At 37.9% G+C, this 57,671-nt stretch carries 46 protein-coding genes and 3 pseudogenes (2 of these 49 cut by a window edge); 24 read left to right on the top strand and 25 right to left on the bottom strand.

All coding sequences use genetic code 11. From position 1 onward, the window contains the following. The 5 genes from nuoF to AC4CU2_RS03855 all read right to left on the bottom strand — a co-directional run. Positions 1-330: the beginning of an NADH-quinone oxidoreductase subunit NuoF gene (nuoF, locus tag AC4CU2_RS03875; protein WP_178928348.1), read on the bottom strand. 1,002 nt of this gene lie to the left of the window's left edge; only the first 330 of its 1,332 coding nucleotides appear in the window; it begins with the start codon at positions 328-330; the stop codon falls past the left edge of the window. Continuing rightward, positions 327-836 (bottom strand): NADH-quinone oxidoreductase subunit NuoE, encoded by a 510-nt coding sequence (gene nuoE, locus AC4CU2_RS03870; RefSeq protein ID WP_004982912.1) that lies wholly within the window; start codon positions 834-836, stop codon positions 327-329. Before nuoE ends, nuoF begins: the two co-directional genes overlap by 4 nt. A 14-nt stretch (positions 837-850) precedes the next feature. Further along, positions 851-2,638, bottom strand: coding sequence for an NADH-quinone oxidoreductase subunit C/D (gene nuoC, locus AC4CU2_RS03865; protein ID WP_490768303.1), 1,788 nt, complete (start codon positions 2,636-2,638; stop codon positions 851-853). A gap of 87 nt (positions 2,639-2,725) precedes the next feature. Further along, complete coding sequence (locus AC4CU2_RS03860; protein WP_004695382.1) at positions 2,726-3,403, bottom strand: NuoB/complex I 20 kDa subunit family protein; 678 nt, start codon at positions 3,401-3,403, stop codon at positions 2,726-2,728. A 6-nt stretch (positions 3,404-3,409) separates the two neighbouring features. Continuing rightward, positions 3,410-3,958 carry an NADH-quinone oxidoreductase subunit A gene (locus AC4CU2_RS03855; protein ID WP_004695380.1) on the bottom strand — a complete coding sequence of 183 codons (549 nt, stop codon included), beginning with the start codon at positions 3,956-3,958 and terminating at the stop codon, positions 3,410-3,412. Positions 3,959-4,449: 491 nt separating this feature from the next. Between AC4CU2_RS03855 and AC4CU2_RS03850 the strand changes: the two genes are divergently transcribed. Then, entirely contained in the window at positions 4,450-4,806 is a 357-nt protein-coding gene (locus tag AC4CU2_RS03850; RefSeq protein ID WP_125274579.1) for a hypothetical protein, read from the top strand. Between the two features lie 49 nt (positions 4,807-4,855). Here AC4CU2_RS03850 and bfmS read toward each other — a convergent pair whose 3' ends face one another. Both bfmS and bfmR read right to left on the bottom strand, forming a co-directional pair. Then, the gene (gene bfmS, locus AC4CU2_RS03845; RefSeq protein WP_004695377.1) at positions 4,856-6,520 is read right to left on the bottom strand and encodes a sensor histidine kinase BfmS; all 1,665 of its coding nucleotides are present in this window, start codon (positions 6,518-6,520) and stop codon (positions 4,856-4,858) included. A gap of 36 nt (positions 6,521-6,556) precedes the next feature. Continuing rightward, positions 6,557-7,273: a response regulator transcription factor BfmR gene (gene bfmR, locus AC4CU2_RS03840; RefSeq protein ID WP_004695375.1), complete on the bottom strand. Its 717-nt coding sequence runs from the start codon at positions 7,271-7,273 to the stop codon at positions 6,557-6,559. Positions 7,274-7,868: 595 nt separating this feature from the next. Here bfmR and AC4CU2_RS03835 point away from each other — a divergent pair. The 4 genes from AC4CU2_RS03835 (at position 7,869) to AC4CU2_RS03820 (ending at position 15,845) form a co-directional block, all read left to right on the top strand. Next, positions 7,869-10,700: a ribonucleoside-diphosphate reductase subunit alpha gene (locus tag AC4CU2_RS03835; RefSeq protein WP_490768302.1), complete on the top strand. Its 2,832-nt coding sequence runs from the start codon at positions 7,869-7,871 to the stop codon at positions 10,698-10,700. 124 nt (positions 10,701-10,824) lie between these two features. Then, positions 10,825-10,962: a hypothetical protein gene (locus tag AC4CU2_RS03830; RefSeq protein ID WP_004695369.1), complete on the top strand. Its 138-nt coding sequence runs from the start codon at positions 10,825-10,827 to the stop codon at positions 10,960-10,962. A 137-nt stretch (positions 10,963-11,099) separates the two neighbouring features. Continuing rightward, a complete protein-coding gene (locus tag AC4CU2_RS03825) occupies positions 11,100-12,383 on the top strand; it encodes a ribonucleotide-diphosphate reductase subunit beta (protein WP_126037636.1) in 1,284 nt (427 codons plus the stop codon). A gap of 204 nt (positions 12,384-12,587) precedes the next feature. Next, positions 12,588-15,845: a P-loop NTPase fold protein gene (locus AC4CU2_RS03820; protein WP_490768301.1), complete on the top strand. Its 3,258-nt coding sequence runs from the start codon at positions 12,588-12,590 to the stop codon at positions 15,843-15,845. Positions 15,846-15,880: 35 nt separating this feature from the next. Here the strand turns inward: AC4CU2_RS03820 and AC4CU2_RS03815 are convergent, their stop codons facing one another. Next, on the bottom strand, positions 15,881-16,117 hold the full coding sequence (locus AC4CU2_RS03815; RefSeq protein WP_490768300.1) for a helix-turn-helix domain-containing protein: 237 nt from the start codon (positions 16,115-16,117) through the stop codon (positions 15,881-15,883). A gap of 116 nt (positions 16,118-16,233) precedes the next feature. Between AC4CU2_RS03815 and AC4CU2_RS03810 the strand changes: the two genes are divergently transcribed. Continuing rightward, the gene (locus AC4CU2_RS03810) at positions 16,234-16,476 is read left to right on the top strand and encodes a transposase (protein ID WP_490768299.1); all 243 of its coding nucleotides are present in this window, start codon (positions 16,234-16,236) and stop codon (positions 16,474-16,476) included. A 115-nt stretch (positions 16,477-16,591) separates the two neighbouring features. Here AC4CU2_RS03810 and AC4CU2_RS03805 read toward each other — a convergent pair whose 3' ends face one another. Continuing rightward, positions 16,592-17,434 (bottom strand): hypothetical protein, encoded by an 843-nt coding sequence (locus AC4CU2_RS03805; RefSeq protein WP_490768298.1) that lies wholly within the window; start codon positions 17,432-17,434, stop codon positions 16,592-16,594. 165 nt (positions 17,435-17,599) lie between these two features. On the opposite strand from AC4CU2_RS03805, the gene AC4CU2_RS03800 reads away from it, so the two are divergent. From AC4CU2_RS03800 to AC4CU2_RS03780, 5 genes are all read left to right on the top strand, one after another. Further along, complete coding sequence (locus AC4CU2_RS03800) at positions 17,600-17,866, top strand: hypothetical protein (RefSeq protein ID WP_490768297.1); 267 nt, start codon at positions 17,600-17,602, stop codon at positions 17,864-17,866. A 240-nt stretch (positions 17,867-18,106) separates the two neighbouring features. Then, on the top strand, positions 18,107-18,811 hold the full coding sequence (locus tag AC4CU2_RS03795) for a hypothetical protein (RefSeq protein ID WP_490768296.1): 705 nt from the start codon (positions 18,107-18,109) through the stop codon (positions 18,809-18,811). Between the two features lies 1 nt (position 18,812). Continuing rightward, positions 18,813-20,693 (top strand): TnsB C-terminal domain-containing protein, encoded by a 1,881-nt coding sequence (locus AC4CU2_RS03790; RefSeq protein ID WP_490768295.1) that lies wholly within the window; start codon positions 18,813-18,815, stop codon positions 20,691-20,693. Next, positions 20,680-21,621 (top strand): TniB family NTP-binding protein, encoded by a 942-nt coding sequence (locus tag AC4CU2_RS03785; protein ID WP_490768294.1) that lies wholly within the window; start codon positions 20,680-20,682, stop codon positions 21,619-21,621. The genes AC4CU2_RS03790 and AC4CU2_RS03785 overlap by 14 nt, the downstream gene beginning before the upstream one ends. 11 nt (positions 21,622-21,632) lie before the next feature. Beyond that, positions 21,633-22,004, top strand: a complete 372-nt coding sequence (locus tag AC4CU2_RS03780) for a hypothetical protein (protein WP_490768293.1) — start codon at positions 21,633-21,635, stop codon at positions 22,002-22,004. A gap of 7 nt (positions 22,005-22,011) precedes the next feature. Here the strand turns inward: AC4CU2_RS03780 and AC4CU2_RS03775 are convergent, their stop codons facing one another. Beyond that, entirely contained in the window at positions 22,012-22,944 is a 933-nt protein-coding gene (locus AC4CU2_RS03775) for an IS5-like element ISAba12 family transposase (protein WP_063454701.1), read from the bottom strand. Here AC4CU2_RS03775 and AC4CU2_RS03770 point away from each other — a divergent pair. Continuing rightward, the gene (locus AC4CU2_RS03770; protein ID WP_490768292.1) at positions 22,927-23,547 is read left to right on the top strand and encodes a TniQ family protein; all 621 of its coding nucleotides are present in this window, start codon (positions 22,927-22,929) and stop codon (positions 23,545-23,547) included. The two genes, AC4CU2_RS03775 and AC4CU2_RS03770, sit on opposite strands and share 18 nt — an antisense overlap. On the opposite strand, the gene AC4CU2_RS03765 is transcribed toward AC4CU2_RS03770, so the two are convergent. Next, positions 23,482-24,507: an IS30-like element ISAba125 family transposase gene (locus tag AC4CU2_RS03765; RefSeq protein WP_010326927.1), complete on the bottom strand. Its 1,026-nt coding sequence runs from the start codon at positions 24,505-24,507 to the stop codon at positions 23,482-23,484. The genes AC4CU2_RS03770 and AC4CU2_RS03765 overlap by 66 nt on opposite strands. A 202-nt stretch (positions 24,508-24,709) precedes the next feature. Here AC4CU2_RS03765 and AC4CU2_RS03760 point away from each other — a divergent pair, with 202 nt between their 5' ends. Further along, the gene (locus AC4CU2_RS03760; protein ID WP_490768291.1) at positions 24,710-24,991 is read left to right on the top strand and encodes a hypothetical protein; all 282 of its coding nucleotides are present in this window, start codon (positions 24,710-24,712) and stop codon (positions 24,989-24,991) included. Between the two features lie 13 nt (positions 24,992-25,004). Here the strand turns inward: AC4CU2_RS03760 and AC4CU2_RS03755 are convergent, their stop codons facing one another. Continuing rightward, a complete protein-coding gene (locus AC4CU2_RS03755) occupies positions 25,005-26,033 on the bottom strand; it encodes an IS701 family transposase (protein ID WP_007116247.1) in 1,029 nt (342 codons plus the stop codon). Between the two features lie 127 nt (positions 26,034-26,160). Between AC4CU2_RS03755 and AC4CU2_RS03750 the strand changes: the two genes are divergently transcribed. After that, on the top strand, positions 26,161-26,832 hold the full coding sequence (locus tag AC4CU2_RS03750; RefSeq protein ID WP_490768290.1) for a hypothetical protein: 672 nt from the start codon (positions 26,161-26,163) through the stop codon (positions 26,830-26,832). 26 nt (positions 26,833-26,858) lie between these two features. Here the strand turns inward: AC4CU2_RS03750 and AC4CU2_RS03745 are convergent, their stop codons facing one another. After that, the gene (locus AC4CU2_RS03745; protein WP_490768289.1) at positions 26,859-27,803 is read right to left on the bottom strand and encodes a hypothetical protein; all 945 of its coding nucleotides are present in this window, start codon (positions 27,801-27,803) and stop codon (positions 26,859-26,861) included. Between the two features lie 201 nt (positions 27,804-28,004). Between AC4CU2_RS03745 and AC4CU2_RS03740 the strand changes: the two genes are divergently transcribed. The 5 genes from AC4CU2_RS03740 (at position 28,005) to AC4CU2_RS03720 (ending at position 33,597) form a co-directional block, all read left to right on the top strand. Continuing rightward, the gene (locus AC4CU2_RS03740; RefSeq protein ID WP_490768288.1) at positions 28,005-29,438 is read left to right on the top strand and encodes an ABC-three component system protein; all 1,434 of its coding nucleotides are present in this window, start codon (positions 28,005-28,007) and stop codon (positions 29,436-29,438) included. After that, on the top strand, positions 29,435-29,803 hold the full coding sequence (locus AC4CU2_RS03735) for an ABC-three component system middle component 1 (protein WP_490768287.1): 369 nt from the start codon (positions 29,435-29,437) through the stop codon (positions 29,801-29,803). Before AC4CU2_RS03740 ends, AC4CU2_RS03735 begins: the two co-directional genes overlap by 4 nt. Positions 29,804-29,840: 37 nt before the next feature. Continuing rightward, complete coding sequence (locus AC4CU2_RS03730) at positions 29,841-30,866, top strand: IS30-like element ISAba125 family transposase (RefSeq protein WP_490768283.1); 1,026 nt, start codon at positions 29,841-29,843, stop codon at positions 30,864-30,866. Positions 30,867-31,234: 368 nt separating this feature from the next. Further along, on the top strand, positions 31,235-33,292 hold the full coding sequence (locus AC4CU2_RS03725; protein WP_490768286.1) for an AAA family ATPase: 2,058 nt from the start codon (positions 31,235-31,237) through the stop codon (positions 33,290-33,292). Continuing rightward, positions 33,289-33,597, top strand: a complete 309-nt coding sequence (locus AC4CU2_RS03720) for a P-loop NTPase family protein (RefSeq protein ID WP_490768285.1) — start codon at positions 33,289-33,291, stop codon at positions 33,595-33,597. The genes AC4CU2_RS03725 and AC4CU2_RS03720 overlap by 4 nt, the downstream gene beginning before the upstream one ends. A 738-nt stretch (positions 33,598-34,335) precedes the next feature. Here AC4CU2_RS03720 and AC4CU2_RS03715 read toward each other — a convergent pair. The 3 genes from AC4CU2_RS03715 to AC4CU2_RS03705 form a co-directional block, all read right to left on the bottom strand. Further along, positions 34,336-35,268 carry an IS5 family transposase gene (locus tag AC4CU2_RS03715; RefSeq protein ID WP_081405714.1) on the bottom strand — a complete coding sequence of 311 codons (933 nt, stop codon included), beginning with the start codon at positions 35,266-35,268 and terminating at the stop codon, positions 34,336-34,338. Positions 35,269-35,624: 356 nt separating this feature from the next. Beyond that, on the bottom strand, positions 35,625-35,900 hold the full coding sequence (locus AC4CU2_RS03710) for a hypothetical protein (protein WP_126037639.1): 276 nt from the start codon (positions 35,898-35,900) through the stop codon (positions 35,625-35,627). A 9-nt stretch (positions 35,901-35,909) separates the two neighbouring features. After that, on the bottom strand, positions 35,910-36,356 hold the full coding sequence (locus tag AC4CU2_RS03705; RefSeq protein ID WP_490768284.1) for a hypothetical protein: 447 nt from the start codon (positions 36,354-36,356) through the stop codon (positions 35,910-35,912). A gap of 213 nt (positions 36,357-36,569) precedes the next feature. On the opposite strand from AC4CU2_RS03705, the gene AC4CU2_RS03700 reads away from it, so the two are divergent. Then, the gene (locus tag AC4CU2_RS03700; RefSeq protein ID WP_490768283.1) at positions 36,570-37,595 is read left to right on the top strand and encodes an IS30-like element ISAba125 family transposase; all 1,026 of its coding nucleotides are present in this window, start codon (positions 36,570-36,572) and stop codon (positions 37,593-37,595) included. Beyond that, positions 37,588-38,604 (top strand): IS30-like element ISAba125 family transposase, encoded by a 1,017-nt coding sequence (locus AC4CU2_RS03695; RefSeq protein WP_490768282.1) that lies wholly within the window; start codon positions 37,588-37,590, stop codon positions 38,602-38,604. Before AC4CU2_RS03700 ends, AC4CU2_RS03695 begins: the two co-directional genes overlap by 8 nt. Here AC4CU2_RS03695 and AC4CU2_RS03690 read toward each other — a convergent pair. The 3 pseudogenes from AC4CU2_RS03690 to AC4CU2_RS03680 all read right to left on the bottom strand — a co-directional run. Next, positions 38,595-38,906: pseudogene (locus AC4CU2_RS03690) on the bottom strand (hypothetical protein); the annotation flags it as partial. The gene AC4CU2_RS03695 and the pseudogene AC4CU2_RS03690 sit on opposite strands and share 10 nt — an antisense overlap. Before the next feature lie 114 nt (positions 38,907-39,020). After that, positions 39,021-43,583: pseudogene (locus AC4CU2_RS03685) on the bottom strand (RHS repeat-associated core domain-containing protein); the annotation flags it as partial. 18 nt (positions 43,584-43,601) lie between these two features. After that, a pseudogene (locus AC4CU2_RS03680) lies at positions 43,602-46,813 on the bottom strand (type VI secretion system Vgr family protein). 1,115 nt (positions 46,814-47,928) lie between these two features. Between AC4CU2_RS03680 and atzF the strand changes: the two are divergent. Genes atzF through AC4CU2_RS03665 form a run of 3 tightly spaced genes read left to right on the top strand, consistent with a single transcriptional unit; the run spans position 47,929 to position 54,089 of the window. After that, a complete protein-coding gene (atzF, locus tag AC4CU2_RS03675; RefSeq protein ID WP_490768281.1) occupies positions 47,929-49,758 on the top strand; it encodes an allophanate hydrolase in 1,830 nt (609 codons plus the stop codon). Between the two features lie 20 nt (positions 49,759-49,778). Continuing rightward, on the top strand, positions 49,779-53,381 hold the full coding sequence (uca, locus tag AC4CU2_RS03670) for an urea carboxylase (RefSeq protein ID WP_490768280.1): 3,603 nt from the start codon (positions 49,779-49,781) through the stop codon (positions 53,379-53,381). A 3-nt stretch (positions 53,382-53,384) separates the two neighbouring features. Continuing rightward, a complete protein-coding gene (locus tag AC4CU2_RS03665; protein WP_490768279.1) occupies positions 53,385-54,089 on the top strand; it encodes a GntR family transcriptional regulator in 705 nt (234 codons plus the stop codon). A 68-nt stretch (positions 54,090-54,157) separates the two neighbouring features. Here the strand turns inward: AC4CU2_RS03665 and lysM are convergent, their stop codons facing one another. From lysM to AC4CU2_RS03635, 6 genes are all read right to left on the bottom strand, one after another. Then, positions 54,158-54,631, bottom strand: coding sequence for a peptidoglycan-binding protein LysM (lysM, locus tag AC4CU2_RS03660; RefSeq protein ID WP_004982938.1), 474 nt, complete (start codon positions 54,629-54,631; stop codon positions 54,158-54,160). Positions 54,632-54,877: 246 nt separating this feature from the next. Further along, the gene (acpP, locus tag AC4CU2_RS03655) at positions 54,878-55,114 is read right to left on the bottom strand and encodes an acyl carrier protein (protein ID WP_004695351.1); all 237 of its coding nucleotides are present in this window, start codon (positions 55,112-55,114) and stop codon (positions 54,878-54,880) included. Between the two features lie 86 nt (positions 55,115-55,200). Next, a complete protein-coding gene (gene fabG / locus AC4CU2_RS03650; protein ID WP_490768278.1) occupies positions 55,201-55,935 on the bottom strand; it encodes a 3-oxoacyl-ACP reductase FabG in 735 nt (244 codons plus the stop codon). Continuing rightward, positions 55,932-56,918 carry an ACP S-malonyltransferase gene (gene fabD, locus AC4CU2_RS03645; RefSeq protein ID WP_279679278.1) on the bottom strand — a complete coding sequence of 329 codons (987 nt, stop codon included), beginning with the start codon at positions 56,916-56,918 and terminating at the stop codon, positions 55,932-55,934. The genes fabG and fabD overlap by 4 nt, the downstream gene beginning before the upstream one ends. Positions 56,919-57,094: 176 nt before the next feature. After that, positions 57,095-57,277, bottom strand: coding sequence for a 50S ribosomal protein L32 (rpmF, locus tag AC4CU2_RS03640; protein ID WP_004279227.1), 183 nt, complete (start codon positions 57,275-57,277; stop codon positions 57,095-57,097). Positions 57,278-57,353: 76 nt separating this feature from the next. Beyond that, positions 57,354-57,671: the 3' portion of a YceD family protein gene (locus AC4CU2_RS03635; RefSeq protein ID WP_004982945.1), read on the bottom strand. The gene runs 240 nt beyond the window's last position; only the last 318 of its 558 coding nucleotides appear in the window; its start codon lies beyond the right edge, outside the window; its stop codon occupies positions 57,354-57,356.

The following is a 57,671-nucleotide window of genomic DNA, read 5'->3' as shown; positions in this document are numbered from 1 at the left end:
CATCAACAAACGGTCTTTAAAGGTCCCTGGTTCCATCTCATCGGCATTACAAATCAGGTAACGTGGCCCTGAGTTGTCATTTGGCGCCATCAAAGACCATTTGATCCCTGCTGGGAAGCCCGCACCACCACGGCCTTTTACGGTCGCAGCTTTAATCACTTCAAGCACATCTTTCGGCGGCATGGTGATTGCTTTTTTCAGACCCGCGTAACCTTCAAGCGCTTCGTAATCATCTGCATTACGAACGTGCTCTTGTTTACTCAAACGCCAAGTTAATGGATGCGTTTCTGGGTTACCTTCGCCATAAATTGGTTTTGGTTCGGTATTCATACATACTTCTCCAATAACTGTTTCACTGAAGAAACTTCAACCAAACCGTGAGTGTCTTCATTCACCATTAAGGTTGGGCCTTTGTCACAGTTACCTAAGCAGCAAATCGGCAGCAAAGTAAAACGGCCATCAGCAGTCGTTTGACCAAACTGAATGCCTAACTCGCGCTGAAAAGCTTCTGCTAAAGTTTCCGCACCCATCAAGAAACATGCAATCGAGTCACAAAGTAAAATGACGTTACGACCCACGGGTTGACGGTAAATACGGTTATAGAAAGTTGCAACACCTTCCAAATCAGCAACACTGATTGTCAATAACTGAGCAATGGCGTTTAGCTGCGCGTCATCTACCCAACCATTACGGCGTTGTACACACTTCAAAGCATCCAAAGATGCTGCTCGTGGGTACGGGTAGTGACCAATGTGATGTTCTATTTCGTGGATTTCGTCCGCAGTCAAAATCCCTTCAACATTCACGCGTGGCTTTTTATCAGTCAAAATCATCATAATGCGTTTACCCCTTAGCGATCCACGTCAGCCATAACGACGTCAATTGTCGCTAAATAAATGATCAAGTCAGATACCAGACTGCCATTAATCACAGAAGGCATTTGCTGTAAATGCGTGAAAGTCGGTGTACGAATACGGGTACGATAACTCATCGTTGACTTGTCTGAAGTCAAGTAGTAGTTCGACGCACCTTTGACCACTTCCGCCATTACAGATGCTTCACCTGCAGGCATTACAGGACCCCAAGATACGCTTAAGAAGTGCGTAATCAAGGTTTCAATATCTTGTAAAGTCTTGTCTTTTGGTGGTGGAACAGCCAATGGATGATCTGCTTTGTATGCACCAGAAGGCATGTTGTCTAAACATTGCTTCACGATTTTGAGTGATTCTTCAATTTCACGGAAGTGAACAAGAACACGCGCATACGCATCGCCTTCGTACTCAAGTGGCACATCGAAGTCGTAGTTTTCATAGCCACTGTATGGGCGATATTTACGAACGTCGAAGTCAATACCTGTTGCACGTAGACCAGTACCAGTTACACCCCAAGCCAACGCAGATTTCGCGTCATATTGAGCTACGTTACGCGTACGACCTACAAATACAGAGTTTTTAAGCGCTGCTGTGTAGTATTCGTTCATACGCTTCGGCATCCAATCTAGGATTTCACGAATCAGATGCTGCCAGTTGTTTGGCAAGTCATGCGCTGTACCACCAATACGGAACCATGCTGGGTGCATACGATAACCCGTGATCGCTTCAATCGCGTCATAGATTTTTTGACGATCCGCAAACATGTAGAAGACTGGCGTCATACCGCCGGCATCTTGAATCGCAGTACCGATATACAATAAGTGGTTATTGATACGGAACAATTCAGACATCATGACACGGATACATTGCGCGCGGTCAGGTACAGTAATACCCGCCATTTGCTCCACACCCATCACATAAGGCATGTTTTGCGCACAACCACCCAAATAGTCCACACGGTCGGTATAAGGAATGAATGAATGCCAAGTTTGACGTTCAGCCATCTTTTCCACACCACGGTGGTGATAACCGATATCAGGCACACAGTCTTTCACTTCTTCACCATCCAACTGCAAGATTACACGGAAAGCACCGTGCGCAGATGGGTGGTTCGGACCTAAGTTCAAGAACATGAAGTCTTCGTCGTCATTACCGCGCTTCATACCCCAATCTTCAGGTACGAAACGAAGGTGTTCCTGTTCGTAATCCTGCTTCGCTTGGTTCTGCATATACGGTGTATATTCAGTAGCACGTGCAGAATATTCTTTACGAAGAGGGTGACCTTCCCAATAGGTTGGCAACAAAATACGACGGAGCATTGGATGCCCTTCGAAATTGATCCCGAACATATCGTAAGCTTCACGTTCGTACCAATTGGCATTTGGCCAAATGTTGGTTGCAGTTGGAAGATTTACATCATTTTCATTCAATGCAACTTTGATACGAATATCACTATTACGCTCAAGCGATAATAAGTGATAGAACACAGTAAAGTCAGACGCAGGCAAACCGTCGCGGTGCGTACGTAAACGTTCATCTACCGCAGACAAGTCAAATAGCATCACGTATGGACGTGACACTGTGCGCAAGAACATTAAAACTTCTTGTACACGTGCGCGCTCAACCCAGACTGTTGGAAAGTCTTCAAAAGTCGTTTGCACGTAGAAGTTCTCACCAAACTTGGTTTTGAGCTCTTCTACAATTGCAAATGCAGGGCGTGAATCAACAGGCGTTGATTCTGGCATAGCAATGTCAGTTTCAGCCATTGGCTTGGCTTCCTATTTAATACAAATTCAGTCAATCAAAACGACAATTACACCCAGACCGGGTGTATCAATATTTCATCGTAAAGATTATTTAATTTCATCCATTGAGCGCAGGTTTTTCACCGCAATACGCTCTGCATTTTTACGGTCACGTTCTGGCATCATCTTTGGCTTATACACTGGCTTAAGATCATCACCAATAACCGCAGAAAGTGGTCGGCGCTCAAGTTGAATCTGGTCTTGCAATAACATCAATGCCTGAATTAAAGCTTCAGGACGTGGTGGGCAACCTGGGATATATACATCGACAGGGATGATTTTATCCACACCTTGTACAACTGAATAAATGTCGTACATACCACCAGAGTTTGCACATGCGCCCATTGAAATAACCCACTTCGGTTCCAACATTTGTTCATATAAACGTTGAATAACTGGAGCCATTTTGACGAAACATGTACCTGCAACAATCATCAAGTCAGCCTGACGAGGTGAAGCACGGATTACTTCGGCACCGAAACGCGACAAGTCATGCACGCCTGTTAAAGTCGTTGCATACTCTACGTAGCAGCAAGATGTACCAAAGTTAAACGGCCAAACTGAGTTCTTACGACCCCAGTTCACTGCTGTATGTGCCACGTCCTCTAAACGAGTCATGAACACATTTTTATTCACTTCTTCTTCAAGCGGATCCGTTACGATTTGACGCTCTTGAAGTGGATATTGATCAGCATCCGGATTCGCACGGGTTAATGTATATTTCATCCCGAGTTACTCCTTATCAGACGATTTAGCCGGTGACTTATCTTTCACACGACCAGATGATTGAGCTGGGATTTGACCTGTAGGGTCCATAACCAACTCTTCAATTGAATTAAAGCGAGTGATTTCTGCAAGATTCATATTTGGAGAACCAACTTTAGGTTTAATCCCTGCTGCTTTACGTTTGTCAGAAGGCGACCAGTTAAGCGCACCAGTAGACAACTCATAAACCAAACCAACGAGTAAAACTAAAATAAATACTGCTGCAGTGGTGAAACCCACCCAACCCACTTCACGAACCGATGTAGCCCATGCGTAAAGGTAAAGCGCCTCTAAGTCGAATACGACGAAGAAGATTGCAACCAAATAGAACTTTGCTGACAGGCGGATACGTGCGCCACCAGCACCAACCACACCTGATTCAAATTGCTCTTGCTTTGCACGGCCCCATGACTTACCCCCAAGGAGTAATGGGACAGTGAGCATAAAGACGCAAAGAAATGTAACGCCGATCACGAAGGCAATAATTGCCCATTCGTATGGAGTAATGGCACTCATGCGGGGATAACTCCTGGCAGGCCTAATTTATTAACAAAGAATGCATGTATTGGCCTTCAAATACACCAAACACAAAATTAATCCCGCCAATTGTACCCGATTGCTGACGTAAGTTGCTAGCTTATAGACCTTCGTCTTTAGGATGATTTCTCTTCGTTTTTTGAGATTTTTTCGATGAAAGCCCTTTTATTTCGAAACCAATCGCTTTATCTAATAAAACACTACTATTCTATTATTTTTCCAAATTTTAACATTCAAACAAAGCCTATAAAGCATTTTTCAGCCTTATTTCGATAACAATCACACAATCAGCGGTTTAAAAAACTCAGCTCATCAACCGCAGCATTTTGCTTATTTTAAAAGTACAAAAGTAGATTAAGTCACTCATATTTTTTGTATTTTTTTGCAAATCACTCCAATCAATTAATGCACTTGGCTTTTTCTTGTGCTATTGATATAGACAACCAACAACAAAGAATAAGGAGCACCACATGAGTCTGGAATTCACCCATAAACCTAACTATTTTTTATTTGCCCAGTTGCTTATTCGCCATGTTGAAACTTATGTTCGTAAACACCCCGATGCCAACAATGCCATCTTTGATTTACGCGACATTTATGAACTTTTTCGCCAAGACAAAGCTTCAGCCACCACCAACCTTGATGGCATTATGAATATTGCGGATGAATATAAAATTGAAACAATTAATGGTGATCAGAAGCTCATTAGCCGTTATGGCATAGACACCCAAAACAACTCGTTATTGATTGACTTTAATGCAGATGCGCTTGAAAGCCTAAAACAAGGCAAGCAGATTATTTCTCCCGATGCTAGCATCCAAGAATAAGTCAGCATGAAAAAATAAAAAAGCACCGAATTTCGGTGCTTTTTAATGCTTAACTTTTTGAGTCTGTATTATCTTTGACACTATATTTCTTTTTAGACTTACTAAAGTGGTGTGCCGGCCATGTCATGGTAAAACGTGCACCACCGAGACTTGGGCTTTGATCCACTTTAACGCTACCACCAAACCAATAGGCAATTCGGCTCACAATCGACAAACCCAAACCATAGCCACCCGATGCTCGAGTCCGGCTATCATCCAAACGTGCAAAGGCTTCAAAAACGCGCTCTCGCTCGTCTTCTGGAATACCAGGCCCATCATCTTCAACACAAACATAGGCCATACCGCTGTCATTAATACCACCACTGACCAGCACCTGATGGTCGCCATAACGAACCGCATTACCAACCAAGTTCTGCACCACGCGGTGTAAATAACGACGTTCAGCTTCAACTTTTAAGGTTAAAGGAGGAGCATTTAAATGAATTTCTTTCTGGGTTTTTAAGGCTTCCGTCTCAACCACCACCTGATCTAAGACTTCAAACAATACAATGTTTTCAATATCGAGTGATGGTGTGCCCTGCTCTAACTTTGCGTAGGTCATGATTTCATCAATGAGGGTATTTAAGGCCTCAATGTCTTTATCAATCATATCGACTTGCTGAAGACGGTATTCATAATCGTCTTCTTCCGCTAGCATTTCCATGCCAAAGCGAATACGAGCAACTGGTGTCCGAAGTTCATGTGATACCGCGCGCATCAGTTCACGCTGCGCCTCGATAAGTCGCTGAATATGGTCTGACATGCTGTTATAGCTATTGGCTAGACTGGCCATTTCATCCGTGCCGTCGACAGGCAAACGTAGGGTCATATCACCTGCTTTCATACGGTTTAAACCATAATTGACCTCACGCAGTTTACGCTGCATCGGTACAAGCAAGCCATACACCCCCAAACTGAGTACAAACAGGCTCAACAAGGTAATCCCTGCTGCGAGCTGAAACGGCATCCAGTTGAAAATAGGCACAGGCCCCAATACCAAAACCTTGCTTGGTGAACTTGGTAAAGGTGGAGACACAATAGAAATGGTGGTGCCACGCACAGAAGCACTATCACGATATAAGATCACGCTATGATCTAAACGCAACCGCCCTATCTGCTCCGACTCTAAAGCCAGATTTTGTACTTCTTCAATTTGTACAGGATAAGAGAAATGTTTCTGTACTTTTTCCAAGTACTCTTCTTCTTGGCCTGGGTAATACACCAGATAATCTAGGATAAAAATCGGGAGTGCTTTCATTTGCAGCTCACCAATTTTATCTACTTTAATATACAGTAAATGATTCGGATCATCTTTTAGACCAATGATCAGGTACGCCACTTGCGTTTGCGCATCATAACGCACAGCCGCTTTACGCTCACTGATCCGCTTTAACTCTGCACGACTCAAATCCACTTTATCGGCTGGGATCATATTAATCGGCAGTTCAAGCAAATCTGAAGCATCTGAAATCCAGTCTGCTTTTTGCTGTGCATTGGTCTGACGGGATACACCCTCACTAATAATAAAGGAAATCCCGTCCGTCAAAGACTCGCGATATTCTTGCACTCGCTGATAGTTAATAATTTGTACAAGCAAATATCCCATGAGGGCAACAATAGCGACCAGCACTACCAGCCCAGCATAGATACGCAAGAATATACTGTGTTTGAACACTAAAAATGTCCCGTTTTAACGAATCAAATAAACGGCTTAAAGACCATTGGTTTCTTTTACAAATAAGTAGCCTTTACTACGTACCGTTTTAATACGTTTTGGATTTTCAGGATCATCACCAATTTTTGGACGAATACGCGAAATACGCACATCAATTGAACGGTCTTGACCGTCATATTCGATACCACGTAAGCGTTCGAAAATGTCTTCGCGAGAAAGAATGCGGCCTGCATTTGAAGCCAACAACCACAATAAATCATATTCAGCGCTGGTAAAGTCAACCAACTCACCATTTAAAGTCACTGAACGACCACCGTTATCGATCACCAGATCATCAAATTCGATACGTTGCGCAACTTCATCTTCAGGTGCTTTGTCAGTACGACGTAATAAGGCACGAATACGTGCAAGTAAAACACGGGGCTGAACTGGTTTTGCCACATAGTCATCTGCACCCATTTCTAGACCAAGCACTTGATCCATATCTTCGGTACGTGCAGTCAACATCAAAATCGGTTGGTGATAATGTGGACGAACTTCACGGCAAATGGTTAAACCATCTGCACCTGGAAGCATCACATCCAACACCACCATATCGGGTTGTTCTGCAATAATACGGCGAATGGCACGGTTACCATCGGGTTCTACCCCAACCTCAAGACCATTACGGATCAGGTATTCTTGAGTTAAGCGAGCTAGGCGCTCATCGTCTTCTACGATTAAAATTTTTGGTAACTTTTCTTCTTGGCTCATGGAGTGCCCCTTTATTTTGACAACTTAACGTATCCTTTAAAATCCAAGGGATACGCTCTGATATATTTTGCAATATACACACGTTTACATTGTAAACAAGATCTTGTTCACCAAACTGATACATCAAAGTAGCATTTTGTTATACATTTTTTTAGCCTCCAAATGAGCGCTTTCTCGCGTTTGCTGTATATCCAACCAAAGCAAAAGAAACGTTTCTTTACAAAATGGCGATTTTTCATACCAAGTCACTGTTTGAACAGTTTATAACTCACTCATTCGTCTGTTTTGAACTTATCCACAATGTTATCTATAAGCACTTAAACCGAGCTTTGTTATGCTATCGCCTTGTCTAATAAGGCTTAATACAAGAATCATAAAAAAGGGATCTTTTTGAGATCTTTTCGAGACCAGATCGATCAAAATATTTAATAAAATGTCAATATTGATCTACCCTGAATTTTCCCGTATCTTGTGTTCAATTAATTTTTAAACCACTAGGTCTTGTGTTTAAACCTCAAACACTGTGGCATAAAAATTGCCCAGTTCAAACGGTCCATAGACATAAAAATAGATGACAAAATGGAGCTATGCTAGCATGAGCGTATCGAATTCAACCCCTGGTCAAATTCAGGTGATTAAACGCACTGGAGATGTTGCCAGCTTTGACGCAGAAAAAATCTCTGTTGCCATTGGTAAGGCATTTTTGGCTGTTGAAGGCCAACAAAGTGCTGACTCAAGCCGCATCCACGATCGTATTTCTCAACTTACCGAGATGGTATTAAATACGTTCAGTCGCCGCCTACCTTCTGGCGGTACAATTCACATCGAAGAAATCCAAGACCAAGTTGAACTTGCGCTAATGCGTACAGGTGAACAAAAAGTTGCTCGTGCGTATGTCATCTACCGCGATCAACGTGCTGATGCACGTAAACAAGCAGGTGAAAACCATCACCCAACCTTACAAATCACTGACGCCAATGGTCAGCTTCAACCGCTTGACATGCGTAAGCTTGAAGCGACTGTAACAAAAGCGGCTGAAGGTTTAGAAGGCATCAATGTTCAAGCGATCATCGATGAAACCATCAAAAACCTTTACAACGGTGTAAAAGCATCTGACATCGCAACCACGATGATGATGGCAACACGTACACGTATCGAACAAGAACCAAACTATACCTACGTGACGGCTCGCCTACTTCGTGATGAATTGGTCGCAACTGGTTTAACTTTCCTTGGCTTGTCTGAAGACACAGTTGAAGGTGATGCTTTAGAAACTTTCCTGAAGAAAGGTATTGAGCTAGACCTACTTTCACCAGAGCTTCTTAACTTTGACCTTGCGAAATTGGCCGCAGCGATTCAACCAGAACGCTCAAACCAATTTACGTACTTAGGTCTACAAACATTATTTGACCGTTACTTCATCCACTCAGATGGCGTACGTTTCGAATTACCACAATTATTCTTCATGCGTGTTTCGATGGGTCTTTCACTCAACGAAGCAAACCGTGAAGAACGTGCAATCGAGTTCTACAACTTATTGTCGAGCTTCGATTACATGGCGTCTACGCCTACCCTGTTTAACTCAGGTACGCTACGTCCACAGTTGTCGAGCTGTTATTTAACGACCATTGATGATGACCTGTATGACATTTATGGCGCTATGCGTGATAACGCAATGCTATCTAAATGGGCAGGCGGTTTAGGTAATGACTGGACGCCAGTTCGTGCCTTGAACTCGTATATCAAAGGTACAAACGGTAAGTCTCAGGGTGTAGTTCCATTCCTTAAAGTGGCGAACGATACTGCTGTTGCGGTCAACCAAGGTGGTAAGCGTAAAGGTGCAGTCTGTGCATACCTTGAAACTTGGCACTTGGACATCGAAGAATTCCTAGAGTTACGTAAAAACACCGGTGATGACCGTCGCCGTACGCATGACATGAACACGGCAAACTGGGTTCCTGACTTGTTTATGCAACGTGTTTTTGAAGATGCTGAATGGACACTGTTCACGCCGTCTGAAACACCAGACCTACACGACTTAATGGGTGCAGAATTCGCTGAGCGTTATGCACACTATGAAGCAATTGCAAAAGAAACAAACATGTTGCACAAGAAAATCCGTGCAAAAGATTTGTGGCGCAAAATGCTGTCGATGTTGTTTGAAACAGGTCACCCGTGGATTACATTCAAAGACGTATGTAACTTACGTTCACCACAACAACACGTTGGTGTAGTTCACTCTTCTAACTTGTGTACAGAAATCACATTAAATACAAGCAAAGATGAAATTGCGGTATGTAACTTAGGTTCAATCAACCTTGTACAACACGTTCAAGGTGGTGTGTTAGATCGTGAAAAGCTTGCACGTACAGTAAAAACAGCGGTTCGTATGCTCGATAACGTGATCGACATTAACTACTACGCTGTACCTCAAGCGAAAAACTCGAACTTGAAACACCGCCCAGTGGGTATGGGTATCATGGGCTTCCAAGATGCGCTTTATGAAATGCAACTCGCTTATGGTTCTGATGCAGCAGTAGACTTTGCTGATGAATCGATGGAAGTGATCAGCTACTACGCAATTTCAACATCAAGTGATTTGGCTGTTGAACGTGGTACTTATGAGACATTCAAAGGTTCACTGTGGGATCAAGGTATCCTGCCAATTGACTCGCTAGACCTTGTTGCTAAAACACGTCCTGAACGTATGTTTGAAGTTGACCGCACTCAACGTTTGGACTGGGACACTTTACGTGCCAAAGTTCAAAAAGACGGTATGCGTAACTCGAACGTGATGGCCATTGCACCGACTGCAACCATTTCAAACATTTGTGGTGTGTCTCAGTCGATTGAGCCAACATTCCAAAACTTATATGTAAAATCAAACCTATCAGGTGAATTCACAGTAATCAACCCGTACCTAGTACGTGCGTTGAAAGACCGTGGTCTGTGGGACTCTGTGATGGTGAATGATCTGAAACACTTTGAAGGTTCAGTTCAGAAGATTTCTCGTATTCCTGAAGAGCTTAAAGCAATCTTCGCGACAGCATTTGAAGTTGAGCCACGCTGGATTGTGGATGCTGCATCACGTCGTCAAAAATGGATCGACCAAGCGCAGTCTTTAAACCTTTACATCTCTGGTGCAAACGGTAAGAAACTGGATTTGACCTATAAAATGGCTTGGTTACGTGGTCTGAAAACGACGTATTACCTCCGAGCTTTAGGTGCAACTTCTGCTGAGAAATCAACCATTAACACTGGTACATTGAATGCAGTAAAACCTGCAACTGTAACGACAGCGCCTGTTGCAGCAGTTGCTCAGGAAGTTAAACCAGAAGTGGTTGCTGAAGATGAAGGCTTTGGCCAAGCAGCACCAGTGCCAATGGCATGTTCAATTGACAATCCAGACTGTGAGGCTTGTCAGTAATAACCTCCCCTAACCCCTCCTAAAAGGAGGGGAATTACACCAAACTTATTGAGGTGTGAAAGTCCTTCTTTTAAAAGAGGGATTTAGGGAGATTAAAAAATTAAAGACAACCTAGGAAATCACCATGCTCCATATGACACATAACTATATGTTAGGTCTTGCGACCTTGGTGATTTCCTTTGTGGTTTTGTTTTATATGCCCATTGCCTACTTTTGGGTAAAAGCAAACCAAAGCAAAAAGCGAAAGCAAAATAAGTCGTGAGAATCACGTTCTATGCACAGTTTTAGAACAATGATTGGCAAAACTTAATTTTGCTTTCACAAATTAAGCGTATAGTAAGACATCTCAGCACTGCTGGATGTCGATAAAAGATATAAAGCAACGTAGAGAGAATTGATATGTCTATCCTAAGTTGGGACGATTTCGAAGATGATTCGCAAAAACCGGCTGCACCTGAACACAAGTCTGCGCCCGTCGAACCGCAAAAAGCGGCTAATCCGCAGATGGTATCTGCTGCAGAGCAACCACAGAAGAATGTGGCAACTGCACAACCCGCTTCAACCGCTCGAAGCCGATCAACAAATCCAGCCGATCCGTTGGCAAGAGCATCTAACGCCTTAGAAAGTTTAGATGTCGCTCCAGGTCTAGAAGAACTAGAAATGGGTGCGCAACGTGTACAAGTTGACGACAAAGCGATGATTAACTGTCGTGCGGACTTAAACCAACTTGTACCGTTCAAATACGAATGGGCTTGGCAAAAATATCTAGACGGTTGTGCAAACCACTGGATGCCACAAGAAGTCAACATGAACCATGACATTGCGCTTTGGAAGTCTGAAAATGGCTTAACTGAAGATGAACGTACTATTGTTATGCGCTCTCTTGGTTTCTTCTCTACAGCAGACTCATTGGTTGCAAACAACTTGGTATTGGCGATTTACCGTCACATCACCAACCCTGAATGCCGTCAGTACATTTTGCGTCAAGCGTTTGAAGAAGCAATTCACACTCACGCTTACCAATACTGTATCGAATCTTTAGGTATGGATGAAGGCGAAGTCTTCAACATGTACCGCGAAGTTCCATCAGTTGCGCGTAAAGCGGCTTGGGGCTTGAAATATACGCAGTCTTTAAGTGATCCTACTTTCCAAACAGGTACGCCTGAAAACGACCAAATTTTGCTTCGTAACTTGATCGCGTTCTACTGTGTCCTTGAAGGGATCTTCTTCTACTGTGGTTTCAGCCAAATCTTGTCGATGGGCCGTCGTAATAAGATGAATGGTGTTGCTGAGCAATTCCAATACATCTTACGTGATGAGTCGATGCACTTGAACTTTGGTATCGATATGATTAACCAAATCAAGATCGAAAACCCAAGCTTGTGGACTGCTGAATTCCAAGAAGAAATCATTCAAATGATTCTTGAAGGCACAATGCTTGAAATCGAATATGCGCGTGACACTATGCCACGTGGTGTATTGGGTATGAATGCTGCGATGATGGAAGAATACTTGAAATTCATCTGTAACCGTCGTTTAGCACAGTTGGGCTTGCCTGAGCAGTTTGCTGGTGTGAACAACCCATTCCAGTGGATGTCTGAAATGATGGACTTGCGTAAAGAGAAGAACTTCTTCGAAACGCGTGTGACAGATTATCAGACTGGCGGTGCGTTGAGCTGGTAAGGTAAAACGCGCGTCACGCGACACATAAGTTGTCATTTACGACACATAAAATGTCATTGAGCGACACATAAGTTGTCATTGAGAAAAAACCGCCATTAAATGGCGGTTTCTTTTATAAGATGACAAATTACATTAATCCAAGCAAAACTTTATTATACGAATTTTGGATTAATGTTAATAATGAAATATAGCGGGTAATTAAACGTGCAAGAAACACAAACTTTCGAATTCAAAATTTTAAATGATGATGCAGCTATTGAAGATTTATTTGAGCACAAGACACATCAACATTCAGCAGCAACATTACACCAAGTTATTAACTCTTCTAATGGAAATATAACCATTGGTTTAGAAGGCTCTTGGGGAGCAGGAAAGTCGACTGTTATAAATATGTTTCGTCAAAATTTAATTAAACACAACGAGACTACTTTATTCTTTCTATTTGATGCTTGGGCTCATGAAGATGATCCTCTTAGAAGAATTTTTTTAGAAAGTCTTATTCAGACAATTGATCCCGAAGCAAAAAATAGTGATCTACAAGAATTACAAAAACAATTAAATGGCAGAAAGAAAACAGTAGAGGTTAGTGCAAAAAAATCTGCATCTAGATTAGGTAAATTATTATCTGTTTGTGCATTTGCAGTACCGGCAGGGATTGCATTTTTTAATAAGCTAAATTTTGATAAATTAAGTTTTGACTCTGCAAATCCAATTTATTGGACTTTCTTAATCTTTTTCCCTTTATCTTTAATTTTCTTATTCAGTCCAGTATGGGTACTTCTATATTGGTCTAAAAGAGGAGATCTTGATCCTCTTACAAATCAAAGAAATTGGGACTTTTTTAGAACCGAATCAACTGAAAACTACACCCAAGATATCTCTGAGCAAGGTGAAAGAACATCAATAGAATTTCAAAATTATTTTCAACAAATTTTAGAAATTTCTTTTAAATCAAAAAACTATACCAAAGCCCTTATTATTATAGATAACTTGGATCGTGTCGATGCAGACCAAGCAAAAAGTATTTGGTCAACGCTTCAAACTTTTTTCCAAAACCGTTCACTATCAAATACAGGAGATAACCAGCAAAATAAAATATGGTTTATTGTGCCGTATGATAGAGATGGTTTCTCAGCAATCTGGGATAAAGATAAATCAGAAACAGCTGCATCCTTTTTAGACAAATGCTTTCAAGTACGTGTTGAAGTTCCTCAACCTATTACATCTAATTGGCTCGGGTATTGTCGTCAAAGCATTGATCAATCATTAATAGGTTGGTCTCAAGATAGCAAAGATATATTATTAAGTGAATATAGTAGGATCGTTGCTATAAAGGATAGCACGCCTACACCTAGAAAAATGCGGGCTTGGGTGAATCAAGTTGGTGTAAATGGCTATAGATGGAAAGAGAAATTTTCAACTAAATCAATTGCGTTATATTCCTTTTTACATCTGCAATACAGCGGAACAGAACTAAAAAATTTTCTAGTTGAAAATAAAATCGATAAGTTATCTTTCAGCAAAGATACATTTTTAATGTATGAGTTGGCTGGTTTGTTGTTTGGAGTTGAAAAAGAAAAGGGGGCAGAGCTTTTATTAAAAGAAATTATATTAGTTGCTTTAGACGAGTTATCCCCTAACAACCTTCGAAATCTTGCTGATGAGCACAAAAAAGTATTTTGGCTTACATGGTCTACAAATTGGGAGATTTTTCTTGAAAAAAATAGCACATTTGAATCAGGTAAATTAAATCATTTTACAAATTATATATGTTCTGAGTTTACTATCAATGATCAACAAATGTTTCAATACATGGAAGAAATTTTAAAACAATGGAAAACAATAAAAGCTGTCAATTGGGAGTTGAATGAAGCTTGGAAATACGGTGAAACATTAAATACTCTAATTTCTTTCCTAGGAAAAAGAGATAAAGATATAGAATGGCTTGTGAATAGCATTAAGACACTATGTATTCAAGTCATAGCAAAACCTGAAGATATTAAAAACTCTGATCCTTTAACAGAATTGAGAACATTGATTAATACGGTTGGTAATTTAGGTAGTACCTTTCCTACTTTGACTTATCAATCTTTAAAAAAAGAGCAATGGGCAAAATGGTTGAATTTAACGAGAAGTACCAACATTCTATTCCCAGAGATTACTCCTAACTTAAATGATTTTCCTTCTTGGAGCATTAATACACTCTCTAATTTCACTCAAATTAAAATTGAGGATGTGAACTTACTCATTAACACTATTCCTTATGTAAAAAATAAAGCTAAATGGGAAGGTTTTGTAAATAAACTAATAGAGCTATTTAGTACCGCTGTAAATCAAAGAGCTAGAAATATAGATGAATTATATGAACTATCATTTGCACTTATTTCTAATTTTTCTTGTAGTAATTTAGAGGAAATATTAAAGACCAATGTTCAGCTAAAACAGACAATAACCCACGAAGAGGCAAAAAAGAACTCCTCATTATATTATTTAGTTGCTCTGCTCTTTACTGAAGAAATTCAAATGCAAAAACAATTTGAAAGACAAGATATAAAAGACTATTGGAAAAAATCCACTCAAGAAAAAATTTCACAGACTATTCAATTTTTAGCTAAATACAACAAACTTGATCTTGTTTCAAGAATTGCTCGTAATAAAGAAAATCTTTTAGCTCTTGAGATCATCAAATCAAGCGAGCATGAACAACTATTTGGCACAGAATCTGAGACTGCTCTCTTTATTGATGAATATAACTCGCATCTTCAAAATACTCAGCAAATCGCAGATATCATTCGTAAAATATGCTCAATGGGTGGATTTGATGCTGAAATACAAAGCATCTACAAGAATCACCCATTAGATTATAGTGAATGTTCATGTTTACTTCTAGAACATGGAGATGAGCCTACACGGAGCAAAGTTATTGAGCTCATCAAAAATATTGGCAAAGAGGTTTGGGAGACAGATTTAACCAAAGATAAAAAGCTTCTCCAGCTCTTTAACTATCCAATCCAGCTTGATTACAAATTTAGTGAAGCTTTCTTCCTATGGCTATCACAAGCTATTGGAAATAGTGATACGAATCAGAAAGAGGTATGGAACTGCTTTAATAAAATTTCAGGATACCTTTTGGATAAAGAGGACCGTTTTAGCAAAATACTTAATGAATATTTCCAACAATCTAAAGATCATATTGATGAGATTGGATTCCAATGCCTACAACCATATTTCCAAGATTTATCTTTAATTCCTCCTGAATATGTAGCTGAAAGAATTAGTTTATGGCTAGATAACAATCAATGGAGTCGGATTTATTGGTTACTGACTAAAAATCCTAGTAAACCAGAAAATAAATCGGAAAGTCTCATTTCAAGGGTCATTACCAAGATAGAAGAATTTAAATCTAAAGAGGATTCTCCAGAAACAAAGGCACTAAATAAACTTTATGACATCTATAAATAAAATTTATAAGGGGCTTAGAAGATACTTCTAAGCCCTTAATTTGAAAAACTATAAAAAGTAAGAAAATCTGCAATTTCAGTTTCCAATACTTTTAGCCAATCTATTAGCTCAATGATATCTATTCTTCTTTCTAAAATTTCAACTTTGGAAACATACGATTGGGGCTTTTCCAGACGACGAGCAAGCTCAACCTGAGTCACATTTTTAGACTCACGAAGTTCTATAAGTTTCTTAATTAGGTCTTGATACCTAGGATCGTGTATTGAGCGCATGGCTCAATATCAGTTACAATTAAAAATATCCCAAAATAGGATATTTTCATTTAACCCTATCTGTTTATTGATTTTTTATTTTGGATAATGATTGAACGATCGTTTAGGAACTCAATGTGAAGCAAAAATTTTCTGTAACTCAAATCAATAGCATTATTAAAAAGCATTTGGCAGGTGCAACTATCGAACAGCTTTGCCAAGAGTACAAAATCAGTGTAGCTACTTTCTATCGCTGGAAAGCAAGTTACATAGATGTTAATGAGCAAATTCTGATTCGATTAGATAAATTGGAACAAGAGAATTTAGCTCTCAAACAAATGTATGCGGAAGAAAAACTATCTAAACGTCTAGAAATGTAGAACTTTTAACTCACCTGTTAATTCTACGACTCTTATCACCGATTCTTTACGATCCAATAGTTCTCGTTAAAAATCCTGAATGTAAATTTCAAAGATAATTTGCATTCGATTCAGTTTAGATAACATCTATTGTCAAAAGATTATCTCCCTCCAAGATATTTAGAACTTGTGTTTCATGCAATAAATTTGATAATGCTCTTATACTTTCTTTTCTTGTAATACCTACTTTCCCCGTATCTTCCATTGATAACAACAGATTTATCAAAATTCTGACATTTTTCGAAAAACTATCCACAAAATTTTTACCCAACACGTTCTCTGTTGAACTAACTAAAGAGAAAACGTTCGAATTAATTAATGAAATAAAGTGCGCACGATAATTAAAAAATGGAAGTTCAGTACACATAATAAGTAAAGTCCTATAAATAGACTGACTTAATGCAGAAGTATCCTCTTCACTTTTAACAGCTAATTTAAAAAAAATTATCTGTGCTGCCAATGCATCCAATCCAGCTAAACACTCTAGCTGGCGTAATTTTCTTTTAGATAGGTTGGTAACTAATAAACTCCCACAATCGTATTTGTTAGCTTTATAAAGAATACGTTGGACTTCCCACGAAAGATTTCTAAGCTCAACACTTAACAGCGAATCAATACTAATGGAGTTATTCATGACTTGCCAAAGAGTATGTTTAAGAAGCATAGAGCTGCCTTCTACATGAAATTCTGCTTGGCCTATAAGGATAGGACTTGGAGTATGTTTACCTAAGCGATAACCTCGCCATTTATTATTATGATAAGCATCACCATACTTATTTTTATTAAAAGCATCTGGCTCAATTACTTTTTCAATTTGATAATCTGATTTTTTAGATAAATTGACCCTGATATACCAATACCATAATGAAACTCGAACGATATCTAGCTCACTTCTTTTTTCCATTTGTGTATTTTGCATTTTTTAGTCAGTCTCAAAAAAAAATCCTACTTATGATTATTTATAATTTAAAAACAATAAATTAGAAATTTGTATAGAGTAAAAAATTGAGCTAACTTTACTTTCTACACAACTTTTTTTAAAAGATATATGCTTCTGTTGTGACAGGATAATACAAGAAGCCCTATGCAAAACCATTTAATAGTTGATGCAGCAACAATAGAAAAAGAGCTATTTGACCGTTACGGCCCACTAATAGCTGATGATGCTCTAAGAATTGCTTTAGGTTACAAAACCACAGATGCTTTTCGTCAAGCATTAACACGTAAAACCGTTCCTATTCCTATTTTCACTTTCCCAAATCGTCGTGGAAAATATGCGTTAGTAAAAGATGTTGCTACATGGCTAGCAAACCAAAGAAACTCATCTTTAGATCCGAACCATAACCACTAAATTTTCATTCTTCAAAAATTATTATGGAGTCATCATGAAAAACTAAACCAAAAATCAATAAAAAACGGACCCTAAAAAGGATCCGTTCGTGACTTTATATAGAAGCATATAAAGACCTGAGAATCATAGTATCTTCTCTATATCGTCACCAGTCAAGTAAGTGCTATTCAATCGTAATAGTACAGATTAACTCATTCTCAAATATCTATTGAGAATAGGATTACTTCTGGATAAACAGATATGTCTTATAAAACAGTTTTTTCAAAAACTGATATTCAAATAAATATCCTTGAACAAATCAGGATTGCCTTTGAATCAACAGCAAATGTAGCAGCTACACTTCATGGGCAACGTAAAATCTATCAAGGTGCTTTTGGCCGTCGAACTTCCCTATTCCCTAGTCAAAAGTGTTGCGGTGCAATACCACTAGAAAGCCGTCTTGAACTGGCACATGCAATACATTTAGAACAAGATCCCAACATCATAAATTATCGCTCACAAGCATTAAAAATTTTACTTATCAATGAACAATATTGTTTTCCAGATTTTTTAGTTAAAACAGTAAAAGGTAGTTATGAGATTCATGAGGTCAAACCATCCATAGCATCACTATCAACAGATGATTTAAATCGCTTTGCAATACTATCTGATCTACTCCACTCGATTGATATTACTTTTAAGCTAATAGATCACATAGACTTACCAAGTGAATCAGAAATTTCGCAGCTACTTTACTGGTATCAAAGAGGACATAGATTCAATTGGAACACCCTCGAAATCAATTACGCCTTACGTCACTTAAATTTCGAAGAATTTGATACTTCACAGCAAGTCTATAAAACTCTTGAATCAATAGGTCTTAAACAAGAACTAGCTGATTATTTATTTTTTCATAAAAAAATTAAGCTCCGCTCAGAAAATATGAATAGTCGAAAGGTCTATTAATATGGAAAACTCTCTTTTTATACCTCAACCTGGTTTTCGTTTTTATTTTAAAGCACATCCCGACTATATTTTTGAAATCGGATCTATAACCTATAATGCTATTCGGTATGCTGCTATAGCTGGTGGAAAGTCATTTTCAATAACACCCAACGAATTCGAAAGTCGCTATAAATTAGGTGAAATTTTATGTGTATTTGCACCTGAGAAACTCATAATCAACCCAAAATACAGTTTAGAACTTCATCGCAAAGAGCGCTATGTTGTCAATGCATTACAACTATTGGAGTACCCTACAAGTATTAATCTGCTTTCCGAATTAATCCCCCAAATAGCTTCCGATATTAATGACCTTAACCCACCTTCGTGCCGTACTGTGGCAAGATGGATCAATAAATATAAAAATTCTTCTCAGAATAAACTGTGCTTGCATAATAAACATTCAGGTAATCGCAGTTTACGATTCTCTCCTGAAATTTATCAAATTCTAAATCAAGCAATTAATGAAGTCTATTTAAAGCCTGAATACAGAAGTGGTAAAGACGTACAAGCCTATATGCTTGGTCGATTCATGGAGCAAGGCATCCCATTAGAACAGTTACCAACACTTCGTAGTATCCAGCGACATATCAAAAAATTAGATCCTTATATTGAATTTAAAATAAAAAAAGGGTCCCGAATAGCGAAGAAAAAATTTCAAGCTGCTGGCAAAAGTATCATTAGTCCATTCGCTCTTTATATGGTCGAAATTGATACACACTATTTAGATCTAATCGTGATTGATCCGAAGACGAAACTTGCCTTAGGTCGACCATTTCTCGCATGTGCAATTGATATCTACTCTAGAGCCATTGTTGGAACTTATATCAATATGTACCCCCCTAGTGCTGCAACTACATTAGAAGTTATCAAAGATATGATTACTCGGCCAAACCAAAAGTTACCAGGAGGAATCCCAAGTATCATCATTCCAGATAATGGTGTGGAGTTTAAAAACAATGCTCTCGAACGAGTATGTGAACAGCTGAAAATTACTTTGACTCCTTCCCAAGTAGGTACACCTAATAACAAGCCTCATATTGAACGTTTTTTTAGTACGCTCACACATGGGATTATACAAAAACTACCGGGTACAACTTTTTCTAATCCAACGAATAGAGGTGAATATAATTCAAGTAAAATTGCACAATTAACTTTAGAACAATTAAAACAATATATAGATACTTGGATTCATGAAGTTTATCACCGATCTATCCATCACACGACAGGACGTTCACCTATCATCATGTGGCAAGATGCCATTGAAGATATACGACCGAGTTTTCTTACAGATATAGATGCAAAAATTTTATGCCGTAGGCCTATTGAAAGAAGCATTAATCACGGTCAAGTACGTGTAGATGGTATTAGTTATTTTTCACATGCTCTAACTACACTACAAGCTAAAGGCATAAAAAAAGTTACTGTGCTTATAGATGATTTAAATTTAAATGAAGTTTTTATCATTGATCCCAACAAGAAAGATTTAATCATTCAAGCAGATTCAACCAATCAAGACTATACATTTGGATTAACACGAGTAACCCATCTTGAAGTTCAAAAACTAAAGAAAATCCAATCTCGATCTGATAAACAAAAAATTGGTTCGATGTCCGATTTATATTATCTGTATAAACTTATGCATGAGATTCAAACTAATCTTGTGAGACGAAAGCCAAGATTGAAACCACTTACTCTTGAGCTTCCCAAGCAGCTACAGAGGATCGAAGAACAACTATTCTCAAAAGACAAGGATATTGTTGAACAAGCTGTTTCCTCAGTAAATGTACCTACACCAATTGATCAATTTGGTTCATTGGAGGTATTTAAACATGGAAAAATTTGAGAATCGTTTTGAAAAAATTCGATCTATTAACAATATTGTTATTACTTCTAATGAATTTATGGCCGCTTTCACAGGTATACAAGATTGTGTAAAAAGAAGTATTTCATTTAGTGAACCTGTTGGAAGTATGCTTCTTGCTGAAGGGGGACTTGGAAAAACCACCCTCTGTAAAACAATCTTGAGTCTGATGCCTCGCACAGAAAAAATTGAGAAAGATCATAAAAAAAGCATCATTCCTGTGTGCTATGTAGAAGTACCATCGCCTGCTACAGTTAAATCATTAGCAATAACTATGCTTAAAGAACTAGGAGATCCAACTTATGAAAATGGATATGGTACTACTGAATACTTAACTAGCAGGCTTATTTATTTACTCGCACAATGCGAAACCAAACTTATATTCTTAGATGAATTTCATCATTTATTTGAGCGTAAACCAACATCTACAAGAATGAATCGGACTACAGGAAATTGGCTTAAAACGCTAGTAAACCGAACAGGGATTAGTTTTTGTTTAGTTGGTTTACCTGAGTTTGTCCCACTACTTCAAGTTGATAGCCAGATTGCACGTAGATTCCCATTCATCTACCACCTTAATCCATTAGCTGTTGATCCTTCAAATGGCGGGAGCATGTTTGCATTTCTTGCTGAAGTTGCAAGAACACTCAATAAGCAAAATATCACTTTCTCACCACCTCTAGATAGCCAGCTCGTAGGCATGCAAATTCAACTAGCAACAAAAGGCTATCACTCATATGTAATGAGCCTGATTAGGGAAAGTATTACACATGCTTTAAATGATAATAGGCAAATCATAAATTCCAATGACTTCAGTTATGCATGGAAGCTAGGCATCACGCTATACATCAGCAAACAAAATAAAAATCCATTTGAAATGAACATTTCACAAATCATTTCATTAATTTAATAGTCAGAATTATGCAAAATCCTCTTTTAATACAAGCAATACCTCATGAAGATGAGTCACCAATGAGTTTCTTGTTAAGAACAGCAGAACTCAATGCACATAGTTCAATTTTTAATTTAATAGGCAAAGAAAAGTATAAATCTATCATTCGTCAGTCTTTGAATTATCATATTTCTGATATGAAACGCTTCACTCAAGTGTTAGAAGTATTAAATCTTGATAGTTCTTATAAATTTCTAGCTTTTGAAAGATCAAGGCCAACCAATAGATCTCCTATAATGATTGGAACAATTGAAGTCCCCCATGAATTATTAGAATTAGAAGGTTTACGCTACTGTGGCTTTGTTGCACAAAGATTTGAAATGCAAAGCGCCCCTAATTGAGCTAAATTTAAGGCGTAACTTGGGTAAGTGGTCGACCTAATTCCGTAAATCTGTTAAGGACTGCTACACGTGCATGGATTTCATTCACTTGGCTATCAAAACTCCTTGCGCTGAGTTTATCTCCTAATAATTTGATGCAATGCATCTTAGTTTCAACCAAACTTCGCCGATGATAGCCTGACCATTTTTTCCATAGTGTCCTGCCTAAACGTTTAATTGTTCGAAGTAATTCATTTCGCTCTAGCGAGCTACTCTTTGTATCTTTCCATGGTTTCGCATTTTTTCTAGGTGGAATCACCGCATGCGCTTGCCGATCTGCAATGACCTGACGGCATTGCTTGGTGTCATAAGCTCCATCGGTATAAACAGAGTTAATCTGCTCATCTTGTGGAATCTGATTAAGTAAATCACCAAGCACCTGTGAATCACTGACATTATTGGTTGTAAGCTGAACTGCTCGTATTTGTAGGGTTTTAGCATCTATACCAATATGAAGTTTACGCCATTGGCGACGATATTCAGGTCCATGTTTCTTGCGTTTCCATTCGCCCTCACCTAGAAACTTCATGCCTGTAGAGTCCATGAGTAGATGCAGCCCATCGCTACTTTTTTGGTAGCTGATTACAATATCAATATGCTTTTGTCTTCTACAAAGCGTGGTGTAATCTGGAGCTATCCAATTTAATCCGCAAAGTTTAATCAGACTTTGCACAAAGCCAGTGACCATACGTAAAGACAGACGGAATAAGGATTTAATCATTAAGCAGCATTGGATGGCTGCGTCAGAGTAGGTTTGATTTCGCCCTTGTTTGCCTTTTGATGGCGCATACCATTGCGTAGCAGGATCAAACCAAATGGCAATATTTCCGCGACTCATGAGTGCTCGGTTATATGCGGGCCAATTGGTTGTGCGGTAGATTTTGTGTGTAGGCTTCTTCATTTGAAAATTATATCGCTGAAAAACCCTTTACAGATAGGTTTGTGCAACAAAGCCCGCTACTGTCCCACTTGTCTTTCTGAAAAAGCATATCTTAGAAAAATATGGACATTAAAGCCTATACATGCATGTCCAATACATTCTTGTTTGTTAATTTATTCTTGTCCTCAATGTAAGAATTTTCTTCTCCCCAAAACAGGGGTTCTAAACTGTTCTCGCTGCGGTTTTAAATTAGATAAAGCACCTGTACAGAAAGTAAAATCAATGGAAAGTGTCTATTGGTTTCTTGACATACTGACTCATAGTTCAAATAAAGTTTTTTCAGATTTTGCATCATGCTGGAAAGCATTCAATTCTTTCTTAAAAGATGATAATTCCAATACAAATGAAAATATTTTTTTTAAAGTGTATGAATATTTTTCTGACCCAGAGACTTCTGCCATAAAATTAAGTGAAAATATTAACAATAGAAGTGAGAATTCTCATCCACGTATTCTATTGCTACCATTTCTAAAACATAAAAAACTTTTCAAGGCGAATTCAAACATGAGGTGCGACAGTTTGAAAAGTCTTATGATAATCAACAAGCTGAGCAAATTTCTCTAATGGTGTAAGCCAATCTAACGCTTTTCTAGGACGAGTATTCAGTGACATGGCAACTTGATTTAAATAATGCTGATCTGCCTGATTTAAATCAATCCCTTTAGGTAAATATTGCCTAATTAAACCATTCATATTTTCGCATGTGCCTTTTTGCCAGGGTGAATGTGGGTCACAGAAATATACATCTATGCCTAAATCTTCTTCAAGTATTTTATGTTCTGCCATCTCGCGTCCACGGTCATAGGTCAACGTTTTACGCAGTTCTGCAGGTAAATATTTCAGAGCTTCAGTTAAAGCCTTGCGCACTGATTCTGCCTTTGCATCAGGTAATGTTGCCAAGATACAGAGCCGTGTATTTCGTTCAATAAGTGTTGCTATCGAACTTTTATTGTCTTTACCTTTAATTAAATCAGCTTCCCAATGACCCGGTATTTTTCTTTCTTGAACTTCGGCTGGGCGCTCATGAATAGTTTTAATATCCTGTAATATAGAATCTTTTTTAGGTTCACCGTTAGCTTTTCGCTTTTTATTTTCATGACGCAGACAGGATAATAAGTCTTTTTTCAACTCACCCTTGGGTAATGCGCGTATCGTTGAATAAATCGTTGTATGGCTTACATTCATTGTTTGATCCAAATCAGGAAATGTCTTTAAACGCTTTGCTATTTGCTGAGGAGACCATAAACAACGGATCGCTTCAACAATAAATTTCCAGAGGATTGAATCGATTTTGAGTTTTCTGTGACCACGTCTACGTCTAGCAAAAGTGTTATCAGAAGCATATCGAGCTTGATAAACGTCATTGATGCTATTTCTTTTAAGCTCACGATAGATCGTACTAGGATGTCTTTTAATAAGTTCAGCAAATTTTCTGGCTGAAAAGCCTTCTTTTCTTGACTCAAGCATTAATGCAGTACGATCTTCAAAGTTAAGATGATGGTATGACAATTTTATATACTCCATAAACCCTTTAAATTAATTAGGTGGTTTATGTCGCACTTCAAGTTTTACTCTGCCCAACAAGCATATTAAAATCACCGAAAAGAATTCTTCAGAATATAGAATTAGTGAAAATAGTATTTCCAGAAATCTTAGAAATTATGAAATACAACTGATCTTAAATATTTCTCGATTTGAGCTTGAGAAATTGATAGAAAATGACTTTTTGAAGCTTGGACAGAAAGAACTCTACAAAGGAGATATTGCTAGCAGAGACATAGAACACTTCTTAATTGATACATATTCTCAACCTAAATCTGCACTTCTCAATAGCATCGAAGCACCCGCAGACAATGATAGTATGCAATTAAAGGATGTTGCTAAGTTGTTAGATATCAATTATGACATTGCTAGAAAACTAGCAAAAGCTGGATGGTTCAAATTAGAGAATACAAATGAAATACCACAGACTTTCAAAAAATATTCAAAAGAAAAGGTGAATGAATAGGACTTACGCACTATTATTTATAGATTCTCTGTGGTAGCAGATGATTTTTATCGAGAATAAAGTCATCAATGAAGTTTTTGATAACTGGTCTAAATAATTTCTTCTGCCAACGATATACATTTTCAAAGATCCGCTCAAACTGGTTCTTTTGTATCTCGACGTAGGCCATCAAGGCTGAAAAAATATGATTCAAAATCAGTTTAGATCGTCTTACTTGAAACTTTTCAATATGACAAACCTGTTTAATCACCCGGTGATATTGCTCTATTTTCCAATGACTTGAATGTAATTCATGAAAACCCTCAAAGGACAATAAATCATCTTCATCTTGATGCACAATATAAAACCTCTGCTGTTCTTTTAACTGAGTCTTAAATAATTGTACAAAGCCAAAATCTTTGAGCCAGACCACTTGACCCTGATGGAAATTTGGCAATAAACGCAGTTGAAACCATTGTCCTTTTTCTGGGGAAACCTTACGGTTACAGTCGATACCAAACATAAATCGAATACCATATTTTCTTATGGTTTTTAGATTTCCAGTCGATGAATACCAACTATCACCTGTAATAAATTGAATCTTTGCACCCCAACTGAGTACTTCACTTAACATATCCATAAAGTAATCATTCTTGGTTTTACTTTCAGATTTGTCATAAATTCGGAAATTAATTGGAATATTTTGACCATTCTGATCTGTCGCATACAAGGTAATGAGATTAATACCCTTGACGGATCGGTGGTGTTTGCCTGACCAAAAATAGCTAACCAAGTCCATATGTTGACTATAGGGTTTATCTAAAACAGTATCATCAATACTGACTATAAGTTTATTATTATCAATATGTTGAATTGCTTCTTGATATAGGTCGTGAGGTGTGTAGTCTTCACGTTCTAGAAAGCGATTTACACTATCATGCGAGATGTTATAAGTCTCGGCAAGTTGTGTGCAGCTAATAGAGTTCGGTTCTGTCATGAGAAAGCCCATATAAATGGGTAATGTACAAGTTGCTGTAGAAGCATGTTTAATTCGTCTGATCACAGATACTTTATAAAGTATTTTAATACTTTTTTGAATCCGTCAATGCGTAAGTCCTAATGAATTCAAAGAAAACTACATACTCGTTAGTCCACTAGCAACACAGCTAAAGGCATCTCCAACTAATCTAGTGGAAAAATTAGGGGCTTTAGGTATTACTCCTACTAATGGTCCACATATAGATTCAACTGCAATAAATATTTTTTTAAAGACTGATGTCCAAGATATAAAGCCAGATGACTTAATTATGATTAAAGGTTATCCGACTCGTTCTGGAAGGCAAAAAAATACCTTAAATGAAATATCGCATAGTAAGGATTATTACTCTTTAAAAAATGCTGCCGCACTCTTAGAAATCAGCCCCAATAAGGTTGCTGTACTTGTTCAAAAAGGAATTCTGATCAAAGATAAGAACAATCCTTTATCAGTTCAAATAGAAGCTAGCTCTCTATTAAGTCTGAAGAACAAACTCAATAGCGAAAATTATATTTCCTATGTAGATGCAGCAAAGCAATTAAATTGTCCCATGAACTGGATGAAAAAATATTGGTGCAATACAGGCTTCTTAAGCATTGAAGATTTAGTCTATTGGAAGCTCATTCCGCGAGAAGAACTCAGTGAAGTACTTAAATTGAAGGAAGTCTATATGACAGGTACTGAAGCTAGTGCATTACTAAGTATGCGTCATTCACATATCACAAACTTGCAAAAGCAAGGACTTATCAAAACCTATTACATGGGTAAAACTGATAAAAAAATTAGGCTTTTTAAACGTTCTGATGTATTAGGTCTAATGGCTTAAATTTATTGAGTCTATAAAATTGATTATCACTTTTGATTATGCGTTCTTCGTATAATTAAAAGCGAATCATTTGGAATTTCTACTTTCACCTTGATAGGAACCATATTCCCATTTTGATCTTTAGCTTTAGATGTATATTGGACTAAAGCATTTTTCCCAACACCTCTTAACAAGACTTCAGCATCTTTAATTTCTATGTATTCACCTTTCTTCTCTCCAATTCTGGCTTCAGGAAAAAAATCTTTGAATACTAATTTGATATAAATAAGGCTATTTTTATCGTCTTCTCGTACAGAGCCTAGTGTATTAGTAATTAAAAAATTGCTCTCTTTTCCTGCGTAAAAAAGATATACAGCACTAGGTACAATTAATATATAAAGCAATATTATTAAAAGCTTTTTATTTTTATCATCCTTTTCACTTTCAGTTAATTCTTCATTATTTAATTTTTCTATTTTTAAATGCTTTATGAATTTATCTATACAAAATTTTAGCAGTAAACTTAAAAAAATCATTGTAATCAAATTCAATAATTTTCCACCATAAAAAGCAAACACAAAGGCCAAGCCAAAAACTGAAAGTAAAAACTTGATAAAAAATTTTCCAATTCGATCAACACTTTCTTTCAAATCTAATTTAATAAAAAAAAGATTCAATAATTTTTTGGCTAACTTTTCTCTAAAAGAAAACAAGGTGATACATATATTTTTTAATACACTTAATATACCAACTAAAGTATTTCCAAGAGCATAGTGTGACCCTAGAAATAACAGATAAACAAAACAAAATTTAATTGTGATAAGAAAGAATAAAAGGCCATCCCCCAACGACAAATCAGTTGGAAAATACCCAATGTATATAAAGTAAATAAGAATCAAGCATATACCAAAACCAATAACAAATTTGGTTAATAGCCCACTATAGTCAAGAAGATTTTTTGTTTTTTGAAGCAAGAAAAGAATGAAATCCACATTTTCCTCAGATTATAGATCATTGTTTATTTTAAATTTTCACGATAATTCTACCAAAATTATTCTTTTTAATAACTAGTAGAAAGTTAACCTAAAAAATGTTAAAAAACCATTAATATCATAATATTAAAAATAGTCTATAGTTAAATCAGTCTAGTTCATAACTTCTCTATAGATTTATAAATTTTTTGAGGGAAAAAAATGTCTTTTGACGCATCACCATCTTGGAGTGGCTTCAACTATCAAGGCAAGGTTGCCCTGTTCTATGCTTTGAAATGTATCAATTCAGAATTGATTGAGAAAGACTTCTCAGGTTACAGCTTAATGCTAGAAGATAATGAAGATTTTGAAATAATTATTGATGAAGTATCTACTTCCTTTCATCAAGTAAAAGCATATGAAAAAAGTAGCTATAGTAAATATTCAGATGCTCTTTTGGAAATAACTTTAGAAATTTCAAAAAATCCAAATGTGATTGGAAAAATTCACACATGGAAGGTCATAAACTTTAAATCTGATTGTACCGACCTTCGATCATCAATTTCAGATGATATCCAGAAAATTTTAGATGAATATCATGCTGCAACTGATCAAAATTCGATTCTTCACAAAGCTGCATCTAATGCAAAAAAAACCTGCAAAACTACGTCTATTATTAGAAATGCATTTACAGATAAGTCAGATGAAGAGTTAGCCTTACAGTTACAATCTATTCTAAGTGGGACAAATGATGCTTTATCTAGAATTTCTGCATATGAATATGATGACGGAAATTCATTTTGTGATCTTAGCGATGTCAATGCAAAGATTAAATCAGAGCTATCAATTTGTTTTTCCCAAAGAAATATTCCTGTAACAACGAGCCAATTAAATAAAGCATTTCTGTACTTTTTAGGAATTATGGATAGGTATATTATTGATCGCCATAAGAATAAACAAAACTCAAAAAAATTTCCTATAAAATTTACTGAAATAATTGACGCTGTTACTGTAGATCATGAAGATGTGAGTAAAGAGTATATAGCTCACAAATTTAAGGAGCGATTTTTCTTCCATATTGACCATTATATGGAAGATCCAGATGAAGAATACCAGTCACCAGAATTTGGGAAAGTATGTAATTTACAAGAAATACGTAAAATATTATTAAGCCTTACTCCATATCAGCTTTGGGAACATTATCGTAATTTCTCTCCACAAATTAATCTTTTTAATAAGAATATTGATGATGCATTTGAAAGCAATAATGACGGAATTCGCCATATGCTTATACGTATTTTTCACGAAATTGATTTTAATTTAGCAATTCATAACCCATTAAAATTTAAGTTAATTTATCGTAACACCCTTCCACCATATCAACACTATCTACCAACTACTATTACGAATTCCTTTCGAAAGGTTACACAAATTGAAAGACAAATTACTTCAAACCCAAACATGATTGAAATTTTGTATGAAGTAGAAAATCTTATTTACAACGGCAATATCATACATCCAATATCACCTGCAGCTTCGATGCACACTGAAGCCCCTATTTCACAAGATGTTGATCAAAGACCCAAAAGGAATGAGGTTCTTCCCATCATTAATCTTATTCCATTAACTGATGCAAAGGATCAATTAGCTAAATGATTTCAATTATTAATAACATTATTTCAAGCAATGGATACCAATTAGTTGATATTGAATTAACAGATAAAAGACAAAATGTATTTCTTTTTAGCCCAATCTCTAACTCTCAAAAAGAAGAATACTTTATTACTATCCAATTAAATGAGCAATCCAATGATTCTGCAATAGAATTACTTGAGGATAGAGCTGAAGATTTATTTGAAGCTATAAAAAACTCAGGTAAAGTTGAACCTTATTTCATAAAAAATTGCACTATGTTGATCTGTCATGAGGATTCCTTAATACAAAGAGAAACTATATTTTTAATTGAAGAAGATGCTTATAATTTTAAAAAAAATGTCATCACTTGGCAGAGTAAAACTTGAAGTGCGACATAAACCACCTAATTAATTTAAAGAGTTTATGGAGTATATAAAATTGTCATACCATCATCTTAACTTTGAAGATCGTACTGCATTAATGCTTGAGTCAAGAAAAGAAGGCTTTTCAGCCAGAAAATTTGCTGAACTCATTAAAAGACATCCTAGTACGATCTATCGTGAGCTTAAAAGAAATAGCATCAATGACGTTTATCAAGCTCAATATGCTTCTGATAACACCTTCGCTAGACGTAGACGTGGTCACATAAAACTCAAAATCGATTCAATCCTCTGGAAATTTATTGTTGAAGCGATCCGTTGTTTATGGTCTCCTCAGCAAATAGCAAAGCGTTTAAAGAGATTTCCTGATTTGGATCAAACAATGAATGTAAGCCATACAACGATTTATTCAACGATACGAGCATTACCAAAGGGTGAGCTGAAAAAAGACTTACTATCCTGTCTGCGACATGAAAATAAAAAGCGAAAAGCTAACGGTGAACCTAAAAAAGATTCTATATTACAGGATATTAAAACTATTCATGAGCGCCCAACCGAAGTTCAAGAAAGAAAAATACCGGGTCATTGGGAAGCCGATTTAATTAAAGGTAAAGACAATAAAAGTTCGATAGCAACACTTATTGAACGAAAAACACGGCTCTGTATCTTGGCAACATTACCTGATGCAAAGGCAGAATCAGTGCGCAAGGCTTTAACTGAAGCTCTGAAATATTTACCCGCAGAACTGCGTAAAACATTGACCTATGACCGTGGACGTGAGATGTCAGAACATAAAATCCTCGAAGAAGATTTAGGCATAGATGTATATTTCTGTGACCCACATTCGCCATGGCAGAAAGGCACATGCGAAAATATGAATGGTTTAATTAGGCAATATTTACCTAAAGGGATTGATTTAAACCAGGCAGATCAGCATTATTTAAATCAAGTTGCCATGTCACTGAATACTCGCCCTAGAAAAGCGTTAGATTGGCTTACACCATTAGAGAAATTTGCTCAGCTTGTTGATTATCATAAGGCTTTTGAAACTGTCGCACCTCATGTTTGAATTCGCCCTTATTCGAATAATGAACTCATTGACTTAGAAAAATTTCTAAAAATTAATAACGTTCATGAAATTTCAAATTTTGTTATAAGTGAAATTATTAATGAAAAAAATGGACAAAGTTTTACAGCTTTCAAGAGTACTCATCAAACTGTCCAAAATTACTATTCCCTCATCCTAAAAATAGCCTTAAAGCTACCATTTATTAGGTACTCTCCATCTCAAAAAGAGTTAATCAATCTAAGTTTAGAGATTGAAAAATCTTTTAGTAAACAAGATGCTATGATTTATAAAAAAATAATCGAATCGGATGTGGAGTGGACCGAAAGTAATATTTATCAGAAAGTCGAGAAAATATGGGGGAACTTAACATGATTCATTTAAAAAAGGTCACATTCAAAAATTTTAAAATATTTGGCAATGAACCATACATAATAAATTTTGGGCAGAACAATCTTATACTTTTAGATGGGCCAAACGGTTATGGAAAAACTTCTGTATTCGATGCAATTGAATTAGCTCTAACTGGAAATATTTCTCGTTTAATTTCTGTCGAAAACCGCCAAATTCCTACTGATATCGTTGTTGCACATAAAGGAAATGAAAATATTGAGATTACAATTGAATTCATTGATGAAAATTCAAATGTCAAAATTTTTCAACGAAAACTTAAAAATAATCCTCCTAATGCTTTAAAAAAGATATCCAAATTTACAGAATTATGGGAATTACATGAAATAATAGATGAAAAATCAATCACTTCATCTCAAAGTAAATTAGAACAATATTTTGATAGTAAAGATTTCGCTAGAGACTTTTTACTTTTTCATTATGTACAACAAGAGGAAACATCTCAATTCCTTAAAACAAAGAATGAAGCAAGAAGAGCTGAAGAGTTAGCCCAGCTTTTTGGAAACACCTTAGACGCTGATGAAAAGCTCAACAAACTAATAAATATTCAAAAAAAAATAACGCTTGCAAAAAAAACAATTAAGGCTGAAATTCAAAATATCAAGGATATATACAAAATTGATAACGATTCAAACAACACAATAGAAAACTTTCAACAACATTCATATGCTTTCCCCGAATTAATAAAGAGCAATAAGTCTCCATTTTGGGATTTACCTTCTATTTCAGATTTTACGAAAGATAAACTAAATATTGCGTTAGATGAAATTAGCAGTATTAAAAATTTTATTAAGTTTCAAAAATTTTATATTAGAAATCGAAGTTTTGAAACTGCTATCCAACAACGCGAATATCTTTCACTCTATCTAGGATATTACAAATCTCTTGAGCAATATGATTTTTATCTTAATCAGGACAAAACTAACCAACTAATTAAGAATACCTATAACATTTTAGGTAGCGGTGATCTTAAATCAATTCAATCATCATTAAACCTTGAAGCTATTTATAAAACTTTAGGTCTTGAGGATCATCATTCTTTTGAAAATTCGCTTCAAGCATTAATTGTTGAAGAAACAAAAACTAACGGCTTAAATTCTATTTATACTGAACTCATCAAATATCATGATGAAATTTCTTCAAATATAAAAAATATACCAGATGAGTCTAAATGCATACTTTGTGGCCATGACTATCTAGATCATGATTCTTTAGCTCATGCTATAGCTAAACATAAACTTATATTACAATCAGAACTATCTGATAAAGATAAAATTTTAGTCAACATTAGAAACACTTTTAATGATTTTCATCTTCGACCACTTATTAAAGCCTGTCAAATTTATCAGGATCAAAATACAGCTATTTCACATGAGAACTTGCAATCTTTAACGAAAGCTCTCACCAATAAAGATCTTTTAGATAGAATTCATAAATGGTTACTTACCGAAAAAATTGGATGCTATGATTTAATAGTTAATACCTTTCCAACTCCAAGTGGAACAGCTCACATAAATGAGGCTACAGATCAACTATGCGTAAGAATTCACACCGCAATTGGAAGAATTCCTGAAGGCTACTTGGAAGCTAACGAATCCAATGAATTCGATAGATTTTATAGAGAATATTTCAACAATTCTCAGGATCAATTGGCCCAAGCACAAACTCTTATTTTTGATCAAAAAGAAAACTATCTTCAAAGCTTATATTTAAATTCTTTAACAGAAATTTATAAGCAACTTTCTACACTTAGCCAAAAATTTGATCTACTAGATAAAGCTTTAATCGATGTTGATCGCCTAATTACATCTATTAAAACTAAAATTAGACAATATAGAAAAAAATTAATAACAGAAATTGAAATTCCTTTTTATATATATTCAGGAAAAATTTTACAAACTCATCAAGCTGGTCTTGGGCATGGAATATTTATCAAAGATCCAACAGGTGATGATGAACTTAAGAATGTACGTTTAGTTTCTAATTGGGAAAGTGATCATGACATATTAATTCCATGAGTTCAGGACAAATATCTGCTGTTGTAATTTCTTTAACTTTAGCGCTACACCGAGTTTACTCTACAAAATTTTCTACAATTCTTATCGATGATCCTGTACAGACAATGGATGATATAAATATGTCTTCATTAGTAGAAGTTCTACGTAACGACTTTAGTAACAAGCAAATAATTCTATCTACACATGAAGATAAAGTGGCTAGGTACTTTACTTACAAATTTTTAAAATACAGTAAAAATGTAAAATCGGTTAACTTAATGCAAAGAAAAGAACACGTGTTAAGTAATAACTATGTATACAACTAATATATGAATTTTAGAAATTGACACAGGTTGTGTCGTTTTATTCAAAAAATGACATATGTTGTGTCGCTAGTAATTGTCATTATGTGTCGTAACATAACCTAAGTTATTGAACTTAATAAGCTCAAAATGACAACTTATGTGTCGCATGACGACGCGTAAGGCGACACATATGTCGTCATAGAAAAGGCTGCTATTTACAGCCTTTTTCTATTAGAAACAAATTATCGTAATTCTTTGATCATACTTATTGAAAACAAATATTCTTGATGGTCATCTCTAAATTTCCAAAGTAGCGTACTTTTGTACTTTAATTTTTTTGCACAGTGCAAAAATGCTTTTTATTCAAAATCACATATCACCAGCAGCCAATAAATCATGATGTTTATCACAATATATTTCATTATTAATGCTTACAAAGACCTGTAAAGGTATATCGACCAATGATTTTGTGGCAAGTTATTATTTAAAAAATGAACCTACTATCTTTCTTGGGCTATTCAAGCATTTCATTATAAGATCTAATAAAATTCCCTAAACCCAACTCCTTGACGAGGATCTTCTCCAAGCATTCACAAATATGTATTTCCTTACTTTTCATTGCAGTTCCTCAACACTCTTCCCGCCATCTTACTGAAAAATATATATTTAGAGATAGATCACTATATACCGAAACGACGCCCCAATTAGGCTTTGTTGCACAAAGATTTGAAATGCAAAGCGCCCCTAATTGAGCCAAATTTAAGGCGTAACTTGGGTAAGTGGTCGACCTAATTCCGTAAATCTGTTAAGGACTGCTACACGTGCATGGATCTCATTCACTTGGCTATCAAAACTCCTTGCACTGAGTTTATCTCCTAATAATTTGATGCAATGCATCTTAGTTTCAACCAAACTTCGCCGATGATAGCCTGACCATTTTTTCCATAGTGTCCTGCCTAAACGTTTAATTGTTCGAAGTAATTCATTTCGCTCTAGCGAGCTACTCTTTGTATCTTTCCATGGTTTCGCATTTTTTCTAGGTGGAATCACCGCATGCCCTTGCCGATCTGCAATGACCTGACGGCATTGCTTGGTGTCATAAGCTCCATCGGTATAAACAGAGTCAATCCGCTCATCTTGTGGAATCTGATTAAGTAAATCACCAAGCACCTGTGAATCACTGACATTATTGGTTGTAAGCTGAACTGCTCGTATTTGTAGGGTTTTAGCATCTATACCAATATGAAGTTTACGCCATTGGCGACGATATTCAGGTCCATGTTTCTTGCGTTTCCATTCGCCCTCACCTAGAAACTTCATGCCTGTAGAGTCCATGAGTAGATGCAGCCCATCGCTACTTTTTTGGTAGCTGATTACAATATCAATATGCTTTTGTCTTCTACAAAGCGTGGTGTAATCTGGAGCTATCCAATTTAATCCGCAAAGTTTAATCAGACTTTGCACAAAGCCAGTGACCATACGTAAAGACAGACGGAATAAGGATTTAATCATTAAGCAGCATTGGATGGCTGCGTCGGAGTAGGTTTGATTTCGCCCTTGTTTGCCTTTTGATGGCGCATACCATTGCGTAGCAGGATCAAACCAAATGGCAATATTTCCGCGACTCATGAGTGCTCGGTTATATGCGGGCCAATTGGTTGTGCGGTAGATTTTGTGTGTAGGCTTCTTCATTTGAAAATTATATCGCTGAAAAACCCTTTACAGATAGGTTTGTGCAACAAAGCCCTTATGTGTCAAAACCTCGTTAAGATTGAATGTCAAAAAAACTAATAAATAATTGATTTATTTAATCAAATAAATCTCACATTATCTGTCATTTAACGATCACGTGACACATATGTTGTCATAGATGAAAAAATAAAAAGGCTGCTATTTGCAGCCTTTTTCTATTAGAAAAAAATTATCGTAACTCTTTGATTATAAATACTGGAAACAAATATTAAGTAACGATAATCTCTAGACTCCCAGTGTAGCGTACTTTTATACTTTCATTTTTTGCACAGTGCAAAAATGCTTTTTATTCAAAATCACATATCACCAGCTGCCAATAAATCATGATGTTTATCACAATATATTTCATCGTACCAAGTATAATGCATGTCATTATTAATACTTACAAAAACCCATAAAGGTATATCAACCAATGATTTTAAGGAAAGTTTTTTATTTAAAAAAATGAATCTACTATCTTTCTTGGGCCATTCAGGCGCTTCATTATAAGATCTAATAGAATTTCCTAAATCCAACTCCTTAACGAGGATCTTCTCCAAGCATTCACAAATATGTATTTCCTTACTTTTCACTGCAATTTCTCAACACTCTTCCCGCCATCTTACTGAAAAATATATATTTAGAGATAGATCACTATATACCGAAACGACGCCCCAATTATAAAAATATTCTGTATATGGTTTTACATCATCTACTTTTTTATTCAAAAATTGTGTTTTATCAAAATAACCCACAAGACCATTCATCTTTAAATCAAATTCATCATAAGATTCATATACAAGTTTGAAATTAATTAATCTTAGTTTCTTCTCATTATAAATCATACTTAAGTTAAATATTTCACCTATAAAAACAACATTAAATAAAAAAACTTTCTCATCATCAAAATCAATAAATGAATCATCGGATAGACTATTTAGATTATTAATCTCATCATCTTCGCAAAAAAAACTACTCAGCTTATATTCAATAAAATTCTCACATACATAAACTTCACCAGTATTACTATTAAAACTTAATGGATACATAAAAATTCCTTTTAAATTATTTTAAATTCAAATAAGTAGGAGTACTTCTTATCTTTCCTTTATCTTCATTCGTAACATGGCAGAGTAAAACTTGAAGTGCGACATAAACCACCTAATTAATTTAAAGAGTTTATGGAGTATATAAAATTGTCATACCATGGCAGAGTAAAACTTGAAGTGCGACATAAACCACCTAATTAATTTAAAGAGTTTATGGAGTATATAAAATTGTCATACCATCATCTTAACTTTGAAGATCGTACTGCATTAATGCTTGAGTCAAGAAAAGAAGGCTTTTCAGCCAGAAAATTTGCTGAACTCATTAAAAGACATCCTAGTACGATCTATCGTGAGCTTAAAAGAAATAGCATCAATGACGTTTATCAAGCTCAATATGCTTCTGATAACACCTTCGCTAGACGTAGACGTGGTCACATAAAACTCAAAATCGATTCAATCCTCTGGAAATTTATTGTTGAAGCGATCCGTTGTTTATGGTCTCCTCAGCAAATAGCAAAGCGTTTAAAGAGATTTCCTGATTTGGATCAAACAATGAATGTAAGCCATACAACGATTTATTCAACGATACGAGCATTACCAAAGGGTGAGCTGAAAAAAGACTTACTATCCTGTCTGCGACATGAAAATAAAAAGCGAAAAGCTAACGGTGAACCTAAAAAAGATTCTATATTACAGGATATTAAAACTATTCATGAGCGCCCAACCGAAGTTCAAGAAAGAAAAATACCGGGTCATTGGGAAGCCGATTTAATTAAAGGTAAAGACAATAAAAGTTCGATAGCAACACTTATTGAACGAAAAACACGGCTCTGTATCTTGGCAACATTACCTGATGCAAAGGCAGAATCAGTGCGCAAGGCTTTAACTGAAGCTCTGAAATATTTACCCGCAGAACTGCGTAAAACATTGACCTATGACCGTGGACGTGAGATGTCAGAACATAAAATCCTCGAAGAAGATTTAGGCATAGATGTATATTTCTGTGACCCACATTCGCCATGGCAGAAAGGCACATGCGAAAATATGAATGGTTTAATTAGGCAATATTTACCTAAAGGGATTGATTTAAACCAGGCAGATCAGCATTATTTAAATCAAGTTGCCATGTCACTGAATACTCGCCCTAGAAAAGCGTTAGATTGGCTTACACCATTAGAGAAATTTGCTCAGCTTGTTGATTATCATAAGGCTTTTGAAACTGTCGCACCTCATGTTTGAATTCGCCCATCATCTTAACTTTGAAGATCGTACTGCATTAATGCTTGAGTCAAGAAAAGAAGGCTTTTCAGCCAGAAAATTTGCTGAACTCATTAAAAGACATCCTAGTACGATCTATCGTGAGCTTAAAAGAAATAGCATCAATGACGTTTATCAAGCTCAATATGCTTCTGATAACACCTTCGCTAGACGTAGACGTGGTCACATAAAACTCAAAATCGATTCAATCCTCTGGAAATTTATTGTTGAAGCGATCCGTTGTTTATGGTCTCCTCAGCAAATAGCAAAGCGTTTAAAGAGATTTCCTGATTTGGATCAAACAATGAATGTAAGCCATACAACGATTTATTCAACGATACGAGCATTACCAAAGGGTGAGCTGAAAAAAGACTTACTATCCTGTCTGCGACATGAAAATAAAAAGCGAAAAGCTAACGGTGAACCTAAAAAAGATTCTATATTACAGGATATTAAAACTATTCATGAGCGCCCAACCGAAGTTCAAGAAAGAAAAATACCGGGTCATTGGGAAGCCGATTTAATTAAAGGTAAAGACAATAAAAGTTCGATAGCAACACTTATTGAACGAAAAACACGGCTCTGTATCTTGGCAACATTACCTGATGCAAAGGCAGAATCAGTGCGCAAGGCTTTAACTGAAGCTCTGAAATATTTACCCGCAGAACTGCGTAAAACATTGACCTATGACCGTGGACGTGAGATGTCAGAACATAAAATCCTCGAAGAAGATTTAGGCATAGATGTATATTTCTGTGACCCACATTCGCCATGGCAGAAAGGCACATGCGAAAATATGAATGGTTTAATTAGGCAATATTTACCTAAAGGGATTGATTTAAACCAGGCAGATCAGCATTATTTAAATCAAGTTGCCATGTCACTGAATACTCGCCCTAGAAAAGCGTTAGATTGGCTTACACCATTAGAGAAATTTGCTCAGCTTGTTGATTATCATAAGGCTTTTGAAACTGTCGCACCTCATGTTTGAATTCGCCCATAAAATTGAACTGCTCCACCAGCTGAAATATGAGAATTAGCTAAGGCCTTAGATTTAGCCACACATAGACCTTTTGTTGTTACAAATTTATGCATTTCCGTTCTCATTGATCGATCTACACCTTTAAAATTACCTTTATGAGCAACTTGAACAGCATCATTATATGCTGCTGCCGTTGGAAATTTATTTATCTGACTTTTTTGTACAAAAAAGTTTGGAGTACTATTACCGTGTGGTGATAAGGCATAAAGTTGAGTATGTTTAGCTATATATACTACTTCCCAATCATCTTGTTTATTGTATATAGATTTTTCGCCCTCTTTGGGTGTCTGATAAGCCTTTGCTAAAAGTGCTGCCTTACTATTTTTACATGGATCAGGACAAGGCTGCTTTTTCCTCCCGCCATTTCCCCTAGCTTTATTACTTGTTCTTTTCGTTAAGCCTCTCGGATCAACCCAATCAATAGGATTCGGCGCATAAGCATAAACATTATGCCCACCTAAAAGCCCAATTGGATCTTTAGAAATAAAGCGCCCTACGTAAGGCGAGTAGTAACGATGACGGTTATAATGAAGCCTTGTTTCTTCATCAAAATACTGCCCTTGGAAGCGAATATTATTTGAAATGATTTCACTATTTTCAAAGAAGTTTGATTTCACTTTCTCTGCTTTACATTCACCCCAAGCTTTATATTGTGCCTTCCAAATGAACTGACCACTAAGATCACTCATCTCTTGTGGAGTCCCCAAATGGTCACAGTGATAGAACCAAACATCATCAAAGCCTTGACTACTCTGAGTCTTCTTCCAAAGTAAATCACGAGTAAAACTATATTTATCATCCCAAACAGGTGTTGTATGCACCTGTATAGGCGTTTGATAAACAGCTTGAATTAAGGGAATAAAGCTGTCTTTTTCATAAATATAATGCTTGGTATATGACTCATTTGACTCATATGCTAACGTATCACCATCCCATCCATAAACAAAATCCAGCTCTTGACCTGTATGATGGTGCTTACTTCTTTTTGCTAAACGTCGCCCCATCGCATCGTAACGATATTCAGCCGTATATTCAGTATTACGACTTCGAACCAAACGTCCTAAAACATCCCAAGATAAGTTTAAATCCCCTTGATTTGATTTTTGAGCAGTCAACTGTCCATAAGCATCATATTGATATTGTTGATCTAAATATTGACGAACAACATTATTGACCAATTTCAAATAGCCATACTGGTTTTCATCTATTGTACGTTCGTGAATTTGATTTTGCTGTTCCAGATGTCGATCTATTAAATTACTCGCAGGGTCAAAACTAAATTTTTCTTTACATAATTTCTACGTTGCTTCAAGTAAACGTCCAAGTGGATCATATTTATAATGAATATCACCACGACGGCTGTCCTGAATTTGAGCAAGCTGACCAGATTTATCATAACGATAGACACGTGATAATAGACTTGTAGTGTCTTGAACAGCATTTTGTTCTTGTTGCAATTGTGCATTTGCATAGCCACTTTCATGGCCTTGTACGATTTGTTGCTGACTCAACCGTCCTTGTTCATCAAAGTGTTCAAATTGGCTTAAACCGTTTGCATAATGTCGTGCAATTTCGCGATGCAAATCATCGCGTTCGAAGCTAACAATATCTTGGCCATTTAAAATTAAGCTATGGACATGACCCGTTCCATAAGTCAACCAATCAATATCTTGTCCATCTGGGCGTATCGTTTTAATACGGTCATTGATTTCATCGTAGCCATGTTTCCACACCGCTGTCATATGAGTTTTATTGTCTTGAATGTGCTCTCGAACTAAATTACCCACAACATCGTAGAACCACTCAACCTTACTCTCAGCATTTTTTGCCAATAAAATTTGGCCATGACTGTTATAGGCAAACTCTTCTAACTGCTGTTCTTCTAATTCATTTTGACCTTTGTATCCAAAACCAGAAGTACGTTGTTCAAGTCGCCCCATACTATCCATAACGAAGTGCTGAATACGATCTTTTGGTGCCAGCTTTCCAGACAAGTTTTGCCCTTGAAGCATAGCAACTTCGATACTGGTTTGAAGTTGACCATTTGTCTCATCATATTCATACAGGGTTTCTTTACCATCAAAATCAATTTCTTTGATTAAGCGGCCAGCTACATCATAAAAGAATTCAAAGGCTGCACCATTTTCATTGATTAATCGTTTGAGTCGGCTTAACTTATCCCACTCATATTTGATCTTATACCCCAGAGGGTCAATACGATAAGAAATTAAACCTGCTGGGTCATAATCATAACGTGTTTTTTTCCCAGTTGGATCGATATAAACCAACAGTCGGCCTTCGGCATCATGAATAAAATGTTCTTCTAATACATCGCTATATTTAATCTTTTCTAATTGACCAAACGAGTTTAATGGTAAACCTTGTTCAAGAGGTTCTCTTTTTTCAGCCGTAAAATCACTATAAAAATATTCAACTTTATTTTTTAAAGCATTCTCGACTGAAGTCACTCGCCCTCTGAGGTCATACTCCCATTTTGTTTCTTTACCTGAACAGTCGGTATAACTGATTAAGTTTCCTTGGTCATCATATTTTAATTGTTTGCTTCCACCTTTCGCATCTGTGATTTGTATAGGAAGACCCATAGCATTGTAGTTGTACTTTGTTTCTCTTTTTAACGGATCAATTTCTTTTATTATGTTTCCTGAACCATCATATTCTTTAAACCAACGACCTTGTTCAGCATCTACCATACCAATGAGTTGATCCTGATCATCATAGTCATAGTGGATGGTCGCCCCATCAGGTTGAATAATTGTGGTTAAGTTACCATTCTCATCAAATTCATATTCATTGACAGCTGCGTCAGTATCAATATGTCTAACTACACGACTACATTCATCTCTGAAATACCATTCTTCCAGCCCATCAGGATAAACAATACGGTAGGTATAACCATCAATATCATAGTAATATTCTGTTTCATTACCATATGCATCAATAACATAGGTAAGACGAATATTCTCATCCCACTCTAAGCGAACCTCAGAGCTACCATCATCTGCCCATTCATGATATGCCTTAGAAGTCGGTGCAATGCCATCGTATTCTAAATTCATACCGCGACCTGTAAGATCGGTATAACGTATTATAAGATGATGATGATATTGGTAATAATAACTTGCGCCATTTTCAGTAATGGCTTCAATTAAATCGCCTTTGTCATTGTAGTTATAGCTTGCTAGTGGACGTTTTAATTCTCCCTTTTCAATTGCCCAAACATCTTCAACCTTACCTTGACTATTTATGCTAAATGCGATGTGTAGCAACAATTGGGATTTATGTTTAATTAAAATATCTGAAATATAAGACTTATTATTGATCTTATGGTCATAACGAACTGCTGCCGTCATTCCATTTTTATACTCAATTATTGATAATCGGTATTCATCATTATATTTTTCAAAGATGTGCTTCTCATCTGTACCAAATGAAATCATTTGTACATTTTCAGAAATCACACTGTAATAAAATCCTTCCTGTTGATCATGAATACTTTCCCCAACATTAATATCAGCTAAAGCAATTGGGCGCGCATCTGCCCCAATATACTGCAACCCTTTTAATTGACGGATATGTCCTTCTTTCTGTTCAGTTTCTTCTATATATTCTGTTTGATTAATAATGCGCGACATAAATGGCGTAAACCAACGCGCTCCAAACTCACCATCATCCAGTTGATACAAATTTGAAGCGTAGGTCCTAGAGAGGACAAAGCTAGACAAAGCAAATTCATATGCATCTACATGAGTTAAGAATTCAGTTCCTAAAGCATAACTGATACTTCTTTTAGTTTTAGTCACTGGCTTGGTTTTACTTCCATTTACACCAGTTGTATTTAGTGGACAACTATCATTCGGATTGTTATTGGCACCCTTCTGATTTTGAATAGTTTCCAATTCCCCACTTGGCCTTTTTTTATCTTTCTGTGAAGTTTGATTCGGTTTAATTGCAACCGTCTTTTTTGCCTTCTTCAGTTTAAAGTTTTTTGCAGCTATCGAAAGTTTTTGTAATAACCAAGAAAAACTCATAGCTGTATTTGGATCGGCTAAAGGCGCTAATTTTGACGGTACAGTATTACTAAATTTTCTGAAAACTCCAATTTGCTTGTTAATCAAGGCTTTTGTATCTGATCCTATGAAATAGGTTGCAGTACCAGCTCCTAAATTTCCATACTCTTTTCCAACAGCAGAAAGACCACTCGCTAAGAAAGAAACACCATGTGAAAATGCTTTTCCAGTATCACGAAAAATATTGTCACTAGCTTTAGATAAACTGGCTTTTGCATTTTTAATGTCACTCTTTGAATTAAAAACTTTTCCAGTTAAAATTTTGCTCATACCATCAGCAAAATTATTGCCAAGCTCTTTAGCTTTTCCACCACAATCATTCACTGTCTTTTTAACTAAAGGCTGCGCCTTATCTGCAAATTTATCCAGCTCCCCTGCTACACGTTCATTAACATGATTAGTTAATAATTCAATAATTACATCAGGTATTTGTTTAGTTAAATTTTTGGATTTCAGTGTTTTCAATGCTGGTCTAAGCGCTGTGCGAGCTGCGGCCATCCCGGGAGGTAAAGGAATCACTCCAACTAAATCAATTCCTAGGTTTAGCCAATCGGGGAATCCTGGATTTGGCTTCTTCGTAATTTCAATGACATCATAAACAGCATCTGTTAATGAAATAATATTTCCTATTACTGGTAAGCTTCCTGCAACATTTTTAAGAGTATCTAAATCAACAACACCCCCTGTATTTTGCTTTAGCCATTGATTAATTTTTTTTGTCCCAGCATTCACATCTGCCATTTTAATTGTATTAATTGGTGCAACTGCTGCTTTTCCAGTATTACTTCTCGTACTTACTTTCGTTTGTTGTTTCTGCGCTGTTTTTGGTGGATTAGCCATTCTTCTAATTCTCAATTCTTACTTAAATGTTAAATTCATAGCATTCATCGGGTTACTATTGATCAAAGTTGTGCTTTGACCCGTGGTATTTGAAGCTTTTTGTCTTAATGGATTTTTGATTGGTTCTAGGCTATTGCTAGCAACAACTCCTTGCACCCCATTGGCTATACTTTGCCCTTTAGAATTTTGTCCAAGTGCTTTGGGTACAAAGCTGGCGATTTGATTGGTCAACTGCGTTTCAGCACCTTGTTTTAGCATTGGGAGCAATGTCTTTGCCCCTCCATCTTTCAACATGCTGGCTGCTCCAATTGTTTTCTTAATTGTCTCAGGATTGGTAAATGCTTGACCTAATGTTTTCTTCGCTTCACTTACTGCATTTTTTAGTACAGATTCAGCCTTCCCCATTAAACTTTGTGCATCAGGATCATTTTCATTTGGCCACATAGGTGGTCGTTTAAAGTCACTCGCTTCATCCCATGGATTACGTTGATCTTCTTCAAATACAACTTTGGCTGCGCCTGTCGCTAATCCTGAAACACGGACAAAGCCTTTATCATCCAGTTGCCCTTTAAATTGCTTACCAAGTGAATCAGTAACGGTATAGCCGCCCTGTTTAACAAAATCGCCATGTGCATAATCATGTAATAACTCAAGTACCCCCTGACCACGCTTCGGTGGTGGTGGTAAACTTGATTTGGTACTCGCTGTCGCCCCACTTTGGAACACATGCTGTGCTGCATTCACTCTAAATTCACCTCCTGTTTTAGGGAAAATCCCTGAACTATTTAAGGTGATTTGTGATGTAGCCCCTGTGATGACAATCTCTTTAGGACTGCTAATTTCGATACGGTCCTCAGTCGAGGAAATAATAATGCCTTTTTTAGCAAGTATATCCAACGCATCTGATTGAGCTTGGATCTCAACTTTACTCTGTGCTGCTACTGCTTTGATCCCACCTTGCGCAGCAAACAAGCTCAGTTTATTTTGCGCCTGAGCAATCCAGTTCTTTTGGGTGCTGAAGTTGATACTATCGCCTGCAATCTGATTAATTTGTGAATCAGCAGAGAAATGAATATCTTCAGCTGTACTTAGGGCAATTCCGTCAGGTGAATTGAGTAATAAAACTGCCTTTTTGAATTTTGCAATTTTTTGTTCGAGTTGTTCTGCAAATTCTTTAAGCTGCTCAAGCGATTCAATTTCATCAGTCTTTTGATTTTTGGCAATATCACTTAAAGCTTTACTATTTGTCTGACTGGCTTCTAGTTGTTTCTTGGCAACTTCAGCATCTAGATGCTCACCTTTGGCTTGATCTTGTTTATACGTGGAAACAAGTAAGCCTTGTCCAGCACGGACAGCTCCCCACTGGTCAGTACGCAGTTCAAAACCTTCACCTCGCCCTTCACTCGTGTCCGTTTCTTTAGGATGACTCAGATTTCCTAAATTCAGTTGTGTCGCACCATGACTGCTTTGTAGTTGGGTGCTGATCTGACCCGTCGTGTCATCAAAACGTAGTTGCCCAAAGCCCTCGCCTTGAACCTCTTTTGATCGAATCCCTGCCAGTTTTTTGGTATCAGGCAGTTTGCCTGTATTGTCAAACTTGCTTGGATGACGTTGTGCTTCATGGATGCGCCCCACGACAAAGGGTCTGTCGATATTGCCATCAAAGAAGTCGATAACCACAATTTCTCCAATACGCGGTAAGAAGCGTGTGCCATAACCCTCACCAGCCCAAGGTGTGAGCACATCAATCCAAGCAGAATCTGTGTCATTGTCATTTGAACCTGCACCGCCATCGTGAGTATTGTCTTCATTACGCGTGAACAGGAAACGGACTTTAATACGCCCCCATTCATCCACGTGAATTTCATCACCACTTGGTCCAACAACTTTCGCACGTTGTGGTGATGCAATAGGCCGTTGTCGCAGAGGATTGTACTCTGGAACAATACTGATATTACGTCGTTGTAAGACGAGGTGATTGGCTTGGCGTTCTTCTTTATTATTTGTTGTAATTTCAGCCTGTTGCCAATTGGTTTGTTTCAACAAAGCTGTGATTTGATCGGTCAAATCTTTAGGCAAATTATTCTGATTATAGAATTTTTTAGATGTGATTAAGAATTCTTTGTCTGAACCACTATGCTGATCAATTTCAGGGTGTTCGTTGAGTTCAAACCAGTAACCCACTTGTGCATCTCGTACGGTCGAGGTAGCCGTAAATTGTTTGGCTTGTAAGTCGTAATAGTGACCAAGATTTTGATTAAACTTTTCAATCTGACTATTGCCTGATTTGGTCGCTCCATCTTCATCTTTAAGGTCTTGTATCCATGCAGGTGAGAAATGCCACGCCTGCTCTAAACCTAGACTGGCGTTGTCTTGATTATCACTATGGCTATGTTTACTTTGAACTGAACCCGCACCTTCTTCTACTTCTAAAGTATTTGCTTGCCAATGTTGAATATGGACAGATGTTGGTTGTATAGAACGCTGCCCGACCAAATTTGTAATCGAATCACTGCTTTCTACAGCACTGCTACGATGGAAGCGAATATTCTGACGCTCTAAACTTTGATATTGAGCGTTGTCATCAATCAGTCTAAGTTTTTGTGGCTGAATGGGTTCACTTGAACTGGACACTTTGAGCTGAGATTCATCAATAAGCCAGTTAATCCCCTCTGAAGAGAGCAGCCTTTGGATAAATTCACTATCCAATTCATTCGCTTGCATAATGAATGGGCGCACATCATATTCTTTGCTTAAACCACTTTTATCCAAAATCAAACTTGAAGCAAATAAGGGACTACGTTGCTGCCACTCGGCAAAAATGGTTTGAACCACATCAACAACAGACTTCGCCATGAAAACTCTAGAGTTACGTCGATGCTTCCATAAGGCTGTCGGGTCTTCCACGGTTAAACGGTATATGGTTAAAGCGCCATCGCTTGCCCCTACATCCGCCTTGGTTATGATACCTGAATACGATTGAGTTCTGATTTATCAGTGACAATATCGACAGCCACCTGACTACCAATAAATTGCTTTAACGGAATATGAGCGGAGGTAGATAAGCAAAGGAGCTGTAACTCTATACCGGCATTCAGTTCATGTGTTCCATCTATGCGCTGAAGGAATACTTGTTCGTTGAGCGAAGTATTGCTGAACTGAATATGAATGGCACGTTTTTGTGCACTAAGTCCAAGTTGCTCTATTGCAGCATAAATATTATTGGGCATCGTTATTATTAAATTTTAAGTTGTGGCTGATTGTACAAAAGTCTCAAAAAATTTCTTTAATTTTTTGTAACTTTAATAAATTTTTTAAGTTTCAGAGCCATTTTTCCGAAAAATTACTAATCTTTCTGCAAGTTTCTATTTTTCTAGTTTTTATATTATCCCCCATATTTAGCTTCACCCAATTCATTTCTCTGCCCGCTATAGAAATATTAAAATTTTTCAGTTGATACCAGACCACTAAAATTTTATTTTTTCATACTGGTTTGCAATTTACTCAAACTTCGTTTAACCCGTTAACAATTACAGCATTCTACATAACCTGCAATTCTTGAAGCTGTTGCTTATCAGGATAATAAGGCCACTCCTCATAGATACATAGCCTACTGCCAATAGCTTATACATAGAAGCAATTGAGCTGCTACTGACAGAGAGTTTAGATCATCACCTTATGCAGGATAAATAAAGATTAAGCACATCAATTATTATTCGAAAAAAAGACCTAGATATTTACATCTTAGTATTTGAATTGAGATCCAACCAGCCTATGTATATCAATATATGACTTAGAATTAACTACACAGGAAAGATTAGAAAAACTGAATTCACAATTATAAAAATAATAGTTTATTATAAGTTATACGCGTGATTTATTGATCATCTCTGCAAATTTCAACGGTTGTATTGGTCAAGAGTTAAATGAAACTTGCAACTTTTCAGATTTGGTATAGCTCAAATATATTCAGTTATACATAAAAATTAAAAACTGAGTGTGTATAGTTTCTTTAAATCATCCTATTTTAGAATATATTTCATCCTCTATCCTTTTGACTTTAATTCCCTCAACTTACATAAACAACGAATATGATTTAAACCCTCTTTTTAAATAGTTTAACGTCAAACCACCCAAGGCTTGATCATGAAAAGCACCATTAATTCCCCTATGCGCTTGTTTTGGTGCAACTCTAAAAACACTTAGAATCACTCAATTAAACTAAATTATTATTCTCAACAATTTGATTTATAACAATTATAACCAAAGATAAATCAAATTGATTAGATTGGCATAGATTCTGCTTTTTTGTATTCCATCATGTATACAAGTTGGAATGCAAAAAATGAGTCAGAACAAATGCATTGGCTGGACACTTCAAGAATGGCAAACCGCTTATCTCAACCAAGATATTCATCTTGAAGATTTAATCGACTATGTAGCGCAATTACCACAACCTGATCATGCATGGATTTCAATTGCTACGACAGAAATACTTTCCCAACAAATTGAAGCCTTAAAGCAAAAAGCAGATCAAGCCACAGACCCCAGCAAAGAACTGCCTTTATACGGTATTCCGTTTGCAGTGAAAGATAACATCGACGTTGCTGGTTTTGTCACCTCGGCCGCATGCAAGGCCCTAACAACTGTTGCTACGCAAGATGCCGAAACCATTCGCCTGCTTAAAAATGCAGGGGCAATAGTTGTGGGAAAAACGAATTTAGACCAATTCGCAACGGGTCTCGTGGGTACGCGCTCTCCCTTTGGCGCAGTCAGCAATACCTTTAATGCTGACTATGTCAGTGGTGGCTCTAGCTCTGGTTCAGCCAGTGTTGTTGCTCGTGGCTTGGTGCCCTTTGCACTCGGAACAGATACTGCAGGCTCTGGCCGTGTTCCTGCTGCATTTAACAATATTATTGGGCTAAAACCGACTAAAGGCCGTTTTTCAAATCGTGGTTTATTACCAGCTTGTAAAAGCTTGGACTGTATTTCGATTTTCGCATTAACGGTAACAGACGCCGACACCATTGCCCAAATGGTAGAACACTACGATGCGCTAGATAGCTATTCACGCCAGCATCCAAAGACTGCACCTGCGAAACTCTCGGCTAAACCACATTTTGCTATTCCCCAAAAACTGGAATTCTTTGGTGATGACCAAGCTAAGTATGCCTTCCAACTGGCGGTAGAACAGTTAAAAGTTCTAGGGGCTGAAATTACTGAAATTGATTTTTTAGCGTTTGAACAGTTAGCAGCCCAACTTTATCAAGGCTCATGGGTGGCAGAACGTACGGCGTCGGTTGCCGAGTTGTTGGCACAGCAACCCGATGTTTTCGATCCGACAGTACGTGCAATCATTCAAAAAGGTCATGATTTTAGTGCAGTCGATGCCTATAACGCAGAGTACTTAAAGCAGGACTTAAGCCGAAAAATTCAAGACACTTTGGCCCAATTTGATGCATTGATTGTTCCCACCTCCCCAACCATTCATACTCTTGCGGAAATGGAACAGTCACCGATTAGTCTGAACTCTGAGTTTGGAACTTATACCAATTTTACCAACCTCGCCGATTTAAGTGCCCTCGCCCTGCCCGCGGGTTTCCGCACCGACGGTTTACCTTTCGGCATCAGCCTAATTGCACCTGCATGGTATGACCAAGCCCTGATTGAATTTGGGAAAATTTGGCAGACGCATTTGAACTTAAAGCTGGGTGCCTTAGACCGATATGCATCTATTCCTATGCCACAGAACACAGTCTCTCCACATCATATCCGTGTTGCGGTGGTTGGGGCACACCTGACAGGAATGCCGTTGAACTTCCAATTGTTCACACGTGATGCTGTGCTTGTGGAAACCACACATACCGCTGAGCACTATGCCCTGTTTGCACTAAACGGCACTGTCCCACCTAAACCCGGTCTAGCCCGAGTCGATGAACACGGTCAGCAGATCATTGTTGAACTGTGGGATGTACCCACCGCTCGCTTTGGAGAATTTGTCGCAGAGATTCCGACACCACTAGGCATGGGCAATGTCGAACTGGCAGACGGTCGATGGGTGAAAGGCTTCATTTGTGAACCTTATGGCTTAAACGATGCTGAAAACATCAGCCACTTTGGCGGTTGGCGCGACTATATCCAGCACCGTAACAATTCAAAAGTAGAACAAGCTTAGTCAAATTTAGGAATTATAAAATGTTTAAAACTGTATTGATTGCAAACCGTGGCGAAATTGCTGTACGTGCAATTCGCACTTTAAAAAAACTGGGGATGACCAGTGTAGCGGTATATTCAGACAGTGACCGTTACGCACAACATGTCAAAGATGCAGACATTGCCATTGCCTTAGACGGCTTAAAACCATCCGACACTTATTTAAACATTGAAAAATTGATTCAAGCTGCACAAAAAACGAGGGCTGAAGCTATTTTCCCCGGCTATGGCTTTTTATCAGAAAGCGCTGAATTTGCAGAGGCTTGTGAGAAAAATAATATTGCCTTTATGGGGCCAACCGCGACACAAATTTTAGAGTTTGGTTTAAAACACCGTGCACGTGAACTTGCGGCGGCTGCACAGGTGCCTATGACACCAGGGACAGGGTTACTTGAAAGCTTAGATGAGGCAATTTCTGTGGCTACAGAGATTGGTTATCCCATCATGCTGAAAAGCACCGCAGGCGGTGGTGGTATAGGTCTTACCCGCTGTGATAATGAACAAGCCTTAGTTGAAGCTTATGAAAGCGTCAAACGTTTAGGCGCACAATTTTTTAAAGATTCGGGCGTATTTTTAGAACGTTTTATTGACCGTGCGCGTCATGTCGAAGTTCAGATTTTTGGTGATGGCCAAGGTCAAGTGGTTGCATTGGGTGAACGCGACTGTTCATTGCAACGTCGTAACCAAAAGGTAGTGGAAGAGACCCCAGCGGCTCATCTCCCCGAAGCCACACGTCAAAAACTACACCAAGCAGCAGTTGAGCTCGGCAAATCGGTCAATTACCGCAGCGCAGGTACGGTCGAATTTATTTATGATGCTGCACGTGATGAATTTTACTTCCTTGAGGTCAATACCCGACTACAAGTAGAACATCCTGTCACTGAGATGGTGACGGGTTTAGACCTGATTGAATGCATGCTTAAAGTCGCTGCGGGCGATGCACTGGATTGGACGGCACTGAGCAACATCCAACCACAAGGTGCGGCGATTGAAGTGCGTATTTATGCAGAAGATCCAGTTAAGAACTTCCAGCCCAGCCCGGGTGTACTGACCGAAGTTGCATTTCCAGACAATTGCCGTATTGATACTTGGGTTTCAACAGGAACAGAAATTTCGCAATATTTTGACCCGATGATTGCCAAAATCATCGTACATGCGGACACCCGTGCACAAGCCATTGAGCAACTAAAAAATGTACTCTCTCAAACTCGTTTAAATGGCATCAGCACCAATTTAGACTATGCACATAGCGTGATCTCTGATGAACGCTTTGCACAAATGCAAATCTGGACACGCTTGCTAGATGACTTTGACTACGTACCGAATGTGATTGAAGTACTCCAAGCTGGTACACAAAGCTCGATTCAGGACTTTCCGGGACGTGTTGGTTATTGGGATATCGGTGTACCACCATCGGGTCCTATGGATGACTATGCTTTTCAATTGGCCAATCAAATTGTAGGGAATGATGCTAGCGCAGCAGGCTTCGAGTTCACTCTGCAAGGCCCAAGTCTCAAGTTTCACCAAGACACTGTGATTGCACTCACAGGTGCACCATGCCCTGCGCAACTCGACGATAAGCCCGTGAACTTTTGGCAACCGATTCACATTTGCGCAGGTCAAGTACTCAGCTTAGGACAGGTCGAGTCTGGTTGTCGTAGCTATTTAGCAGTGCGTCATGGGCTCGATGTCCCCCTATATTTGGGCAGTCGTTCTACTTTTGCTTTAGGTAACTTTGGCGGGCATGCAGGACGTGTGCTTCGTGCAGGTGACATGATCAAACTCGTCAACACAGCCCATCCAAATAGCGATATCCCTTTAGCCATACAAGAACCACAAGCTCTATCTCCTGCACTGATTCCAAGCTATGGCAAAGAGTGGAAAATTGGGGTGCTGTATGGACCACATGGTGCACCTGACTTCTTTAAACCCGAATATATTGAAGAGTTTTTTGCATCTGAATGGACCGTACACTTTAACTCCAACCGTCTAGGCATCCGACTGTCAGGGCCAACACCAAGCTGGGCACGTGAAAATGGCGGTGAGGCAGGACTTCACCCATCGAATGTCCATGACTGTGAATATGCCATTGGTGCAATTAACTTCACAGGCGACTTTCCTGTCATTCTCGCCAAAGATGGGCCAAGCCTGGGGGGCTTCGTTTGCCCTGTAACTATTGCCAAAGCTGAACTTTGGAAAGTGGGTCAGCTTAAAGCCGATGATAAAATCAGCTTTTATCCTTTAACTGTTGAACAAGCCAATGCCTTAGAACAACAACAAATTGAACGGATCGAAAACTTTGCCCACGCAGCCCTTAATTCTGAGCCGCCAAGCAGTGACATTCCGCCATCCGCAATTCTTGCCAGCTTAGAGGCAACTGACGTGTCTCCACGCACGGTATACCGCCAAGCGGGCGACAGCTATATCTTACTGGAGTACGGTGACAACGTTTTAGACTTGGCCCTGCGCTTGCGTGTTCACCAATTGATACAATTAATCCGCGCAGCCAATATTAAAGGCATATTGGAACTGTCCCCCGGTGTACGCTCGCTGCAAATCAAATATGATGGACTCACGCTTCCACAGCATCAATTGATCGAATTTCTACTCAAGCTTGAACAGCAAATGGGTGATTTAAGCCAAATCAAGATTCCGTCACGGATCATTCATCTCCCAATGGCATTCGAAGACAGTGCAACTTTAGGTGCTGTTGAACGCTATCAAGAAAGTGTCTGTGCCAAAGCGCCTTGGCTACCGAATAATGTCGATTTTATTCAACGCATAAATGGTTTAAACAGCCGAGAGCAAGTCAAAGAAATTATTTTCAATGCCCATTACCTCATTTTAGGCCTTGGTGATGTTTATCTCACCGCGCCCTGTGCAGTACCGATTGACCCACGCCATCGCCTATTAAGTTCAAAGTACAACCCTGCACGTACTTTTACCGCTGAAGGTACCGTAGGCATTGGCGGCATGTATATGTGTATCTACGGCATGGACTCTCCAGGTGGCTACCAACTGGTCGGACGCACCCTACCCATCTGGAATAAGTTTAAAAAGAACAAACAGTTTGGCGACAAACAATGGTTCTTAAACTTCTTTGATCAAATCAAATACTTCCCCGTATCTGAGTCAGAGTTAGAGCAATGGCGTGCCGACTTTGAAAATGGTCAAAAACAAATTCAAATTGAAGACACTGAATTTGACTATGCAGCGTATTTACAACTACTTGAAGATGAAAAAGACAGCATTGCCGAGTTTAAAGCACAGCAACAACAGGCTTTTAGCGCTGAAGTCGGCTTATGGAAAGAAAGTGTTGATCATCAAGAACATCTGATTGCAGAAGTACCTGATGAGACCGACTACAGCGCCTATGCAGCACTACATGCTTCGATGACCGGTAATATTTGGAAAATATTAGTGGAACAAGGTCAGATTGTGAAAAAAGGGGAAACCATTGCTATCATTGAAGCCATGAAAATGGAATTACCGGTGTACGCTGCGGATGATGGTACTGTCAAAGCCATTATTTGTCGGGCTGGACAAACCGTTCATAGCGGTGAGCCTTTGGTTTATATGGAATAACACATGCCCAATATGACACGTGCAGGTTCAAGTTCAGACAATTTGTCTGAACTGGTTTACCAGCAAATAAAAAACGATATTTTTGATTTCAAATTGATGCCGGGTGAACGTTTTACCGAATCCGAAATCGCCTTGAACTATCAGGTCAGCCGCACGCCTGCGCGGCAGGCGCTATATCGATTGCAACAAGAAGGCTATGTAGAGGTGGCATTTCGTAGTGGCTGGACTGTCCGTCCGTTGAACTTGCAATACTACGATGAGCTGTATGAGCTACGCATCATGATTGAGCAGTACGCAATTCGAAAGTTATGCAGCAGTGCATCTCAGCCATCGAAGGAAATGAAACACCTACACAAAATTTGGATGGTTGCACCTGAGCAGTATCTGTCAAGTTTAAAAGCCATGGCGAAAATTGATGAAGATTTTCACTGTGCGTTGGTTCGTGCCATTGGCAATCAAGAAATGATCAAAATTCATCAAGAGGTCAGTGAAAAAATTCGCATTATTCGGCGCCTCGATTTTTCAAAAATGGATCGAATTGAAGCCACCTATGCTGAGCATCAAGCCATTTTGAATTATATAGCACAGCAACAGACGGAGCTTGCCGTTGAAAAGATCAGCGCTCACATTCAACAAAGTCGAGATGAAGTAAAAAAAATTACCTTAGGTATGCTCAGTCAGCATGCTGTTGTGAAAGTAAGTCGCTAAGCACTCGATCAACATTCCACTCTCCAATAAAAAAGGCGCTTCATGCGCCTTTTCTTCAACCTTTGGACTTAAGCAGGAATACGTAGGACTTGGCCTGGAAAAATATCATCTGCATCTTTCAATAGCGGACGGTTGGCCTCAAAAATTTTATTATACTGGTTGGCATCACCATAAAATGCTTTGGAAATTTTCGATAAGTTATCCCCCGATTTAACCGTGTAGAACTTACTTTCAGGTTCAGGGCTAGCCACAGTGAGTTGATCATCGACTTGTGCCACATGGTCAATATTACCGACGGCTAAAACAATCTTTTCTTTATCGGCTTGAGTCTGAACTTGCCCTTTCACGGTCGCCAAATCCGTAGTTGAGTTATAGCTGACTGAAAGTCCCGTCACAGGTAAGCCCAATGCTTTGATATGACCCAATAACTTGTTAGCAATTTCTTGAGCAGATGGCTCTGCTGGTGTGCTTGGTGCAGCTTGAGGCTCGGCTGCTGCTGTGTTTTTCTTACCAATGCCTTTAACAAAATCAAAAAGACCCATGTGTATGCTCCATCTTGTTATATCAGTGTTGTTATAGTAAATGCTCAAAAATGAGACACCCTTTTTTATACCCAAAAAAGACAACAGATTTGGTAGCGAAAAGTCCTTTTAAGGTAAAGCTTTGTAAGTTACCCGAGTAAATAGCAGATTTTAAAGGTGAGTTAGGTGCTTTGCATTTTTTGAAAGGCATAAAAAAGCCACCCAAGTGGGTGGCCTTTCCATTCAGCAAAGCTGAAACAATATGTATTAACCTAGTTTCTTAGAAACGTAGTCAATCGCAGATTGTACAGTTGTGATTTCGTTAGAATCTTCATCTGGGATTGTGATGTCAAAGTCGTTTTCGAAAGACATAACAAGCTCAACAAGGTCTAAAGAGTCAGCACCTAAGTCATCCATGAAAGATGCTTCGTTTTTGATTTCTTCAGCCTTAAGACCAAGTTGTTCTGCAACTGCTTGCTTGATGCGTTGTTCGATATCGCTCACAGGAATTCTCCTCATTGCTTGTGGCGTTTTTAATGCCGTTAGTTTAATTGAATCTTTAAAATTTTGAAAGTTTATCCATCAGCCAATTAGCTCATGTATAGACCACCATTTACATGCATTACCGTACCAGTAATGTAATTTGCTTTGTCTGATGCCAAGAAGCTCACCGCATTTGCAATATCTTGTGGATCACCTAAACGGTTCAAGGCCACTTGATCGCTCATTTTCTTACGGATGTCTTCGCTTAATTGCTCAGTCATTTCTGTTGCAATAAAACCAGGCGCCACTGAGTTTACAGTGATTTGACGGCTGCCCATTTCTTTTGCAAGGCTACGGCTAAATGCTTCAATACCAGCTTTCGCTGCTGAATAGTTGGCCTGACCTGGGTTGGCAAAATGCGCAACCACAGAACTAATATTAATAATTCGTCCAAAACGTGCTTTGGTCATACCCTTTAAAACACGTTTCGACAAACGGTAAACTGCTTTTAAATGGATATTTAAAATGTCATCCCAGTCATCTTCTGACATACGAAGTAACAAATTATCTTTGGTAATCCCAGCATTGTTCACCAAAACCAACACAGGGCCATAGTTTTGTTCAATGTCAATGACAAGCGCATCAATGGCAGCACCATCACGAACATCGAGCACTTTACCTGCACCGTGTTCACCGAAGCTTGCAGCAAGTTTTTCTGCACCTGATTCAGATGTCGCAGTACCCACAACAAAATAACCATCTTGAATAAGTTGCTGAGCGATGGCAGCACCAATCCCTCGACTTGCACCTGTCACGAGTGCAATTTTGCGTTCCTGTGTCATGCAATTTTTCCTTCAGCCACTAAAATGGCATTTAGTGCATCTTCCAAGCGTGATTTACTATCGAGTGGAAATGCTTTTTCAATATTAGGTAGACGTTTTGCCAAGTTTGCCAAAACATTGCCTGGACCACACTCTGCAACATATTGGATCCCTTGATCCTGAATAAACTGCATGGTTTTGGTCCACTGTACAGACTCATATAACTGAGCGGTAAGTGCTTGGCGGACTTGTGCTACATCTGTAGCAATTTCCGCGCCCACATTTTGTATTACAGGTATGCTAGGCAGCTCAATGGCAGTTTGTTCCAAAGCTTGTGCGAACTGTTCTGCAGCAGGCTTCATCAATGAACAATGCGATGGAACAGAAACTGGGAGTGCAATCGCTTTGCCGCTGTTTTCTTTGGCTAAAGCCATCACTGCTTCAACTGCTGCTTTTTCACCAGCAATCACCACTTGACCTTGAGCATTGTAGTTAGCCGCTTCAACTGAACCTTCAGCTTGATTCGAAACTTGTTGGCATAAAGCAACAACTTGCGCATCATCTAAACCTAAGATGGCTGCCATGGCACCCTTACCTTGAGGTACAGCACTTTGCATCAACTTACCACGCAAATTTACCAGCTTGACTGCATCACCTAAGCTTAGGCTTCCTGCTGCAACCAACGCACTGTATTCACCAAGTGAGTGTCCCGCCAAATACTTCGGTGCAACACCACCAAGTTCTAACCATACACGCCACAAAGCAATACTGGCAGTTAACAATACTGGTTGGGTAAATTCAGTTTGGTCTAAACCTTCACCAGATTGTGCAATGTGCCACAAATCGAATCCAACCGCTTTAGAGGCTTCTGCAAATGTTGCTTCAACACTGGCAAATTGTTCTGCCAATTCAGCCAACATGCCAACCTTTTGTGAACCCTGACCGGGAAATACAAAAGCTGTTTTTGTTGCCTGAGCGACTTGATCAAGTTGTTTCGCAGACATAAAAAAGTCCTTTCTTGTCTTTGCTCTCGTTTATGGAGCGAAAATTTAACACTTAATTTAGGTCGATGTAATTGCCAAATACAACAAAAACAGCAGCGATAAAAATTCGACAACAAAAAAAGGGAGCTTTACGCTCCCCTTTTTTCGACTAAGCTTTAAGCTTAATGCTTCGACAATTATTCAGCAGATGCTTTAGCGAATAATTGACGACCACGGTAGATACCATCTTTAGATACGTGGTGACGACGGTGAGTCTCGCCAGTAGCTTGGTCTACAGTTAATGCATTCTCGGTTAAAGCGTCATGTGAACGGCGCATGTCACGGCGAGAGCGACTTTTACGGTTTTGCTGAACGGCCATGATGGCTCCTTACAAATCGAAAAATATGGATCAGAACAAATTCAGTTGTCTTATACGGAAGAGTATAACACAAAAATTAGTTAAGTTTACCCTTCAAACTTGCCAAAACATCAAACGGATTATCCCGCTTTTCTTCAACAAGTTCTTCAACGGCAGGTTGGTGCTTATGTTCACAAGCGTCATGCTTAGCAGACAAAGGCATCAACAATAACAATTCATCTTCTATCAGAGACAGTAAATCAGCCGTCGCAGGCGCATCATAGCTACCTTTCGTCGTTGCTTCACTTTCACCTAAGACGATGAAATCAGCATCCTCATCCAAGCGCTCTATCAGTGACTCATCATCCACTAGAGCTAGATGAAAATCTGAAACGAGTTCAATGTTTACCGTGCC

Source organism: Acinetobacter sp. 797_lipA (assembly GCF_058243025.1).
This window is presented reverse-complemented; position numbering and strand designations above follow the sequence as displayed.

Excerpts from the sequence above, each read along its gene's own strand:
- nuoE (WP_004982912.1), bottom strand. The coding sequence starts at position 836 with ATGATGATTTTGACTGATAAAAAGCCACGCGTGAATGTTGAAGGGATT.
- nuoC (WP_490768303.1), bottom strand. The coding sequence starts at position 2,638 with ATGGCTGAAACTGACATTGCTATGCCAGAATCAACGCCTGTTGATTCA.
- AC4CU2_RS03860 (WP_004695382.1), bottom strand. The coding sequence starts at position 3,403 with ATGAAATATACATTAACCCGTGCGAATCCGGATGCTGATCAATATCCA.
- AC4CU2_RS03855 (WP_004695380.1), bottom strand. The coding sequence starts at position 3,958 with ATGAGTGCCATTACTCCATACGAATGGGCAATTATTGCCTTCGTGATC.
- AC4CU2_RS03850 (WP_125274579.1), top strand. The coding sequence starts at position 4,450 with ATGAGTCTGGAATTCACCCATAAACCTAACTATTTTTTATTTGCCCAG.
- bfmR (WP_004695375.1), bottom strand. The coding sequence starts at position 7,273 with ATGAGCCAAGAAGAAAAGTTACCAAAAATTTTAATCGTAGAAGACGAT.
- AC4CU2_RS03835 (WP_490768302.1), top strand. The coding sequence starts at position 7,869 with ATGAGCGTATCGAATTCAACCCCTGGTCAAATTCAGGTGATTAAACGC.
- AC4CU2_RS03830 (WP_004695369.1), top strand. The coding sequence starts at position 10,825 with ATGCTCCATATGACACATAACTATATGTTAGGTCTTGCGACCTTGGTG.
- AC4CU2_RS03825 (WP_126037636.1), top strand. The coding sequence starts at position 11,100 with ATGTCTATCCTAAGTTGGGACGATTTCGAAGATGATTCGCAAAAACCG.
- AC4CU2_RS03815 (WP_490768300.1), bottom strand. The coding sequence starts at position 16,117 with ATGCGCTCAATACACGATCCTAGGTATCAAGACCTAATTAAGAAACTT.
- AC4CU2_RS03805 (WP_490768298.1), bottom strand. The coding sequence starts at position 17,434 with ATGCAAAATACACAAATGGAAAAAAGAAGTGAGCTAGATATCGTTCGA.
- AC4CU2_RS03800 (WP_490768297.1), top strand. The coding sequence starts at position 17,600 with ATGCAAAACCATTTAATAGTTGATGCAGCAACAATAGAAAAAGAGCTA.
- AC4CU2_RS03795 (WP_490768296.1), top strand. The coding sequence starts at position 18,107 with ATGTCTTATAAAACAGTTTTTTCAAAAACTGATATTCAAATAAATATC.
- AC4CU2_RS03790 (WP_490768295.1), top strand. The coding sequence starts at position 18,813 with ATGGAAAACTCTCTTTTTATACCTCAACCTGGTTTTCGTTTTTATTTT.
- AC4CU2_RS03785 (WP_490768294.1), top strand. The coding sequence starts at position 20,680 with ATGGAAAAATTTGAGAATCGTTTTGAAAAAATTCGATCTATTAACAAT.
- AC4CU2_RS03780 (WP_490768293.1), top strand. The coding sequence starts at position 21,633 with ATGCAAAATCCTCTTTTAATACAAGCAATACCTCATGAAGATGAGTCA.
- AC4CU2_RS03775 (WP_063454701.1), bottom strand. The coding sequence starts at position 22,944 with ATGAAGAAGCCTACACACAAAATCTACCGCACAACCAATTGGCCCGCA.
- AC4CU2_RS03765 (WP_010326927.1), bottom strand. The coding sequence starts at position 24,507 with ATGGAGTATATAAAATTGTCATACCATCATCTTAACTTTGAAGATCGT.
- AC4CU2_RS03740 (WP_490768288.1), top strand. The coding sequence starts at position 28,005 with ATGTCTTTTGACGCATCACCATCTTGGAGTGGCTTCAACTATCAAGGC.
- AC4CU2_RS03735 (WP_490768287.1), top strand. The coding sequence starts at position 29,435 with ATGATTTCAATTATTAATAACATTATTTCAAGCAATGGATACCAATTA.
- AC4CU2_RS03730 (WP_490768283.1), top strand. The coding sequence starts at position 29,841 with ATGGAGTATATAAAATTGTCATACCATCATCTTAACTTTGAAGATCGT.
- AC4CU2_RS03725 (WP_490768286.1), top strand. The coding sequence starts at position 31,235 with ATGATTCATTTAAAAAAGGTCACATTCAAAAATTTTAAAATATTTGGC.
- AC4CU2_RS03720 (WP_490768285.1), top strand. The coding sequence starts at position 33,289 with ATGAGTTCAGGACAAATATCTGCTGTTGTAATTTCTTTAACTTTAGCG.
- AC4CU2_RS03715 (WP_081405714.1), bottom strand. The coding sequence starts at position 35,268 with ATGAAGAAGCCTACACACAAAATCTACCGCACAACCAATTGGCCCGCA.
- AC4CU2_RS03705 (WP_490768284.1), bottom strand. The coding sequence starts at position 36,356 with ATGTATCCATTAAGTTTTAATAGTAATACTGGTGAAGTTTATGTATGT.
- AC4CU2_RS03700 (WP_490768283.1), top strand. The coding sequence starts at position 36,570 with ATGGAGTATATAAAATTGTCATACCATCATCTTAACTTTGAAGATCGT.
- AC4CU2_RS03695 (WP_490768282.1), top strand. The coding sequence starts at position 37,588 with ATGTTTGAATTCGCCCATCATCTTAACTTTGAAGATCGTACTGCATTA.
- atzF (WP_490768281.1), top strand. The coding sequence starts at position 47,929 with ATGAGTCAGAACAAATGCATTGGCTGGACACTTCAAGAATGGCAAACC.
- uca (WP_490768280.1), top strand. The coding sequence starts at position 49,779 with ATGTTTAAAACTGTATTGATTGCAAACCGTGGCGAAATTGCTGTACGT.
- AC4CU2_RS03665 (WP_490768279.1), top strand. The coding sequence starts at position 53,385 with ATGCCCAATATGACACGTGCAGGTTCAAGTTCAGACAATTTGTCTGAA.
- lysM (WP_004982938.1), bottom strand. The coding sequence starts at position 54,631 with ATGGGTCTTTTTGATTTTGTTAAAGGCATTGGTAAGAAAAACACAGCA.
- fabG (WP_490768278.1), bottom strand. The coding sequence starts at position 55,935 with ATGACACAGGAACGCAAAATTGCACTCGTGACAGGTGCAAGTCGAGGG.
- fabD (WP_279679278.1), bottom strand. The coding sequence starts at position 56,918 with ATGTCTGCGAAACAACTTGATCAAGTCGCTCAGGCAACAAAAACAGCT.
- rpmF (WP_004279227.1), bottom strand. The coding sequence starts at position 57,277 with ATGGCCGTTCAGCAAAACCGTAAAAGTCGCTCTCGCCGTGACATGCGC.